Origin of the sequence: Muricomes intestini (assembly GCF_004346165.1) — a bacterium.
Lineage (GTDB): Bacteria > Bacillota > Clostridia > Lachnospirales > Lachnospiraceae > Muricomes > Muricomes intestini.
Genome location: NZ_SLZZ01000012.1, coordinates 56,666 through 101,064, shown reverse-complemented (window position 1 = coordinate 101,064; position 44,399 = coordinate 56,666). Strand labels below are relative to the sequence as shown.

Genomic DNA, 44,399 nt, shown 5'->3' with positions numbered 1-44,399 from the left:
AGTAGCTGATAAAGTGACTAAAACAACTGTTCAGCAAGCTTTTTAGGATAAAACAAACTGCATGGAATAGGTGCTTCTAATTTGCCGGACAACACTGGCAGTCAAGAGCGTCCTGAATGTCATACTGCGACTTTTCCCCTTGTTTAGACAATGATTCTTGAATGGTCTTCAATCTTCCGGTTAGAATCTTCTTTTCCATCTCATATTTTTGTATCTTCGGCCGTCTACGTTCGTTTTCTTTCTCCGTATAATTAAATATGGGGCTTGTTACTTCTTTAAGCGCCGGGGACTTTCGCTCTGAAGGCCTGGCAATCACCAGCAAATATAGATTAACGGTTTCCGTCCAGTCCTGCTTTACCTGTATTTCAAATTTCCCCTGAATGGACAATGAAAGTACCGATAATACAAAAGATGCTATCATACCCACAGGAACCTGTAAGGATTCAGCCGCCGCCTTTGTGTATGTCCTTATCTCACCCGGTAAACAATCCACTGGAAACGGTATAAGTTGCTTTTTCTGTTTTTGGACTAGGGTAGTAAAAATAGCAAAATTAGCAGAACCCATATTTTCAGCTGCCCCTTGCGCCTTAGCTAGATTACCTTTTTTAATAAGGCCAATAGCTGCCTGTCGCTCATCTGTTGTAAATAATCTTCCGTCAATCTCTCCGGCTCTTGTTGTTTCCGTGGCTCACTCACCTTCTTTCCCTTATATGCCTGTTGTCCGTACCACCCAGCAACGTTTTTCATCATCTTATCGTGTTCTCTCTGCCACTCTGTAGTGATACCTGTGTAATAGTTCCGTGCCTGGCTGCATCCGGCCTCTTCCAATTTAGAAAGTGCCTCTTCTGCAAAGTCCGGCGTTGTCATGCTGTAGCCGAATATCCTTAAAAAGAAATTCTTGTTTAACTTTATATCCGGCCGAATACTGTCCAGCAATTCTTTCCTTGATGCCAATTAATCAACCCCCGCCTTCACTCCAAAGAATCTTTCCTGTACGTATGCCACGGGAACCTTGCCCCTGACTGTTATGTATCCTTTTTTAGAAAGTTCTTCGTTCATCTGCCTAATATACTGGTATGCTTTGCTTTCTGACACTTCTAAAAGCCCCTGAAGGTCTTTAGCTGTGTATACTTGTTTCTTTGGTCTATTATTTTTCTCAATCTCTGCAGCCAGTTCCATAATCTCTTTGTGCCGCTCCATAAATTCCGGACTATTCACACCCAGGCGCTCGGCCTCTTTTTGTACCATTGTTTCAATATCTGTATTTGTCACTTCTTTTCTCCTTTCCCTATTGAACTATTCCAGTTTTGGAAATGTTCATTTAATTAATAAGTTCCTAATTCAATTGTCAAGGTTCAATCATTCCCACACCCGCCCGGCGTATTAGTTAATCTGTTTCAATAATTTCAGTTACATCCACGCCTAAAGCCTTTGATATAGAGTTAAGCGTTTTAATTGAACACGTTTTACCGTTTTTGATATACGATAAGGTTTGCTTTGATACGCCGGACTCTCTCGATAATTGAGAAAAGCTATAGATGTTCTTTTTTGCCATAGTCAAGAGAAGACGCTCATTATTAATTTTCAAGGTTCATTCCCCCCTCCTTTCAGTATTCGTTATTGAATATATTTATTATAATATTCGTTATTGAAAATGTCAACATTGTTATTGAATATTCCAGAAAAATATTCTATACTGAATATGTGGAGGTGAAAAAAATGGGATTAAACGATATTTTTAAAATAGGTGATAGGATAAAGGAATTGAGGAAAGATAAAGGAATGTCAGCAAAGGAAACGGCAAAAGAGCTTAACATCAAATACCCAACGTATTCAAATTATGAAAACAATAATCGCACACCAGACTATAAAACATTAGTTAAAATTGCGGAGTACTATGGAATCAACCCAAGGCAGCTGGCACTTCCGCCAGGGTGGAAAATTAGTGAAAAGGATGGAGTTAGCATAGAAAGGGTCAATGTGGAGCAAATAGACGATATCAATCGGCAGAAATTGCTATACAATTACGAAAAGCTAAATGAATCCGGAAAGAAAGAAGCATCTAAACGGGTCTGGGAAATGACTAGGCTAAAAGAATATCAGAAGGATAATAAGGCCGTTAGCAAAGAATCAGATAAAGAAGAAAAGGTAAGCACTCGCAAAGCTACCCAGGAAGACATGGATTTATTTTGAACCTCCGTACCCGAAAGCACGCTGGTAATAGTTTCGCTCATTTTTGAGCAAAAGAAACTTTATAACATTTCTGTGAAAAAGATTATAAATATGGGTTCTGCTAATTTTGCTATTTTTACTACCCTATACCGTAACCAGATTTTGAATAGTTTTACTCATTTTTGAGTAATACATCCGTAGGTTTGCCTACGCCTGCAAAACCACAGTCGGGAATTCGACAACAAATTGAACCTGCTCAAAAATGAGCGAATTGTAACACCCTAAATTGAACTTAGACCGCTGAAAATTCAGCAGTGAACCCGTACTTTTTTGAGCAAGTTGAACTTTCGGCCCCATATGGGGTCAGTAGTGATGAGGCCAACGCAGAATTGCGTTCAGTTAAACATACATTGACAATAATATACTTACCCAGGGAACTGTTGGGGTGCTTTACTGGCCGCCGGATAAAGGAAGGAGGCTGGTGCTTATGGTTACATATAGTGATTTATTTACTTTTGTCATCATGCTTTGTGCCGTTATAACCCTTGTTATAATGATTTATAAACACAAAAAATAGCGCCCCTGTCCTGGTAAGATAAGGCGCTATTTTTTAAACCTATTTTCCCGGCGGTCAGGTGCAAGCTGGCCAACGGTTCCCTTGTTAAGTATATTATAGTCAATACTGTTGGATATGTCAAACTCTTTCAATCATTCCCACACCCGCCCGGCCAGAATGAAAGGAAGAATAATATGCCAACATACAAAGACGAAAAAACAAACACATGGTACTGCAAATTCTATTATGAGGACTACACTGGAACAAACAAACAGAAGTTCAAGAGGGGCTTTGAAAGAAAGAAGGACGCTCAGGACTGGGAAAGAGATTTCTTGACCAGCCAGACCGCCCAACCATCAATGCCCTTTAAGATATTAAGTGAATTGTATCTTGATGATAAGAAGCAGCACACAAAAGAAATCACTTATAAAACCAAGAAGGCCCGCATTGATACGTGGATACTTCCATATTTCAGTAATCAACCCATTAATGAGATTACCGCCGCTGATATCAGGAAATGGCAAGGGGATATAAAGAAGTCAAAAAATGCAAATAATCAACCATTATCCCCGGGATATATGCAAAATATTGTTATGGAGCTTTCAAGCCTCTTCAATTTTGCGGTCCGGTTTTATGGGCTTTCTGTGAACCCCTGTAGGATTGCAGGAAACACCATAGGAAAGAAGCAAAAAAGTTTAAACTTTTGGACAAAGGAAGAATTTGATTGCTTTATTTCTACTTTTAGCCCCTCTGATATTTATTATACAGCTTTCCTTGTCTTATATTATTGCGGGCTTAGAATCGGCGAATTTGAAGCTCTGACGGCGGCTGATATTGACTTGAAAGCCCACACCTTACAGATTAACAAGACTTACCACTTAATTGACGGAAAGGGAGTTGTTACATCACCCAAGACAAAGAAGGCAAACAGGACTATTATAATTCCTCAGTTCCTTGTTGATCTCCTAGAAAAACATGAAAATAGAATATATGCTTTAACGCCCTCTGCCCGCCTATTTCAAGCCTCTCATTCTACCTATGCAGGCAGTTAGAGACTCACACCAAAATGGCTAGAATCAAGCGTATACGGCTTCATGACCTGCGGCATTCACACGCTTCACTATTGATTGAATTGGGATTCTCTGCGCTCCTGGTGTCGGAACGCTTAGGGCATGAAAATGTATCAACCACATTAAATATATATTCTCACCTGTTCCCGTCAAAACAAAGTGAAGTTGCAAAAAGGCTTGATGAACTCTGTAAAAATAATGAGTACAGTGATACTAATTTGATACTAAAAAAATGTAAAGAGAGTGAAAATAAAGATTAGCAAACAGTAAAACGCACTAAAAACGTATAGAATAGCCACATACAGAGCAGAAAAACGGGGTTTCCGATTCCCGTTATCTGCTTTTATTGTATCCTAAAATCTGCAAAGTCAAATACCTCGCGGGGAAAACTGATTCTTATCCTCTCAATGTTGCGATCAGTCTTTTTGGTTTTTCAAGCAATTCTAACCCATCCACAATAGAGGTTACACAGACATCTGCCTGTGAAATCAGTCTTCCGCTGGCCCCTTCTCTTCCTGCAATTGCAATGGATAAAACGCATTCTTTGCACATAAGGCAGTCATTGCGGCCATTTCCTACGGCTGCACATTTTTCCAATCCAAGACTTTTTGCAATTGCCAATTTTGACTGCATAGCCGTGCCATTTGGAAATGTCTTAATCTCAACCGGCAGATCTGCACACCTTTGAGCAGCAGTCCCATGTGTATCTGCCGTCAGGACGTATATTTTAAACGTTTTGGACAGGGAAAGCAGTTTTTCTTTTACTGCGCCGGAATTTCTCCGTCAACAGCGATGGTTCCGTTATAGTCCAGCAAAAGGTATTCCAAATTTAAAATCTTATACCCCGGGATATCAACTTTCATATGACCTCCTAAATATAACTCAGCTGTTCTCTGGCAAGCTCTGAGGAAGGATGCTCAAAAAACATATCTTTTTTTGTAACTTCCAGCACGCCTCCCCGATCCATAAATACCACCCAGTCTGCGATTCTCCTTGCCTGTGCAAGATTGTGTGTCACTATGACCAGTGTATACTGCTCTTTTAACTCAAGCATTGTTTTTTCAATAGCGATTGTATTTTTCAAATCCAAAGCGGAGCACGGCTCATCCAAGACCAGCATATCTGGTTTTGCACACAGGCTCCTTGCAATTGCAAGGCGCTGCTTCTGACCTCCGGACAAGTTTTTTGCGGGTGTTTTCATATGATTTTTCACTTCATCATAGAGCTTCGCTTTTTTCATACACGCTTCTATTTCCTGTCTGATTGCAGATTTATCTCTCAGTCCGTGATATTTTAAAACATAGGACAGATTCTTTTCAATGCTGCAGGGGAAAACTGTCGGCTGCTGAAAAACCATTCCTATTTTCTTTCTGAGCATTTCCTTTGGCATCCGTTTACAGTCTGCTCCTTTCAGAAGAACACTTCCATCAATATACCCGCCTTCCTCTTCCAGTATTCTGTTCATAGACTTTAGAAGTGTTGTCTTGCCACACCCTGACTGCCCTACAATGGCCGTGATTTTGTGCCCGGGTATTGCCAAGTTAATTCCGTGCAGAATTTCTTTTTTCCCAAATCCTGCTTTTAAATTTTGTATTTCAAGCATGGGCTTCAAACCTCATCTACTTTCTTTTCTCTCCTGCAGAGATGTAACGCCTTTGCACAGCAGTTGAACCAACAGTAGAAATGCCATAAGCACAAAGGCTGTACCAAATGCGTATTCCAGTGAAAATCCGTTATTCACAAGCATGTACAAATGATAGGGCAGCGACATAAACGGATCGGTGAGTTTCCTTGGAATATCAGCCTGCATTACCGCACCGGTATATAAAATAGGTGCAACCGCCCCCATCCCGTATGCCATCCCAAGAGCAACTGTCCCCAATAATTCTGATGCACAGTGTGGTAAAATAAGTTTTCTCAGTGTGTATTCTTTTGAAAGGCCGAGACCTAAAGACTCTTCCATGTATCCCCGCCTTTTTTCCTCAAAGATCTTCTTCGCCCGTATTGAAACAAAGGGAACAATCATCGCTGCCACAGATATTGATGCACAAAGCAGGCTTCTGCCGATTCCAAGCTTATAGATCAATAGGGTGTATCCCACAAGTCCAAACAAAATAGAAGGGATTCCTGAAAGGCCCAGTATTGCTGTGTTCACCAGGACAGAAAGCCATTTTCGGTCCGAGTAAAAAGCAAGGTACAGAGCAGCTCCGATCCCCAGTAATCCACCCATCAAGGCTGATAGCCCTCCGAGAAATATAGAGCCTATCAATGCCGGAAAAATGCCTCCGTCTGTTCCGACGGGCACTCCGGAAGGTGAATCCAGCAAAAACGAAAGACTGATAACGCCTCTTCCTTTCCAAAACACATAGACAAATAGAAATAAAGCTATTCCTATGGCTGACACTCCCAACAAAAAACAAGCGAGCCTTGTCAAATACTTTCCCACTCTATGTCTCATCTTTGTCAAGTCTCCTTCTCAACATATGTCCACAGCCCAGCACAACAAAAAGCAATATAAGAAGAACTGCATTTGCCGCATATAGCACCGACAAATGCATACTTCCATACTCAATACTTCCCATTTCCAATGCTGTCAGAGCCGGAATGGTCTGTCCCCTGCCAAAAAACTTTGGGAAAATAGGGGAATTCCCGATTACCATCATAACAGCCATTGTCTCACCTAATCCACGTCCAAAGGCCATCATAGCAGCTGCTATGATCCCTCTGCGGATGGATGGCAGTATAGTCTTAAGCAGAACTGCTTCCTTTGACAGCCCCAGTGCCAGAGCCGAAAGCTCATAAGTTTTTCGTGCGTTTTGAACAGACTCGCTGCAGGTGGCAATCACATAGGGCAGGAGCATGACGCCAAGAACAATACCTGCCGCCAGCACACACTGTCCTGCCGCCATTTTCCCTATTTTTGCAAAACCTTTCACCACAACAGTCAGCCCTATAAAGCCAAATATAACCGAAGGAATGCCGGCCACAAGTTCGATAAAGGATAAAAAGATTTTTGCAATGTTATCCGGCAGATAATAGTTTAGGAATAAGGCCCCGCCCACTCCAAAAATCAGGGCAAGTATCACGGCTATTGCCGATACATACAAAGTACCTGTTATTGCCGGAAGCAATCCGAACTGTGGAGTGCCGCTCACCGGCTGCCATTTTGTATCTGCCTGAAACATTTCTGCTCCTAACGTAGAAAAAGCCGGGATACTCTCTCTGATAATATGTATCAGCATGAGCACAAGCAGCGCAGATACACTGACTGCGGCAGTTATTATAACTCCCTTGAAAAATATATCAGCAAATTTTTTTCGCATAATATCTTAGCTTAGCCCATGGGGATAAATCCCATATCCTCAACTGTTTTCTGACCTTCCTCTCCCAGAACCACGTCCAGAAACGCCTGCTGTTCGTCTGTTGATTCCCCCGATGTAACCAGCAGCAGCGGCCGCTGAATAATGTAGGAGCCATCGATAATATTTTCCGCTGTCGCCTCCACACCATCTACTTTTAATGTAACAATCTTTCCCTCATTCTGATTGGCAACACCATAGGAAGCATATCCAATGGCATAAGGATTATCAATGACAGACTGTACCAGTTCCCCCATAGAAGATGCCTGGATTGCATCTGCCTTTACATCTGTATCTCCCATAATGTTTTTCTGGAACACTTCATGTGCACCACCATTAATATCACGGGTAATTACTACTACCTCTTCGCCTGGAAGGGAGTCATCCAGATCTTTCCAGGTCGCATACTCTCCTGAGAACAATGCCACAATCTGATCCTTTGTAAGGTTGTCCAACACCTTTGTCACCGGATTTTCCGGATTCACAGCCAGTGTCAAAGCATCAATCCCAACCTGATATTCTTTCTCATCTTTGATTGCTTCTTTCTCTTCGTCCTTTACTTCCCTGGCTACCATACCAAAGGTTGTAGTCATCTTTTATATGATAGCATTATGAAGCAGGCAATTCAAATTCATATAATCAATAAATATATTTGCTTTCCCTATAATATATCAAGTTTTTCTTCCAGCTTCTCCCGCACCTGTTTTACCTTTCCCGGACTACGTCCGCCGGAATTGATTCCTATGACAATATCATCTCTTGTTATAACGGACGGAAAATAAAAATCACATAAATCTTTATCATCTGCTGTATTAAACAGAATTCTTCTGCCTTTTTCTCTCTCCAGTACCCTGCACTCATCCGCGATGCTGTGGTTTAGCTGCCTGTCATCTGTAGCGGCAAGAACCATATCCGCCCCGGCAATATCCCCTTTTTCATACTCTCTTATCATACAATATATTCTTCCGTCTTCATTTAGTTCCAGCAGCTGCCTTGTAACTTCCGGCGCTATGACAGTAATGTTTCCTGCAAAATATGTAAGTGTATCTACCCGTCTCGCAGCAATCCTTCCGCCTCCGACCACCACAATCTTTTTCTCTGATATGTCAACAAACATTGGGAAATATGATTTTTCCATCCTGCCGCCTCCTTATATACTGTTATAGCATATACAGCAATGCATTACAGATACATGCCGCAATATTACTTCCGCCTTTTCTCCCTTTTGCCACAATGGAGGGAATCTCCTTTAGACTTAATATCAATTCCTTTGACTGAATTACATTCACAAAGCCTACAGGCACTCCGATTATCAGTTCCGGGTGAAGCTTATTTTCCTGTATCAGCTCATAAAGGCGGACCAGCGCAGTGGGTGCATTTCCTATAGCAAAAATCAATTTTTTGTCCAAAGCGGCAGCTTTTTCCATACTCACTGCAGCACGGGTGATGCCCCTCTCTTTTGCCGCCCGGGCCACATCTTCATCGGACATGAAGCAGTAGACCTCCCCACCATACTTAGCCAGCTGTTTCTTGTTAATTCCGGCTTTCCCCATCTGTGTATCTGTGATAATAGAGGCTCCCTTTTTCAGCGCATCCAGTGTGTGCTTCACTACATCTTCTGTAAATACCAGGCTTTTTGCATAATCAAAGTCTGCACTGGTATGGATACATCTTTTTACAATAGGCTCTGTCCCCGGAATAAGCGGTGTATCCCTCAATTCCTCTGTAATGATTTCAAAGCTTCTGGCTTCAATCTCCTGGGGCAATACTTTTTCAAGTTCTATATGTTCCCTATGATTCATCATCATTTCATCTGTCTCCCTTCAGAGGCATACCTACACCACACACTACCCTGTCCACCCGGCAGGAATATGCCGCAACTTCCGTGCAGATACGTCCGGTCAGCTCTCTGTATCTTCTTTCAAATGCATCGATGGGCACAAGGCCATATCCAATTTCATCTGTGACAATTATCAGCCCCGGATTCTTTTGGGCAATATTTTTAGCCAGTCCTTCGAATTCATTTCCTTCTTCAAGCATCCGTCTGATATATTTTTCGAAATGATAAATCCCCTCACAGGTATAAATAGCTTCCAAAGGGCATGCGCCTCCGTCTTCCCACTGCGGATTTCCGTATAGCTTTTCTGCAAATTTACGCTTTCCCTGATAAGCTCCGCCCGTTACCAAATACAAAGTTTTTTGCTCGGTAAACTCTTTTTCTTTTCTCATATAACTTGATTCCTTCATTTTTATAGTGACAGGAATTCCATATACCACCTCTGTCACAATATCGGCATCCTCTGCCATCTTCCTGTTGATTTCTGCCAAGGCCTTTTTATATAGCTCCATCTCTTTTGAGCTTCTCACAGAATCTGAGCAAACTTCATTTGTCACAACCACAAGACAGCTGCATACTTTTCGGAGTTTCTCTATCCCCTGCAGAATTTTTTCTGCTGCATATTTTCCTGCCCCTTCCGGCTCGTACATTTCATTTGCCGTCAAGTTCGATATACATTCCAGCAAAACACAAGATTTTCCATTATCACTCTGGAAAAGTTCCGACTCAGTCAGATGCTCAAGGTCTGTATAGCACTCCAGGGTGGAAAACCCCTTTTTCGCACGCATACTTCGGTGACGGCGGATTTTTTCCATTGTCTCATCTCCGTAGGGGATCATTGTCGCTATATATATTAAATTTCCGGTTGGGCCATCTGTCTTACATTCCTCATAGTATCTACATATAGTATCCTCCGAAAAGGAAGATTTTCCGCTTCCGGCCCCTCCTGTCACAACATGAAACATATATGTCTCCCTACTTTCTGTTGTCCCAATTTTTCTTTACTGTATCACTGTATATCTGCATGTCTGTATTCTAATGCCCCGGTAGCCGGATTTTGGGTTATGCCTGTAATCCGGGGACGAATCAGGTTGCAGCTTTTCATAGAAAAAAGCGGAATAATATAGAACTCCCCCCCCACTGCCAGCTGCTCTGCCTCATGCATCAGTTTTCCCCTCTTTACAGGGTCGGTCTCTTGATCCGACTGTGCCACAAGTGCATCATACTTCTCGTCCGCAATCCCACTGCAATTGTAAGTACTGTTGGACAGCAGCATAGACAGATAGGTGTAAGGATCCGCAAAATCCGCCGTCCAGTTCATTCTGCACAAATCAAAGCTGCCTGCCCGGCGCTCTGTATAATTTACTTGTAATTCCTGGGCATTCAATTTAATAGAAATGTTCAGATTCTTTTTCAGTTGTTCCTGAATGACCTGCGCCGTATCGGAATCCATTTCCAGAGAAGGATAATTATAGGTCAAAGTCGGAAAACCTTTCCCCCCGGGATAGCCTGCATCTGCCAGAAGCTGTTTCGCCTCTTCTAAATTCTCCTCAAATGGAGGGGCTGCCTCATCTACAAAATATTTTCCTGTACTTTTGTCCTTCATGTATTTGGCTACAAGGTTCACAGCAGGCTCTGTATCTTCCCCGATAGCTTTGCACAGCTCTTTTCTGTCAATAGCAAGATTCAGCGCCTTTCTCACCCGCACATCATCCAGAGGTTTTACATTCAAGTTGGGATAAATGTACCGTGTCGCTATTGTATCTGTGATCACCAGATCCTCTTTTCCCTCATACAATTTCATTACCGAGGACTGAAGAGCCGGCGCAACGTCCACCTCTTTAGTCTCATAAGCATTTGCCATGGATTGCTGATCATCAAAAAAACGATATGTAATCTGATCCAGCTTCACCGACTCGGCATTCCAGTATTTGGGATTCTTTTTCAGTACAAAATATTGTTCAGGTACATATTCTGCCAGATAAAAGGGACCGTTGGATACACTTGTAGACGGATCTTTGTCCCATCCACTGTCTGTCTTCTTTGCATACTTCACACAGGATGGAGTATAGACCGGAAGCCTTAACAAGTCCAGAAAATACACACAGGGTTTTTCAAGAGTAAACACAAGGGTCTTATCATCCGGTGTTTCCACTCCCAAACTGTCTATGCCTGCCTTGCCATTGTAAATAGCTTCGGCATTTTTAATAGGGAAAAGATAATTTGCATAGCCATTTCCACTTTTGGGATTCAATGCCCGTACCATGGTATTTAGAAAGTCAGAGGATGTCACAGGGGTTCCATCTGACCATACAGCATCCCTGCGCAGATGGAATGTCCACACTGTGGAATCCTTATTGACCTCGTAGTCTTTAGCGGCGCGGTACTCTATGCCGCCCTTTTCATTATAAGTCAGCAGTTCATCCAATGCAGAGACCGAATAAGAAAGATATGTCAAAGCTATCATTCCCGCAGGATCCAATCCTCCTGTCTCACTGTTCACAGCAACCACAATCTCCTTTTTTTCTCCTGTCTTCTGCTCCTGCCTGCCACATCCGCTCAAGATGGCAGATGTCAGCAGCACCATTATCAATAAAACGCTTAGTACTTTCTTCATAATGCTTTACTCCTGTCTGTATCTCTATATCTGTGAAGTCATTTTATAATCGTCGTTTCTTTTTCCTGTGTATTCTTCTGAATACAGGAAACATGCAATTTTCCGCTCTCCAAAAGTATATGTTTTAGGGCTCTGAGCATAGCAGCATTCCATTGCATACCCGCACCTGGGGGCAAAGGGACATCCCTCACCCAAAAGTTTCTTTCCCCCGGATTCTTTCACCTTCCACATTCTCCGTTTTCTTTTGGCCATTTTGGGATTTGGAGGCAGGATTGCGGATAATAGAGTTTTTGTGTATGGATGCCAGGGATCCTCATAAATACTCCGGGTGTTCCCGGACTCCACAAATACACCCTCATACATAACCCCCAGCCTCTGGCTAATTCTTTTTACCACATTCAAGTCATGGGAAATGAACAGGCAGGAAATCTGCTTTTCTATCTGAACCTGCTCCAACAGCTCCAGTATCTGCTCCTGTGTGGAAATATCCAGAGATGAGACCGGCTCGTCACATATCATTAGCTCCGGCTCTAGTATCAGCGCCCTCGCAATCGCAATGCGCTGCCGCTGGCCTCCTGAAAATGCCTGGGGATATTTTTCTGTATCTTTCGGGGAAAGGCCAACCAGATTTAATGTCTCTATCACCTTTTTCCTTCGTCCTTCAGAAGATAATTTTGTATTCAGCTGAAGCGGTTCCTCCAATATATCCTCAATAGTCATCTTAGGGTTTAGAGATGACTGTACATCCTGGAATACCATCTGAATCTGCCGATTCATCTTAAGAAGAGGCACTCCCTTGAACAGAATGTTTCCCTTAGTAGGCTGATACACCCCGGCAGCCATTCCTGCCAGTGTAGTTTTTCCGCACCCACTTTCTCCGACCAGTCCGTAGATTTCCCCTTTATTAATATAAAAGGAAACATTATTCACCGCCTCTGTCTGTTCCCGGTTTATTCTGCCAGGGTACTGTTTTGTGACATGTTCTGCCACAAACAGCGGATTCCGGCTCACCATACTGTGAGGTAATTTCTGCAAATGAGAAGCCTTTTCGATCAGTTCCTTTGTATACATATGCCGGGGCTCACGGAAAATATCATCTGTCACACCTTCTTCCACGATTTTCCCATTGTGCATCACAATCACACGGCTGCAGACGGATGCTATCACGCCCAGGTCGTGGCTTACAAATAGAACGGCTGTCCCAGTTTCTTTAGAAATCCTCTTTATGAGCTGAAGAATCTGTCCCTGCACCGTCACGTCCAGCGCAGTAGTCGGTTCATCTGCAATCAAAAGCCTGGGCTCACAGGCAAGTGCAATAGCAGTTGCGACCCTCTGCCGCATACCGCCTGACAATTCAAATGAATACTGTCTCATTCTCTCTGCAGGCCGGCGGATTCCCACCATATCCAGAAGCTCTTTTGCTCTCTGACGGGCACCGCCTCTGGTACAGGCTTTATCGTGTGCATGGATGACCTCTGTGATCTGCCTGCCAATCTTTACTGTAGGGTTTAAATAGCTCAATGGCTCCTGAAATATCATGGAAATCTGTCTGCCCCGTATGGATTCCATCTTTTTTTCATAGAGCTTCTCTTCCTTCACTGCGGATTTCCCGTCCGCTGAAAAAGGGGGTGTAATGTCCTCTTGGGAAAGAATCAGTTTTTGACATTTTACTTCAGCTCTCTTAGGCAGCAGTCCCATGATTGCCTGCATTGCAGTACTTTTCCCTGAGCCTGATTCCCCAACAATCCCCACAATTTCTCCTGGCTCCACGTTAAAACTGATGTCCCTTACCGTTTCCCCCCCGGCATAGCTGTCATGAAATTGTACACTTAAGTTCTGTACACTTAGCAAACTCATCCTCTATATCCTTTCCCCTGGGAAAACGAAATAAACATCCTCGCTTCCGATTGGTTTTCTCCCGCTTCAACACCTGCACCTATGAGATTCATGGACAGAAGCAAAATACAAAGAATCAAAATGGGATACAGTATCTGGGCCGGATACACCAGCATCTGGCTTCTGGCATCCTGGATCAGAGTTCCAAGACTTGCCGCCGGTGCAGATATTCCTGCCCCCACAAAGCTTAAAAAGGCTTCTGTAAAAATGGCCTTTGGCACCATAAAGGTAATGTTCACAATCACGGGACCTGCCCCATTCGGTAAGATGTAACGTCTCAATATTCTGCCCGCAGTTGCCCCTGTCATCCTTGCAGCGATACAATATTCCCTGGTTTTCAGCCTCATGACCTCTCCCCGGACAATGCGGGCTAAGTCTATCCATCCCGAGATACAGATCCCTAAGAGGATACTGCCTACATTCGCTCCCAGAGCAAGTGTAATCAAAATTACATAAAGTAAAGAAGGAATAGCATCTATTATATCTGCAAGACGCATCAGAATCAAATCTGTCTTCCCGCCTGCATACCCTGCTGCACTTCCGTACAAAATACCGAATAATCCGCATATTGCAGTACTCCCCAGCCCTACAAGAAGACTGATTCTGGTTCCATACCATACTCTCACAAAAATATCTCTGCCAAATTTGTCGGTTCCGAATATGTGACTGACGGAGGAACTTAAGTTCTGTCTGTCTACATCCTGCGCCTGATAAGAATAGGGGGAAAATACCGGTACCAGAACCGCCAGCAAAATCACCAGTATAAGAATAATCAATCCCGCCGTAAGTAAAGGGTTTTTCCGAAACATTGCTTTCATAGAAAAGTCCTCCTTACTCTGGGATCCAACCAGGCAGTAAGCAAATCCGTCAGGAGGTTAATTCCGATCACTACAATCCCCATGAATACTGTCAATCCCAGTATCAGTGTATAATCCCTGTTTCCGATTGAATTTACAAATTCCCTGCCCAGCCCCGGAATCGTAAATATACTCTCCACCGCAAAGCTCCCGGTCAGAAGAAATGCAGCGGCCGGGCCAAGATAATTCAGCACTGGAATCCACGCGTTTTTCAAGACATGTGTCAAAATTGTCCTTCGATATCCAAGTCCCTTTGCTCTGGCCATAACTACATAGTCCTTTTCCATTTCTCTGCAAAAAGTGTTCTGTACCAGCCTCGTGATTACTGCTGTGGGGTAAGCCGCCAGCGAAAGTACCGGGAGCACATAGTTTCTTGAGTCTGTCAGTCCGGCAATAGGAAAGAGCTTTAACTTTACCCCAAAAAGAAGTATCAAAAGCAAAGCGATGACAAAGTTCGGGATGCCTGTCCCCAGGATGGCTCCGAAAAAAATGCCGCCTCTCACCACTTTGTTTTTAGAAGAGGCCTGCCAGATGCCAAATACTGTTCCTAAGACTGATGCCGTTAAAATTGCAAGTAATCCTAAAATAGCTGTGCTGGGTACGGCTCTAATAATTACCTCCACTACCGTTACATCTGGCTTTTTTAATGAAACACCCAAGTCACCCCGGAGGAGATTTTTCAGGTAAACCTGATACTGTTTAAGCACTGGCCTGTCTAGTCCATATTCTTTTTCTATAGATTTCAAAATGTCTTCCGACACATTTCCGCTCTGGAAGGGACTCCCCGGCATCATCCGCGTCAGGAAAAAGCCAGCTGTTACGAGCATGAAGAGAGAAAGTACACTTATCAATATTCGCTTTCCAATGTATTTTGGCATCCTTCTTCCACCTATTCTTTTAATTCCTGTTCAATCAAATCCACCATACTGTCAATAGCAGCACGCTTTGCAATCCGAATCTGCATACTATGTTTTGCTGCCTCCCTCCCAGTCTGTTCACCAATACAGATTGCCAGGATATTGCTATAATTTTCAAGCTTCATTGTATTCACAAAGCCGCGGACTGTAGATGCACTGGTAAATGTCACCGCATGAATTTCCCCTGCATCCAGCATTGAAGAAATCTTTTCCCGTAAGGGTCTGTGGCTTTTGTAATATGTCCGATACAAGGGTACATCGTCAACCGAAATCCCGGCTTTTTTAAGAGGCGGAAGTAGTTCTTGCGATCCTTCTGCCGCCCGGAGTGCCGTCACAAAGCTTCCGCGAGCTGCCTGTACTGCCAGTTCTTTTCCCAGAGTACCGGCAGAATATACTTTCGGCACCAAATCCGCACAAATTCCATATGTACCCAGAGCTCTTTCTGTGGCAGAACCAATTGCCGCAAACCTAACCTTTGCTTTTCTTTGGCACAGCATTCTTATATCCAGCTTGGATTGGCTCATCTGCTCAAAGAATACCTGTACACCTATAGGACTTGTGAAAATTATCCACTCCTCCTCTGCACGGTTTCCAAAGTGAGCGAAGATCTCATCCAAAGCAGGATTCGGAGAAATGGTCTCTGTCACAATAGACGGAAGCTCAATCACCTGTGCCCCCAGTCTGCGGAGCCGCTCTGCAAGACGTAAGCCGGCCTGCTTTGGCCTGGTGATTAGAATCTGTTTTCCTCCGAGAGGCCTGTCCTCCGCCCAGTGAAACGTATCGGCCAGGGTACAGACCTCCCCCACCAAAAGAATGGCTGGAGTTCCAAGCTCTGCCTTCTTTATATCTTCGGCAAGCTTTTCTATGGTGGAAACTATCCGCCTCTGCTCTGCCAGGGTTCCCTTTTCCAGGACTGCAGCGGCCGTGCTTTTGTCCATGCCCGCATCTATAAGCCCTTTTAAAATTTCTTTCATAGAAGAAATCCCCATCAAAAAAACCAGTGTTCCTCTCAGTTGCACGAGAGAAGCATAGTCAATCTTTCTTGTACCATCTTTTCTAGGGTGTCCGGTAATAACATGAAAGGAAGAGGCATAGTCCCGGTGGGTGAGAGGAATTCCTGCATAGGCAGGCACCGCAGATGCCGATGTGACTCCGGGAACCACCTCAAAGGGAATCTGATGTTTAGCCAGCAGCTCCAGTTCTTCTCCGCCGCGCCCGAAAATAAAAGGATCCCCGCCCTTTAGTCTGAGTACTTCTTTCCCTTTTTTGGCCTCCTCAAGCAAAATCTCATTGATTTGCTCCTGAGAGGCCGAATGATTTCCGCAGCGTTTTCCCACATGGATCAGCTCCTTCTCATCGGGAATCTGACTGAGTATTTCCGCACTGATGAGAGCATCATATACAATCACGTCCGCCTCTTCCATCAACTGTTTTGTCTTCACAGTCAAAAGCCCTGCATCACCGGGACCGGCACCGGCCAGCCAGACTTTTCCATTTTTCCCCATTTTATCTGCTCCTCCGTTTCATTTCCTTCGCCAGGACCTCCCCCAGCTGCCGGGGCTTTTCGGCCTCACCGATTCTCTCCGCCGTATAATAAGAATCCTCTCCCTCGCAGTAATACAGACCAGTAAGTCTGATTTCCCTGCCGAGGGCCCTCGCGTGGGCGGCTATGGGGGAAGAACATCCACCGTCAAGTGCAGCGACAAATTCGCGCTCTGCCAGTGCCTCTGTCCTACTTTTACGATTTTGCACATATTCCAGATATGTGTGATCCTCTCCTTTTCTTCCCTGCACAGCCAGGATACCTTGTCCGGCTGCTGGAACCATTTCCTCTATTTCAAAAACACGCCCTATGATATCTTCCATTTTAAGCCTCCTCAGCCCTGCCGCTGCGAGAACTGTACCGTCATAGCCGCCCTCATCAAGCTTCCTTAAGCGGGTCTGCACATTTCCACGTATTCCGCGAAACGTACAGAAAGGGTAGATTTTTTTCATCTGCAGTGTCCGCCGCCTGCTAGATGTGCCGATTACACCTTCCTTAGGGATTTCATGAAATCCAGGACGGTAAATCAGCACATCCCTGGGATCCTCTCTCTCTGTATAAGCAACAATTGGCAATTCCTTCGAAATTTCCATCGGCATATCCTTCAGGCTGTGGACGGAAATATCAATCCGTCCCTCCAGCAGTGCCTGGTCCAGCTCCTTTACAAAAAGTCCCTTGCCGCCGATGTCCTCCAAACTTTTGTGCAGGATTTTGTCCCCGGTTGTCTTCATGGCCGTCAGCTCCACCTGAATCCTCGGATGGTATTTCTGAATCTGCTTTTTTACTATTTCCGCCTGAATCACAGCCAGCCGGCTCTCCCGGCTTCCTATTCGAATGACCGATTTCATTATACACGATTTCCTTTCTCCAGAATTTCATATACAGCAGCCATATCCAGATTTTCCCGGATAACATCTGCCAATTTATCATACTGCTCTTCCTTATATTTTGACAAGTCCACCGGGCTGACTGCATCCTGTGCGATTCCCTTTTGCTTCAGCAGTACCTGTACAAAAGCTCCCGCCACTTCAGGGCGGTCAAATACTCCGTGCACATAGCAGCCCATGACACTTTCCTTTGCCGCGCCGTCAAATTTAAGTGTCTCTTTCTGGGTATCCTCCTGCAATACAAGGATATGCTCTTCTTTCCCTGTAAACTCAGTTGTACCCATATGGATTTCATAACCTTCTATTTCTATCTGGCTGAAAAGGCTTAAGTCCCCTGTCAGGTTCTGAAACTTTCCTGTTACTCTTGTTCTCGTCTTTTGAGGCTGAAATACAGTGTGCATCGGCAGGAGCCCCATGCCTTTAATTTTCCCCTTATGCTCCACACCTTCCGGATCTGTGATTGTATCTCCCAGCATCTGATAGCCGCCGCAGATGCCAAAAACCAGTTTTCCCGCTTTGCTGTGGCGGACCACCTGGGCCTCCAGCCCGATTTGACGCATCCAGAGTAAGTCTTCCATTGTATTCTTGCTGCCTGGAATAATCACCCCGTCCGGATTGCCGAATTCCCCGGGACGTAAGACATAACGCAGTGTGATTCCTTCCATACATTCCAGTGCCATAAAATCTGTAAAATTACTGATGCGTGGTGTGCGGATTACCGCAACATCAAGAATTCCTTTTGTTTCCTTTCTGTCAAACCGCTCCGTCAGGCTGTCTTCGTCATCAATATCCAGATAAAAATAGGGCACCACGCCTGTCACCGGCACATGTATCTTATCCTCCAGCATCCGAAGCCCGGGACGTAAGATTTCTTTATCTCCCCGGAATTTATTAATAATCACACCTTTAACTCTGCTTTTTTCTTCTTCCTCCAGCAGTGCCATAGTCCCTACCAGCTGTGCGAATACACCGCCTCTGTCGATGTCACCCACGAGAAGGACAGGAGCATTTACAAGAGCGGCAAGCCCCATGTTGACAATATCATCTTTTTTCAGATTGATTTCTGCAGGACTTCCTGCACCTTCAATCACTATGATATCATAATTCCTTTCCAATCTGTGAAATGCCTCCAAAATTGCAGGTATATATTCCTTTTTGTGACGGTAATACTCGGCTGCAGACATCACACCTTTCACTTCTCCATTTAGGATAACTTGAGAACCGGTATCATTGGTTGGTTTTAGGAGAATCGGATTCATAGATACACTGGGGCTGATTCCCGCAGCCTCCGCCTGCATTACCTGGGCCCGCCCCATTTCAAGCCCTTCATCAGTTATAAAAGAGTTGAGTGCCATATTCTGGGACTTAAAAGGTGCCGTCCGAAAGCCATCCTGATGAAAGGCCCTGCACAGCCCTCCCACCAGAATGCTTTTTCCTGCATTGGACATGGTGCCCTGTATCATAATTACTTTTGCCACACTTCACACCTCCTCTTTTTAATGGGATATATTTCCTCCAGGGCCTGTATAAGCAGCTGGTTTTCTTCCCCGGTCTTCACCGCTATCCGATAAAACCCCTTCTTTAGTCCTTCATAATTACTGCAGTCCCTTATCAAAATCTTTTTTTCCTTCAGCAGGGCAAACAAATCATAACTGCTTTTCAAAAGCATATAATTAACTGAGGACGGAAAATATGTGACACCCATTCGCTCTAGTTTCTTCTCCAATTTTCTTCGTTCCTCAGTAATAAAAATTCTGGTTTTCTTCACCCTGTCCGCACCGCCCAGTGCAGCGATACCTGCTGCCTGAGCCGGAGCGGACACACTCCAGGGCTGTCTTACTCTCTCCATATTATGAAGCAGCATTCTGTCTGAGGTGATCCCATATCCCAGCCGCAGTCCCGGCATGGCATGCATTTTTGTGAAGGCACGAAGGAGAAACAAATGGGGATATTCACAGATTGCTGTCTGAGATAAAACGCCTTCGGTATCCTCCAAAAATTCGCAAAAGCACTCATCCAGCACCATACGTATCCCTAATTTCTCACATTTTCCCGCAATTTTCTGCAGCAGAGAAAGCGGGGGCAAACCCCCTGTAGGGTTGTCCGGAGAGCAGAGAAAAATCATATCTGTATCCCCTGTCAGCATCTCCAGATATCCTTCATCCAACTGAAAATTTTGCTTCTCTTCAAGATAGTGGTAGTTTATTTCACACCCCACTGCCTTAAGCGCCTGGGCATATTCCAGAAAAGACGGCGCAGTAAGTATCGCCTTTTTGGGCCTTTCCGCAAAAACCAGAGAAAAAATCAAATCTGCCGCTCCATTTCCAAATATCAGGGTATCCCCAGAAATTTCCAGCACCTCTGCCAGCTCCTGTCTCAGCTTTCTGCACTGACTGTCGGGGTACGCCCCCACTGTCTTCATTGCTTCACATGCCGCCTCCAGCACAGCCGGACTCGGCCCAAAAGGATTTATATTTACTGAAAAATCAAGCATTCCCTCATATGTATAAATGTCTCCGCCATGCATATAACTCATAATCACTCCTTGCCTGCCACTCCTTTATGTGATTAAAGACAGCAGCTTTATTGCCCCAAACAAGAGAAAACTCAATACCGCAGTCCCATACAGCAGCCTTCCTGCCCTGACGATATCCTCTGCCTCTACCGGTCTTATAGCATCTCCTATATATTTCTTTTTATAAAGTTTTCCAAAATAAACTGCATCTCCTGCCAGCTGTATTTCAAGTGCCCCTGCACACACAGCTTCTGTCTGGGCAGAATTAGGACTTGCATGGTTCATTCTGTCCCGCCGGTAAATACGCCCGGCATTTTTCCCGTTCATTCCCAGCAGGTAAGCCGAAATAATCATTAATACTGCGGAAACCCTGGAAGGAATGTAATTCAGGACATCATCCAGTTTTGCTGCCAGCCTTCCCAGATACAGATATTTCTCATCTTTATATCCTATCATGGAATCCATGGTATTCACGGCCTTATAGAAAAATCCCAGGGGTGCCCCGCCGATCATCATGAACAGAAGAGGGGCCGTCACACCGTCGGAAGCATTTTCAGCCACTGTCTCCACCGCAGCTTTCGTGACCCCCGCTTCATCCAATCTATCCGTATCTCTTCCTACAATCATGGAGACCGCCTTTCTCGCACCCGGCAAGTCGCCTTTTTTGAGCTCCGTATAAACTTTTCGACTCTCCTGTTTCAGTGATTTTGCCGCCAAAAGCTGATAACACCAAAAGCTTTCCAGTATAAACTCAAGAATCGGATGAATATATCCTGCTATATACAATAGAAACCATGGAATTCCAAAAGCAGGCAAAATAACCAAGACACAAAGAACTACTCCTGCCGCCAGAAGCTTTTTATCACTGTCCCCGCACAGCTTACGCGCTCTCTTTTCCAAGAAACTGATCCATGCACCTATGAGCCTGACCGGGTGCATAAGCCATACAGGATCTCCAAACAAAAAATCCAATATAAAACCTGTCCCACAGGCCGCCAGTGACATCATAATTTTTCTATCCTCCTGCACATTCTGTTTCCTTGTTTCCATTCCTGTTCATTTAGGAAAATCCGGTATCCTCCCCCATTCTCCGGCTGCCAGTCATAGAATTCCCGGCCCTCACTGTCAAGCTGGGACAGTACCGCCATTATGGTTCCCCCGTGTACAACCAGCGCCGCTTTTTGCACCCCTTCTTTTATCCATGCATCTACTGTTTTCAAAAAGCCTTCCATACACCGCTCTTCAAATTCCATCCGGCTCTCCCCTCCTGGAAAGGCCATAGCCCCCCCTGACTCCATCCACTCTAGATAAGCCGTGGTATCGCGCAATTCCTTATAATTTTTTCCTTCAAATGCTCCAAAATCACATTCGCGCAGTTTGTCACACAATACCGGTGTTTCCCCCGGAAATAAAAGTGCTGCCGTCTGAAGACATCTCTGCATAGGACTCGAAGACACTCTCTCCACATTTTTGCATGATTTTTTCCTTTTCTGAACCAACTGCTTTGTATGATCGGTTTCGGCCAAGGTTTCATCGGTTTTACCGATATACCTTTTGTCCAGATTTCCTTTTGTCTGAAAATGCCGTATCATCAAAATTTCCATGCAATACCTCCCGTCAGCATAATCGCAGTCAACATTCCAAGCTCACAGATCTGCAGAAAATATCCCGCCAAATCCCCGGTAATCCCGCCGAACTTATTTCTGCAGGTGTAATAATGATATGAAAAGATAAGTCCTGCAGCCGCAAGTGCTGCGGCTCCCATTGTCAAACTTATCCGGAGCATCCATGCCGCACAAAGCACAATATACACTGCCATTGTGATGACCACTGTCTTTTTCTGTGCCCCGTCCTGGAAAGTCTTTGCCAGTCCGTCCTTTCTGGCGGGAGAAAAGGCTGCCACTGAAAGTCCGCTTAGAGAACGGGAGAGTACATATCCCATGCTGATCACCGGAAGCATTCTGGGGGTAACCTGACTCCAAAGGGATGTATTCCACAAGAGATAGCAGCACATTCCCAGAATGGCAAACGCCCCTGCATGAGAATCTTTCAATATCTCCAGCTTTTTTTCTCTGTCACCATAAGAGCTGAGGGCATCTATTGTGTCCATAAATCCATCCATGTGAATCCCCCCCGTCACAAGTATGGGGATAAGAGTCATAGCTGCCGCGAAAATCATAGTGCCGGCTCCCATTTTCAAGAGCAGCTTTCCCAGCATAAATTCCAGTATACCAAGCACTGCACCCACAACCGGAAAAAAGCACATTGCATATTTCATATTCTTTTTATTCCATTCCACCCTGGGTACCGGTATTTTTGAATACATCGATATTGCAATTGCACAGGATTTAAGCAGATACATAAACTACCTCCGATCACTTTAATACTTCATACTTCTCGATGCCTGTCTCCTCAAAGGTACTCATCTGAAGGTACACCTGGAGGCCCATTTCCAGCAACGGCAGCACTGCCACTGCTCCGCTTCCCTCTCCCAAAAACATATCACAGGTCAAAAAAGGTGACAAGTGCAGTGCATCCAACAGCATCCCCCCTGCCGGCTCCTTTGAAATGTGGGAGGCCAGCATATAGTCACTTGCAGCAGGAACCAGCCTGGCGGCGCACAAAGCTGCAACTGCAGAGATAAAACCGTCTATGACTACCGGAAGACGGTTCATTGCTCCTCCCAAAAACACACCGGTAAGCCCTGCAATGTCCAAACCGCCCACTTTTGCCAGCACATCCAGCACATCATCCTTCTCCGGGCGGTGCAGAGCGATTGCATCTTTGATGACCTGTATCTTTCTTTCCAGGCCTTTCCCTGTCAGACCGGCTCCTTTCCCGGTTACCTCCTCCACCGGTCTATCCAGAAGTACGGCGGCCACAGCACTGCTTGTGGTCGTATTTCCTATTCCCATCTCCCCGGTAGCCAGAATGTCATACCCCTGTTCTTTCAACTCTTCTGCCCTGTGAACTCCTGTCATGACAGCCTGCCAGGCCTCTTCTCTCGTCATAGCCGGCTCCCTAGCCATATTTTTAGTGCCGTAGGCCACCTTTTCGACCAGTCTTGTCACCGAAGGGACATCTGTCACCATCCCGATGTCTACCGGAAAAATATCTGTCCCGGCTTCCCCGCACATAATTGCCACACTTGCGGCCTTTTTTGTAAAATTATCTGCTACAGCCGCAGTGACCTCCTGGCCCGTCTGTGTCACGCCTTCCTCGACCACCCCATTGTCCGCGCACATAATAATCAGCCCTCTTTTCTTAAGACCAAACTCTGTACAGCCCTTCATTCCAGCTATACGGATCACTGCATTCTCCAGCTTTCCAAGAGAAAACAAGGGTTTCGCAACAGACATCCAGCGCCGCCCGGCCGCTTTCATAATTTCTTTATCAGCAGGATGAATCTGCTCTTTTATCTTTTCCATGTTCAAAACCCCTGCACCTCCTTTTACGGCATTCTGTTATAAACCTCTCGGCAAATTTCACATTGGAATAAAAATGAATGTGGGGATAGCCTGCGAAGAGATTTTCTTTCATATGGATACACTCCCATGACCTCTTTCTATCTGGTTTCACGGCAATGCAGTCAACTCCGTTGTCCGTGCTGTCCCAGTAGTGAAATTCATGTCCTCTCAGTTTTTCTCCTTTTTTCAGAAAAGTGCCATCCCATCTGGCCTCCAGCTCTATATATCCAAATCTAACTAATCTATCCGCGTAGAAAGCTTTCTCCGGAAGAACCCCAGCCATCTTTCGGACAGCTCCGGAAGCATCTTCCATCTCCTCATGCAGGTACATAAAGCCTCCGCACTCTGCCAGGCATGGAATTCCGTCATTTATAGCTGCCTTTATGGATGTAAGCATAGATACATTTGCCTCAAGCTCTGCCGTATAAAGCTCCGGGTACCCCCCGCCCAGAATCAGGCCGTGGATATTTTCCGGCAAAACCGCATCGTGCAGAGGACTGAATGAAATCAGTTCACAGCCTGCCCGCGCCAGATATTCCAGGTTATCTTTATAATAAAAGCAAAAGGCCTCATCTCTTGCAATTCCGATTCTGACATTTTCTTCCTCTAATAAGGAATTCTTGTTGTTATTCTCATTCTTTTCAAGGCTTTGAAGGGGCCTATGTCTCCTGCTGTTCCCGGTTTCTATGCTTCTTTCACAGCCTGCAATAGAAAGCAGAGTGTCCAGCTCCACTGTCTCACTCAAAATTTTTCCAGCCTGTTCCATCTGTTCTTGTATACTGCTAATCTCCTGAGGGATCACCAGGCCCAGATGCCTGCTCTTCAGCCCAAAGGCAGGATTTTCGGGAACATAGCCAATCACAGGCACAGCAGAGCCCATCTTTTTTAGTCCTTTTTCAATCATATCCTTCATTCTGGGATAAAGCACGGAGGATACCCGGTTCAGGATAATTCCACATATATGACTATCCTCCCGAAATTCCATGATACCACGTATAACCGGCAAAATGGACAGAGCCATTCCCTTACAGCTGACAACCAGAATTACCGGTGTTTTTAATGTGCGGGCCACATCGTAAGAGCTGGCTTTTTCAGAATCAAGAGATATACCGTCATAGTATCCCATGACGCCCTCGATAACCGTAATGTCTGCCCTTTCTGCATGTCTGTGAAACAAGTCCTGCAGTATTTTCTCTTTACTAAAATACAAGTCCAGATTTTCCGACTCAATACCCAGAACCTCTCGATGAAACATGGGATCAATATAATCCGGCCCGCATTTGCAGGCCGCGACACGCAGGCCGCGCTGACCAAACGCAGCCATTAAACCACAGGATATCACTGTCTTTCCGCTTCCACTGGATACGGCAGCTATCATAAAACTTGGGTTTGGCATTGCTTCCTCCTACTTTATCCCGTCTGAAATAATATAAACCGGATTTTGTCCGGTCATCATGTGATATCTTCCCAACTCCCGGGATTTCGACGTCATAATCTGAACAATCTCCGGCTCTCTCAGTACTTTTTCCTCTATGGCTTCCATAACCTCTCTTACAGTTTCAAGGGATATGGCATTCAGCACAACTCTAACCTGAGGATTTTTCTTCCGGACCGCCTTCAGAATCTCTTTCAAATTACCGGAGCTTCCTCCAATAAATACATGGGTGGGCACTTCCAGCGGCAGAAAAGCTTCAGGTGCCGTCCCCTCAATAATTTCCACATTGTCACAGCAAAATTTCCGGCAGTTCTGCCTTATCAATTCAGTTCCCGCTGGATTCTTTTCGATTGCGTACACCTTGATACTTCCCGACTGTAGAGCCGCTTCTATGCTGACAGAACCCGTCCCCGCTCCCACATCATAGACAACCGCAGTATTCTTCAATACAAGCTTGGATAGGCTGACACTTCTTACTTCTGATTTCGTCATAGGTACCTGCCCACGAATAAATTCCTCATCTTCAATATGCCGGCAGACTCTTTTCTCCGGATGAGAATTTTGCACATAGGCCGCAGCCAAACCTTCAAAATCCTCCGGGCGAACTTGCGCTCCGGTTTTATGCAAGATTTCTTCCTTCTCATAGGAAAGATATTTCCCAATGTAAAATTCCACATCTTCCATGCCATAATAATGTATCTTATCACAGATTTCTCTGGCACAATCCAATCCTCCGAACAGCAGAAATGTCTTTTTATTTCTTGCAATCTCATAAATAAAATTTTGTTTTCTCCCGTGAATACTGACAAGCTCTGCATCTTCCCAGGATATTCCCAGCTTCGCTGCCAGGTATATCACGGAAGAAATGCCCGGCACAGTACATACACAGTAATCGAAAAGTTCTTCCTTGATTTTCTTTGCGCCGCTGTAAAAACCCGGATCACCGGAAAGTGCAACTGCCACATTCTGATATTCTGGATGGTCCTTTATCAGTCCGTAAATTTCTTCCGGTTTATAGGAAACGAATATAGGCTTTTTATAAGCCTGTAGTGCCTGTACCATTCTTTCAGCCCCAATGATGCAGTCACAACTCTCAAAAACTTCTCTTGCCTCCTGTGTCATGAGCCTTTCGTTTCCCATCCCGATCCCTGTCAGATATATCATCCGCTTTTCTTTACACATATTGATATCCTCTCGGTGTCACCATTTTACCGCCTATCTGCCTTGTTTCTTCATTACCGATAAATACAGTAGTGAACATGTCCGTTTCTGTATCTTTTAATTCTTCTAAGGTCAGTACCCTGTGGGTTTCTCCGTCCCTGCCAATATTGCGGACAATGCCGCAGACCGTATCCGGGCTTTTATATTCTAGTACATACTCACATGCCTTTTTTAAATAATCTCTGCGTTTTTTACTGGAGGGATTATACAGACATATGACAAAATCGGCCATGGCAGCCGCCTTCAGCCTTTTTTCAATCTGGGCCCAGGGTGTCAGCAGATCACTTAAACTTATAACTGCAAAATCATGCATAAGAGGTGCCCCCAGCACCGCCGCCCCTCCTGTGGCGGAGGTAATGCCCGGCACCACTTCAATCATCACACCCGGATATTCTTCTCCCAGCTCATACATTAGGCCTGCCATGCCGTATACCCCTGCATCGCCGCTGCAGACCATCGCTACAGCTTTTCCCGCAGCGGCCTCATCAAGAGCCATCCGGCAGCGTTTTACTTCCTGAGTCATGTTCGTTGTCAGATACAGCTTTTCCGGATATTGGGATTTAATTAAATCCACGTAAACTGTATACCCCACAATGACCTGGCATTTCTCCAGCACTTTTGCCGCCTCTAGTGTCATTTGCCTGTCAGCGCCTGGTCCCAGGCCTATGACATACACCTTACTCATTGTCCTTCACTCCTCTGCTGGCCCTGCGGTATTCAGTGGTAAAGTCAGGATTATACAGCTCAGATCTCTGATATTCACTATCCAGAACTCTTCCCACAATAATCAATGCAGTTTTTGTGATCTTCTCCTTTTCTGCCGTTGTTGCCAGGCTGTCAATTGTGCATCGGCACACCTTTTCCTCCGGCCATGTTGCCTTGTATACAATCGCCGCCGGGGTATCCCCCGGATACCCTCCTGCAGTCAGTTCCTCCGCTAATTCTGCAAGCATCCCTGTACTCAGAAAAATTACCATGGTTGCCCTGTGAGCAGCAAAACTTTGAATAGATTCTCTCTTGGGCACTGGTGTGCGGCCGGCCATTCTGGTGATTACAACAGACTGGGAGATTCCCGGAAGGGTATATTCCGTTTCCAGTGCCGATGCAGCCCCGCAAAATGAACTGACACCAGGGCAAATCTCATAGGGAATACCTTCCTGCTCCAGCGCATCCATCTGCTCCTGAATTGCACCATACAGACACGGGTCTCCAGTATGTAGACGAACCACTTCTTTCCTCTCCCGCTCTCCTGCAACCATCACATATATAATTTCCTCCAACGTCATCAGAGCACTGTTATATACAACACAATCTTCCTTCTTTACATCCAGCAGCTTAGGATTCACAAGTGAACCCGCGTAAATAATAATATCCGCTTCCCGCAAATAATTCTGTCCCCGCACAGTGATCAAATCCCAGGCGCCCGGCCCCGCTCCAACAAATACAATCATAATTCTTTCCTTTCTGCCCATACTGCTTAGTGAGGTCCTTTCGAACTTAGCGGCATGGTTGTTTCCCTGCCTATACTACTTGACAAGGTCTTTTCGAGTCTAGTCGTAAGGTACAACCTGCCGGCTTAGTAAGGTCCTTTCGAACTTAGCGGCATGGTTGTTTCCCTGCCTATACTACTTGACGAGGTCTTTTCGAGTCTAGTCGTAAGGTACAACCTGCCGGCTTAGTGAGGTCCTTTCGAACTTAGCGGCATGGTTGTTTCCCTAATTATAATTAAAGAATAGTAGCTTGCTTCATCTGGTATTTCTTCTGCATTGCAGTAAACTTTTTCTCCGGGAAGCCCACAATTTTCTACGGCCTTAACCTCCAGTGATTTTTCTGCCACTGCCTGTTTCACATATGGCATCTTCTTCCCTGCTTTCATCAGAATCTTCGTTCCCGGCAAAGCGAAGCTCTCCTCAACACCATAGGATGCCGGGATAATATGCAATTCCTCCCGGTTTTCCGCTAGTCCTATATCCAGTCTCGCCGCTGCGGCACAAAAGGAAGGGATTCCGGGAATCAGTCCGGTGCTGCACTCTTTTTCCTTCAACCGCTTATGCACGTAAAGACAGGTGGAATAAATACTGGGATCCCCCAGCGTGATGCAGGCAATGCTTTTGCCTTCCCGCAAAACCTCTTCTGTCATATCTGCACATAAATCATGAATTCTTTTTAATTGCTGTTTATCTTTTATCATCGGCATAGGGAGATAAAGCTTTGCTTTATGTACAATTTCCGGAATCACCTGCAGAGCAATCTGGTAAGCCACACATTTTTCCAGATAAGAAGGATCAGCGCTTACCGTCCCCTCTTCTTCATATATAACTTCTTTTAAACCGGAATCCGAAACGGCCAGTGCAAGTACGTCACATTCACGGATGGTATTCACTGCCTTTAATGTCATAAGCTCAGGGTCCCCCGGTCCCACCCCTATTCCGTAAAATACTCCCTGTTTCATAGTTTTTCCTTTCCAATCTGTTCCAATAACTTCTCTGTGTCCGATGTCTCGCACAATATACCTTCCTCTTTGGAAAACATAATAGCGCCGATTTTTAATTCACTTCCTGCCCGCTGCTTCAGATAAAAGTCTATCCGACTCACAATCGACTCCATGGCTATGTCCAAAATGCCCAGCTCTTTTAGAAATTCGATTGCCTCGGTTGTAGTGGTACAATTCATAATCCTTTCTACTTCCGCCCCGGAAGCCCCCTTCATTGCAGCATGGGAACTCAATACCTCCATCCTGCAGTCTGCCTGCCTGGAATGAGTATTCATAACTCCTGCTGCCAGCTTTATGAGCTTGCCTGCATGCCCTATAAACAAAATTCCCTTCATGCCAAGACTGACAGCAGCATCGATTGTCTCTCCGATGTAATTGCTGCACTTTACAGCCAGTGCACCATTATACCCTAACGTTTCCGTTAAAAAGTCGCTTCCGTAATTTCCTGGTACAATATAACACCAATCGTGCCCATTCTCCTTCAGAAATTTCATTTCAAGATATATAGTATCCGTCAGTGCCTTTTCACTCATGGGCTCCACTATACCACTTGTGCCAAGAACTGAAATTCCTCCTTCAATACCCAGCCTTGGATTAAAGGTCTTGACAGCCAGCTTTTGCCCCTCTGGAATGGAGATCAGTATTTCAAGTCCTTCTTTGCAGTCAAACTGTGCTCTCTGTTCCTCAACAGCTTCTAAAATCATATGCCGGGGCACCTTGTTGATAGCCGCTGCTCCAATTTCCTGCTCCAGTCCCTTTTTTGTAACTCGTCCAACACCCTCCCCGCCGCCCAGGGAAAGGCCAGTTCCCGCCGAATGTTTCACGGTGGCATATACATACACTCCATCTGTTATATCAGGGTCATCTCCGCTGTCCTTTTGGATGGCACAGCTCACCTGACCCTGACTTTTTTCAATGTACTCCACATCCAGATATAAAGTAATTCCTTTGGGAGTGAGCAGTGAAACCTGTGTCAGAGTTTGTCCTGACAGGAGCATATAGGCAGCCGCCTTAGCAGCGGCAGCCGCACAGCTTCCTGTTGTGTACCCCAGCCGCAGCTGTTTTTGATTCTTCCATACATGGCCTCCCTGCATTTTTATCTTCTCCTTAAAGTACTGCCTCAATATGCTCGACTAATATATTTCTGATTCCCTTCATCTCTCCAAGACCTTTTACAATTGTCTTCACCTCATACCCTGCATCTTCCAGCTGAGCCTGCCATGAATCCTCGTTCCCGCTCATATCATTTTTTGCATGATCCCCGGCCACCAGCATAAACGGCATCAGGGCAGCCTTTTGATTTCCCGAAATTTCCAGCTTTTGCATGACATTTTTCAAATTAGGGAAACCTTCCACTGTTCCCACAAGAACCTGACTGTATCCCAGAGAATGGAAGGTATATTCCAGAGTGGGGTAGGCGGCATTGGCATGATGATCAGTCCCGTGTCCCATAAGCACCAAAGCCTCATCTTCCTCAAGAGACACCTCTGACATCACTGCATGAATGGACTTTTTATAATCATCTACACTGGTCAGCAAAGGTTTTCCCACACTGATCTTATGAAACACACCTGCATATTCCATCAAGTCACTGAGCATTTTGTCGTTCTCTATTCCATTGATAATATGTGTGGGCTGTACAATCACCTGCTCTATTCCATCCTCTGCCATCTGCTCCACAGCTTCTTTCACGCTGTAAATGGAAATACCTTCCCTCTTTTTCAGAATGTTCATGACCATTTGGCTGGTAAAGGCTCTATAAAGTGGGTATTCAGGGAATGTATCACGTATCTGATTCTCAATAGGTGCGATACCTTTTTCCAGAGCATCCAAATGAGTTGTTCCAAAGCTTACCGCCAATATTCCTTTTTTCCCGCATCTTTTCTCCATTTTACAACGCTTTCCTTTCCTCCGGCACTCCGGAAACTGATATTTGAATATAATGTTCCAACTCCTCCATTCTCATCGGAGGCGTTAAATCCTTTTTCAGCACACCTTTGCTTTTAAGCTGTTCAAACAGTCTGAGTACGGCAGGCTCCTCCTGGTTTGTCAAATCCAGAGCTTTTTTATTGGTGCAGACAGCCACCGGATCTGCCTGCAGAAGTACCTTTCCTTCATGCATCAGCACAATCTCATCCGCCCAGGATAATGCATAATTTATATCGTGGGTCGCCATCAGAATTGTCATTCCCTCCCCCGCCAGCTTATCCACAATCTGATTCACCTTTTTTGTATGCTTTGCATCCAGTGCCGCGCCCGGCTCATCCAGTATCATCACATCCGGATGCATGACTAGGATATCTGCTATAGAAACTTGTTTTTTCTGGCCCCCGCTTAGAGCGTGGGCAGGCCTGTCACGAAAAGGTATGATTTCCAGATATTCTATAACACCTTCCACCTCGGTCCGGGCTTCGTCCGCTGCCATGCCCATATTCAGGGCACCAAATGAAATTTCCTGATAGACACTGGCAGAAAACAGCTGATTATCCGGGTCCTGAAAGACAATACCAACCTTGCTTCGCAAATCAAGCAGTCCCTTTTTAGAATAATCCACAGGCTTTCCATTGTATAAAATCGCGCCGCTGTCCGGTTTATATATGCCATTGCAGCACAGAAAGAATGTTGACTTTCCGCATCCGTTTGCACCCATAAACGCAACCTTTGAACCCTTTCGTATTTTCAGGCTGACACCGTTCAGAGCGTGTTCCCCGTCCTCCTCGTAAGAAAAATGTAAATTTTTTGCTTCTATAATAATGTCCTGCTTTGTATCAGTCATATCATCTTCCTCCACACGGTAATTCCCAGCAAAACCAACTCAAAGACCGCAATTGCCGCTATTTCTTTTCTTTTCGCAGAGTGATTTTCCTCCAGTACCCGTATCTTCCCGTCATAACACCGGGACTCCATTGCATCATAAAGGGCATTGGAACGCTTAAATGCACGAATCAATAATCCCGCTCCCATCTTGCCGAAGGAATCTACAGATGTTCTGAAATCTTTATTCCCCAATCTGGATTTCTGAGATACCATAATAGCCGATGCTGTTTCCATCAGCACAAAAATAAAACGATAAATCAAAAGCATAAGCTCCATCAATATTTCCGGGCAGTGAAGCTTCGCCAGCACGCCCAGAAAATCCGTCATAGTCGTATTCAGGGATAAGAAATAAAGACAGGATACACTCGCCATTGCTGTGCCAATCAGCTGTACTCCAAACATCATTGACTGAAAACTGCCCGTGATAAAAAAGCTGCCCACTGGAATTGCATAGGCATCCAGTGGGACTTTTGAAACATTGACAATGACAGCCAGAGTACTCAGTATAAGAAATGAAAAGGGAACTGCCAGGAGCTTGGCATACAAAGCTCCCGGTATTCGTCCCTTTTTCATAGTCAGCCACCCGTTTATCGCAAATGCAATGCCTGCAATAACCAATGACCGGCTGACGACACAGAATAGCAGAGTGATAATGGAAAATATAAACTTCTCAGCAGCATTCACATATCTAAGCCCGGAGCGATAACAAAGCTTATCAACTACAATCATACTGTTTTCCTTTCCTGAACTCTATTCTTTTACATCTTCTTTATTTTGCCATTTTTTTCGTTCCACCATGCGTCCCATAATAAAGGCTATAACGCCCACGCCAATACCTGTCTGAACACAGAACAGCAGGCTCTCCAACTCTCCCGGGAGTTCTCCGCCCAGAGCAGTCTCCAATACCGGGGTAAACCAGGGGGTGTATTCCCCATGTATCTCTTCTACCATAACACTTCCTGCATCGTCGGAACCGCCAAACTCGGCCCCTTTCCGGGCAAACACCGGTATAACCGCAATGAGAAGTGCCACAATAAGCAGCACAATAACTATTTTTTTATTTTTGCTCATCTCACTTGGCCTCCTTTAAAAATCCGATTGCCTTCAGTTCCGGCTTTGCATAAGATTCCATAGCCATGATAATAATGACTGTGAGAATTCCTTCAATCACAGCAAGAGGCAGCTGTGTCGGTGCAAATACACCGAGAAATTTTACCGCTGAAGCTCCCGCTCCGCCTGCTTCAGACGGATAGGCCATAGCGAGCTGGATACTTGTTACACAGTATGTAAATAAATCTCCCAGAAATGCCGCCAGAAATACAGAAACTTTCCGGTTTACCTTAAATTTACCGCAAAGCTTATAAATTGCAAAGGACAAAAGTGGTCCCGCAATTGCCATGGAAAATGTATTCGCTCCCAATGTAGTCAGTCCGCCGTGGGCCAGCAGAATCGCCTGGAACAGCAATACAATAATACCCAAAATACTGACCGCAGCGGGCCCAAACAGGATGGCCCCTAAGCCTGTTCCGGTCATATGAGAACAGCTTCCGGTCACAGACGGAATTTTCAGGGAGGATATTACAAAAATAAATGCCCCCGCCATGGCAATCAATGTGATACTTTTGCGGTTTGCCGCAATCTTTTTTTTCAGGGAAATAAAACCGGCAGCCAGAAATGGAACACAGATGACGCCCCACGCAATACAATATTTTGCCGGAAGATATCCCTCCATGATATGCATTGCATTAACAGCCGGTGTGACAGCAAACATAACCGCAAAAGCTATGGATGCCTTGAGTAACAACTTTTCTTTCTTTGACATGTCTCTCTCTCCTTTGTGATATTATCTTCTGAAATATTCCAGGTTACCACAAAATCCAAAGAGATTTGCGGCATAACACCCGGTCATATTCCCGTAACCATTCAGATTCATTTAAAAGCGGGTATTCTGACTCAAGCCTCACCGCAGTATTCCGCCTTCCCATAAGTAATCTCACAGTGACCTAATGGAATACTACTCTTCTTATACAGCAACGGGTATTGTGCAGGATTCGCACCTGCTTCCCCTGCCCTCCGCCATAATAAATATCAATGCCGGAAAAGCCTTCTTTTAAATTGTATGCCGAACCTGAACTACCGTTCAGCCATGCAGATTTCCTTGGTTAGCAACCGTAGTTTGGTTGCTTAGCAAAGACGGTACCCCTGGGGTAAAATCGAGCTGATGGCTGAATTGTTAACTATCTATGTAATTGCAGACATGAAATCCACATTACATACTTTAATACTCAATGCCCCTTCTTGCCTTTATATTTTGGTCAAAGGGGTGCTTAATCTTCTGAATCTCTGATACATAATCAGCAACTTCTATTAATGTTTCTGAGGGATTCCTTCCGGTTAAAACAACCTCCAGTCCCTCTGGTTTTTCCTTCAAAAATTTTAATGCTTCCGGGTGAGGGATTAATCCGTAATTGTAAGCTGCCATGAATTCATCCATAACCAGCAGATCATAACTTTCCGAGGCGGCTTTCTCTATAGCCGTGTTCCAGAGCTTTCCGTATACTACCTCCGCCAGCCGTTTTTCCTCTGCACTTAGTGTGTTATAAAAGCCAAAAGACTTTTGCAGATGAAAGACTTCTATCTCAGGGATTTGGTCTAGAATATGTAATTCACCGGAAACTTCATTTTTCAAAAACCTGATAAACAAAACCTTCATGCCATACCCTGCTGCCCGGACTGCCAGACCTGTAGCTGCGGTTGTCTTACCTTTCCCATCACCACAATAAATGTGGATTAACCCACGTTTCATCCCCTCACCTCACTTTATCTTATAAATTTTATCACAATATAAATGATTATGCAATTTTTAAGTACGAAAACTACAGCTGAACTGTTACGCTAATCTAAATGATATATTTCCTGCATAACAGACCAAAATTTATCTTTTTCTTTATCTTCTAGCGGCTGCATCAACGGCTTTACTAAATCCCACCATTTTTGAGTGGCCGGATCTGAGGCCATTTTTGCCATGTCTTCCTTATAGTTTTCTCCGATATATTCATAATAAGAAAACATAAAATCTCCACGCTGATAAATGGAATAATTCTGTATGTTACACTCCTTAATCATTTCATTCACCCCCGGTAAGGGGTTGGCATGGTATTCTTTGTATTTTTCTAAACCTTCTGGTTTTATTCTAATCATCTCACCACATCGTTTCATCCTTACTGCCCTCCTTTTTTCATTCATATATTTTTTGTGCTTCATCAAAAAGTGCATGAATATTACTTGGTGGTACATCCGGCATAATTGCCTCATGACTGGGAGAAATAATCAACCCGGTCGGGAAAATGGATCTTAATTCCTTTACCTTTCTAGCAGATTTTTAGAATAGGAAGCATTCTCCTTGATAAGACGACTGCTAAAAATAGTCATAAAAACTATGATAAATACAAATATAAAAAAACTAATTACCAGCGACACAAGAAGCAGAGTTTTGTTTTTTATTCCCATCTGCCTCCTTTTGTACCTCCACATGACCAATATTCTATTACATTTCACTTGCTTACCACCTTACTCTTTGCTGCGAAATTCTGAGGGGGACATTCCTGTACATTTCTTAAAACTTACACTAAAGTAATGAGGGCTTGAATAACCGGTCTCATATGCAATCTCGTAAGTTTTTTTATCGGTTGCTCTTAAAAGTTCCTTTGCATGGCTCATTCGAACATGGGTTAGATATTCTGTAAAATTAATACCGACTTCCTTTTTGAATAAAATGCTTAAATATCCCATGCTCACTCCTACTTTCTCAGCTGCTCCTGAGAGTGTCAGCATTTCATCGGCATATTGTGCCTCTATGTAATCTACGGTTTTTTGCACAATTATTTCACTGCTGTTTTTCTGAGAACGCTGGAACTGATTTGATACTTTTTTTGAGAAGGTCAGCAGTTTACTGCTTATTTGTTCTATAGACATGCTCTGCTCCAATCCATTATATAAAGAAAAACCTTCATTCCATATATCAGGGGACACCTCCTTAAGTCCGGATAATTCTTTTAGCAGACTGGTGAGAATTTCAATAAAAATCATACGAATATTGGAACTGGAAACATTATGCATACCGTGCAGTGCCGTACCTACTGCCTGTACTGCTGCTTCTATTTCCGATGGGGGCATTAATTTGATACTGTTTACAAGATTCTTCATTTCTTCAAAAGGATAAAAGAAAGTTTCTTCCACATAGTCCAGATCACGAATATCATATACCCTGTTTATTCCAAGTGTGTATTTACAATCCAGAGCTTTATTAGCCTCCCTCCACGAATGGTACAGCATAGGGAGACTATCTACTGACATTCCAAGTGCACAAGTGTTATTCATATGGAGCATGGAATAAATTGCCTTTTGGGTTACCTGTATTGTTTTATAGACAATATCATGTCCTGCTTCTTCATAATAATCTAAATTAAAAACAATCACCAGTTTATGTTCATTTTCAAATACACAGTGTCCGTCACCCATGCACCCTTGTACAACATTTTTGGCTGCAAAGGTATAAAGTTCAATATCACGCCCTTGTATTTCTGAGAAATCTAATTCTATGATTGCAACAAGATAAGACTTTCCTTTCAGTGGAAGGCCAAGGTTCTGGATGCGCTCATGTATATCGTATTCCACTGGATTTTCAGTACAGACCAACAGAGATAAAAATTTCTCCTGCAATACCGGCATGCTTTGATAAAGCTGTGTTTTCATCTCCGCTATATACTGCTTTTGCGTGGTTTCTATATTAATCCGATGGCATATCTCCTTTATCTTTTCATAAAGAGTATTTGAGCCTACAGGTTTTAGAATGTAATTTTTCACTCCAAGGTCAACTGACTGCTTAGCATATTCGAAATCCTCATGCCCAGTCAAGATGACAATCTGTATGTCTGGAAATTCCTGCCCAAGTATACCCGATAATTCCAACCCGTCCATAAAAGGCATCACAATGTCCGTTAATACCAGGTTTACTTTATTTTTTCTGCATATTTCTAATGCCCCTACCCCATCTTCAGCCTGCAGAACAGTTGTAAAACCAAGCGAACTCCAGTCAATCATCTGAGAAACCCCACGCCTAACCACTGGTTCATCATCTACAATTAATACTGTATACATTCCGTCTCCTTCTTTAGTCACACTTAATGTTTTATTGATTTAAAATGAAATAGATTTGGTAATTATTTTGGATTCTTTGTAGATATATTTACTTTTACAGCTTATTAGTGCACTTTATTTCTAAATGTGATAAACTTAAAAATATATCCAGCGCAGGAGGAGATAATATTGAAATCTTTATTATATTCCATCGTGTCGGAGGACACACTAAAATTAATGCTTGATACGTTCTTTGCATGTATGCAGCTTCCAATTCAGATTATTGACAGCCAGGGAGATTATCTGGACGGAAGTGGTCAGACATCTTCCTTTTGTCATTGTTTTCAGCGATATCTTCCAGCTTCTGATACCTGTGAAAAGATGCATGCTTCGGCCAGTAAAAAAGCGATTTCACTGGGTGAACCATATATTTTTGCATGCCACGCCAATCTAAATCATATAGTATTTCCTCTCATCACTAAAAAGACCTTCCTTGGCTCTATACTGGCAGGTCCCTTTTTAATGGATTCACCGGATTCCATACTAATATCTGATTTGGTAAAAAAGTATAATATCTCTACTGACCAGGCACTGGAACTTTATGATGAAACAGAAAATTTACCAATTATTTCACCGGCAAGAGTAAATCACATCAGCCATTTACTTTTCTATATGTTTGCTAATCTGATAGAAGGAAGTAAAGAAGAGTTAAACCATAATCATCATAAATTACTGCAACAATCGCTGATTAATGAATCTATCCAACGGTACAAGGCAGAGAATATCAACATTGAGTCCTACCCCTATGATCAAGAGAAGGAACTGCTGCATCAGGTAAAGTTAGGCAATGTAAGTGCCGCAAATGCTGTACTGAACAGCCTGCTTGGATATGTATTGTTTTCGAAGAACAGCAGTCTGGAAATTGCCAAGACAAGAGCCATCGAACTGTGTTCCTTACTGTCCCGCACTGCTATTGAGGGTGGTGCACCAACGGATAATATCCTAAGACTGAATAATGAATTCCTCAAAAATATCCAACAAATCAGTACCATTGATTCCCTTTGCTATCATTTGCAGGAAATTGTTGAAACTTTCTCGGAAAGCCTATTCAACTATATCCCTTCCCCAAATAATGAGTTGATTCATAGAGCGATGATTTACATATCCAAACATTTTAACGAAGTATTGACTCTTGAAGATGTTGCGAAGCATGTGCATCTTCACCCTTCTTACTTTTCAACCATGTTTAAGCAGTCCATCGGATCTTCCTTTAAAGAATATCTGAATATGGTCCGCATTGAAGAGAGCAAGAGGCTGCTCTCCAATACAGATTTTCCCATTATAGATATTGCCATTGCAAGTGGTTTTGAGGACCAAAGCTACTTTTCAAAGGTATTTAAAAAATATACAGGATTAACACCAAAGCAATTTCGATGATAATGCTCGGCCATTATTCAAAATACATGTTTTTCATGTACAATTCATTAAACTCTTTATCTGCAGCCAGCTGAATTTCCTCCGCTTTTGCTGCGAGCTGTTCTCCTTCCTTTAGTGCTGCCTCATCGGTTAAGACACATTTTGCACCGGCGAGTGCACTATTGCCGGCAGCCTCAATCTTACACGCATATTGCCCCGGTAATAAACCGATACCAACAGCCTTTTTAATATTCAGGTAATATCCAAAGCCACCTGCAATATAAATTTTCTCAATTTCCTCATAAGCAACCCCATAACGTAAAATTAACATCTCCAGGCCCGCACGAATGGCTGATTTTGCAAGTTGAATCTCCCGTACATCCTTTTGTGTAAACTTTACCATACTCCCAGTGACTGTTTTATCCAAGCTATAGCCTTCATCAAAATATGCTTCATCCATGAGCCCTGTCTCATCAACAAGACCTGATTTAAGAAGTTCATGGGTTAATTCGACTACACCGGAGCCACAGATACCGACAAGAGGAGCTCCCATGATTGTTTCGTACTTGATTTTACCTTCTGTTAAAGTCGCTTTATTGAGAGCCCCCGCTACACTGCCGATACCGGAGGAAATATTGCCTCCTTCAAAAGCCGGCCCCGCCGCCGTTGAGGTAACTAAAATCTTCTTTTTATTACCAATGGCCATTTCACCATTAGTTCCTAAGTCTATGAGGATATGAACTCCTTCACACTTTATGAAGTCAAGAGCCACGAGTCCAGCAACGATATCACCGCCTACATAGGCACATATTCCCGGTATGATAATCACCGGAAAGGATTCCCCTGCCGTTCCAGTAAGGGCTGCAAAGTCAATTTCAATTGTTTCTGTATTTACAGGCGTAAAAGGGTAAACACCAAGTTTTTCACAGGAATATCCCATCAGCAAGTGTACCATCGTCATATTGGCAGCAATAACCATTCTTTTTATGGGAGCCTTTTTACTTTTACTAAGTTCCTTAACGCCCTCCTCAAGCTGCCTGGAAATACTTTTTTTCAAAATTTCGGCTGCCCCATTATTTGCCGCCTCAATACGGCTGATTACATCGGCACCGTAGCTCCCTTGTTCATTTAACGCCGTGTAAGTTTTCATAACTGCGCCATTATCTATATCTACCAGCTGCATGACCAAAGTAGTAGTACCTATATCAGCAGCAATTCCCAGATTGCTGCCGGCGCTTACCTTATCCCCATGTTGTTTCGCAGCTGTGCCGGTGCTCAAAATATGAAAGGTTTCCCGGGAAAGTGTCTGAATCTTAATTCGGCAATCTTCCACCGGATAAGTTTTACAGGCCAAACACTCTCCTTTTTGGACACCGTCAAGGATTTCAATTTTACACTTTCCGCACTTTCCTTGCCCATTGCACAACGCATTTATGGCGATATCATGATTTCTCAGGATTTCCAGAAAATTCTGGTCAGCTTTACCAGTAACCTCCTGCTCCTTATTTTTTTCTATAACTTTTATTTTATATTTTTGCATTGGCTGTCAGCTATTTTACAACAACAGCTTTTTTTGCTACTTCTGCAGCAGATGCCGCATCAGGCGTATAAAAATCAGCACCTACTTGCTCAGCAAATCCTTCTGTCACCGGAGCGCCGCCAATCATTACTATGTATTTATCCCGCACTCCCTTTTCTTTCATCAGGTTAATAGTTTCTTCCATCTTTGGCATTGTTGTCGTTAAAAGGGCAGACATTCCTACCACATCAGCCCCAATTTCTTCTGCTTTATCAATGAAAGTCTGCGGAGCTACATCAGTACCGATATCATGCACTTCAAAGCCGGCACCTTTAAACATCATTATAACCAAATTCTTGCCGATATCATGCAAATCACCTTCCACTGTTCCAATAACCGCCTTCCCTATTGGCTTATTGCCAGCTTCCACAAGTTTTGGCTCCAGAATAGTGATCCCGGCATTCATAGCTCTGGCCGCTACCAGTACCTCCGGCACAAACACCTCATTATTTTTGAATTTTTCACCGACAATCATCATCCCCGACAGTAAGCCCTCATTAAGAACTTCAATTGGATCCATTTCTTCGTCAAGAGCTTGCTGCACGAGTGCTTTTACATTCTTCGCCCTTCCTTTTTGCAATAGTTCTGATATTTCCTGAATAATAGTCATGTTACTACCTCCTTGTAATTGTATTATACTTTATGAAATATTCCCATTGTGGTAATTTTTTTATTTTTTTTGTAAAAACAGTAAAGCAGCTGCAACTACATTTAAAAAAGTAATGCCCCAAAATAAGTAATAGTATTTTTTCCGTTAATATACTTAATGCCGATTTGCTTTGCCAGCTCACTAACCATGATACCCATACTTTCAATCGGTGGATGCACCCTTTGTGGAAAACGACAGGGGGATACCGGATAAGTACATGTTTCACAGCGATCACACCCCTCATTGCCCAACAGAAGATATGTGGTAAGCAGGGGATTAACAGCCTTATCAATCATCCTGACCATCTTTTTAAAACGATCAATGCCCTCAATCATTCCTTCGTAGTCAAAAGAATCTTCCAGCTCGTATTTGCCAGTAAAGACTAACATTGTCTGATATTCTAAACAACGCTCACGACATTCCTGAATGCTGCCAATCCCCGGCGGGCAAATCCAACGGGTGCCATACGTGCCGCAGGAATTGACTTCACACATCGCCCGGACTTCCTGCATAAAGGATACTCGTTTCGGGGCGATTACCCCATACTCAAAGACACCACACCCCTCAATAATTTTTTCCAGTTCTCGTAATATTTCCATACCTAATTACGCCTCTTTGATTTTCCGGAATACATTTTACCTGTTAAGACCCATATTCCACCTTTTCAATCACATCCGGATACCATTCCATGGCTCTTTTCATGGATTTCTTTACAGGAAGTCCGTATCCTGAAAGTACGACCAGTATATTCGCTTCCTTCTCCTGCTTTTCCGTGCATTTTTCTGCATGAAAAATATTCCCTACACAGCTGATCAGATACCATTCCTTCTGAATACGGACAAATCCTTTGATCCGGAATGTATTATCCATGATCATTTTCATAAAATTCTCTAGAATATCAAGCGCTGTATCCTCTTTTACATACAGAAGACATTTTCTCAATGTGATATCAGCACTTTGGAGAACTTCCCCATTTTCTTCCTGGGAGATATGTTCCAGTTTTTCCATCCATCCCTTCTGTATCCTGCCATGCACCGTCGCATATATAGGGATATCCGGCCGGTGCATCCGGACTTTGTCTCTTACTTCATCTGCCTGTTCCTGAGAAACCATATCCCTTTTATTTAGAAGAATCATATCACTTACATGGAGCTGTTTTTTTATCACAGCTGCTGTTTCATATACTTTCAAAAAATGAACTGCATCTACAAGACAAATACTCCCCATATAGTCTACATTCTGAAATTTATCCTTCTGTCCCAGGATTTTCTTTACATTGGTCGGGTCAGACAATCCGGAGGCTTCTACCACTATGATATCCGGCTTTGTATGCAATACTTCTCCGAGAACCTCTTCGAACTTATCCAATCTGCAGGAACAGAATATGGATCCGTTGTTGATTTCATTCAGAACTGCTCCTACCTCTCGGAGCAGCTCTCCATCTATTCCCTCTTTTCCAAATTCATTTACGATCACATGCACCTTTTTTTCTGAAAACATTTTTAGGAAATTTTTTAAAAAAGTAGTCTTTCCGGCTCCCAGAAATCCGGTTACTAAATATAACCTGCTCATATTTACATCACAGAACGTAGTGCTTCTTCCAGTTCTTCCTTGGAAGGTACCAGTGAACGGAATTTCAGTTCTCCATTGATATACATGGATGGCAGGTTTGGAACGCCCATTTTTTTACATCTTGCAATGTTTTCTTTTTTTGTATATTTGTATTCCACCATGTCGATTGCTTCACCGAATATTTTCTTCGCCTCATTCGCAGCGCCCATCATATACGTACATGCCGCACAGGTTGCAGAATCCAGTGTAAATACTTCTACAAGCGGTTTTTCCAGATGTTCGTAATCCGGCAGTTCCACCTCAATGGCATCGTCCTGAGCCACATAGTTTTTCAGCATTTCCCGTACCGAACCTGTTTCTCTGATTGCCTGTACAATTCCAATAGTATTTTCTACCGGCACCTCATACGGCATATCACATCCAGGCGCAAGAATAAGATTTTTCTTATTTTTTATTTTATCTAGCAGGTCTACCGCGAACTTCATGTTATCCTGCTGGCTTCCATGTAGCATGATCGTTGTCAGCGGTATATTTCCCCCGATTGCCACATTATACTTATCCGTAATTGCCTTTGCTGCCAGCAGATCCACATTCTCATCAATAGAAATAGAATCCGGATTTGTTTTGCACATCACTTCAATATTTCTTGTTGCATCTCCACATACAAAGAAAGAAGAATATGCTCCCTTTTCCCGGATATAAGCAAACAATTTGGAGAATGGTTCGCTCATAAATTGTTTAAAATGATCTGAAGAAATCTGAGAAATCAGAGGATCCACAACTGCGATCACATCCATTCCTGCTTCTATATAATAATCTGCCATTTTCATTGCCACCGCGCCGCAATATGTCAGAAATTCCTCTACTGCCTCTTCGTCATCATACATATCCATGAAAATATCATTGCCCCGGAGATGTGTTGCCAATGTAAATGGTCCGCAGATCAGGCCGTACAATGCGGTAGTTTTTCCCACTTTCTCTTTCATCCGCTTCATTACATTCAAAATCATCGGTATTCTTCCGGATTCTTTTGTTGGAATCGTGCAATAGCATGGAGTTATCAGCTCTTCCTCGCCTTCCAGCGGATGTTCGGATACAGACGGAGGTGCATTGTCTGCCCATACCAGGTCACATCCCAGGCATTCTGCTTCTACCTGCAGATCAAAAATAACTGGCTGTCCTGATGGTTTATAAAGTTTGTTTACTTCCATCAAAGACTGGAACAGTTTCTCTTCATCCTGAAGAACCTCTGTTGCCGTATAACCCAGCAGTCTTCCTGCATGCACTCCGGCAAAAGGTACCCATGCTACCTGCTCTGTTTCCTGATGTTTCAGTGTCTGAATTAAAATCTCCTTTGGTGTCATTTTTTCAATCCTCTTTTCTCTTTCTATAATTATTTTGTTTCATACCCTACCTGATGCAGCATATCTTTCACTGCTGCAATGGAAAATCCCCGGTTGCTGCCTGTCTCCACTGCGCAGTCCCTTGGATTGATCCCGATTTCCGCATATAACTGATTCACTCCTGCAAGCAGTGTCATCTGTTTTGGTTCATGTACATTCATCGAGGTTTTCGGCCTTGTTACTAACCGGGTAACAGCCGCAATTTTTGTCAATTCCAGATCTGTTATCTCTCCTCGTTCATACAGAGGAGTTTTTTCTACTCCAACCCGTTTCATACAGGCCATAATATTGACGCTGTACTCCCTTGCCCGCAGCATCTCATCTGCAATCTGTTCATATGTATGTTCCGGCCCGATTGGTTCCACACAGTAGATTAGCTCCAGCCCCGCCCCCCGAATTGCATCCAGTGTACGGATTCTGTCTGCCGGACACAACGCCGTATCGATGCCTTCATTCAGCCGTACAATATGATAAACTCCTGTTATCCCTGTTTCTTGCAGCCTTTTTGCCATTTCCTCTTCAAAGTCCCCAATATTGGCAACCAGCATTACATCTTCCGGAAGAATCGCTTTCACTTTCTCTGCGATTCTCAGAAATTTTTTCATGTCATAATCTGCCGTTGTCATCAGAAACAATGCATCAATATGCTGTTCGACAGCCCTACCGGCTTCTTCAAGCACCTCTGCTTCCGTTTTTTCTATTTCTTCCTGTACCATAAAATTTTCACAGCCCATGGAACAAAATTTACAATTTCCGGAACACGGAGCGCTGTTTATACCAATCTGGGCAAATACATATCCCCGATTTCCATATTCTCTCCGTGTAAGCTCTTCTGCTTTTGCAAGCAGCCTGTAAAATGCATCCGAATGACTCTCTGTATTCAAAAGCGCTACTGCATCCTCTTTTGTTAAAGGTACATCACCATCTACTTTCAAAAAAAGAGCATCCATTGTTTCCTGACTTATTCCTTGCATTTGCCTG

The 44,399-nt window shown here is 43.9% G+C and carries 48 protein-coding genes and 1 riboswitch; of the genes, 4 read left to right on the top strand and 44 right to left on the bottom strand.

What is annotated here, in order from left to right; all coding sequences use genetic code 11:
- Positions 1 to 76: 76 nt before the first annotated feature.
- From EDD59_RS10185 to EDD59_RS10170, 4 genes are all read right to left on the bottom strand, one after another.
- Positions 77 to 493 carry a DUF3987 domain-containing protein gene (locus tag EDD59_RS10185; protein WP_165920904.1) on the bottom strand — a complete coding sequence of 139 codons (417 nt, stop codon included), beginning with the start codon at positions 491 to 493 and terminating at the stop codon, positions 77 to 79.
- Between the two features lie 98 nt (positions 494 to 591).
- Positions 592 to 954: a hypothetical protein gene (locus tag EDD59_RS10180; protein WP_132381463.1), complete on the bottom strand. Its 363-nt coding sequence runs from the start codon at positions 952 to 954 to the stop codon at positions 592 to 594.
- Positions 955 to 1,272, bottom strand: a complete 318-nt coding sequence (locus EDD59_RS10175; protein WP_243117388.1) for a hypothetical protein — start codon at positions 1,270 to 1,272, stop codon at positions 955 to 957.
- Positions 1,273 to 1,387: 115 nt separating this feature from the next.
- Positions 1,388 to 1,588, bottom strand: coding sequence for a helix-turn-helix domain-containing protein (locus tag EDD59_RS10170; RefSeq protein ID WP_132381461.1), 201 nt, complete (start codon positions 1,586 to 1,588; stop codon positions 1,388 to 1,390).
- Positions 1,589 to 1,719: 131 nt separating this feature from the next.
- On the opposite strand from EDD59_RS10170, the gene EDD59_RS10165 reads away from it, so the two are divergent.
- The 3 genes from EDD59_RS10165 (at position 1,720) to EDD59_RS10155 (ending at position 4,058) form a co-directional block, all read left to right on the top strand.
- Positions 1,720 to 2,193 (top strand): helix-turn-helix domain-containing protein, encoded by a 474-nt coding sequence (locus EDD59_RS10165; protein WP_132381459.1) that lies wholly within the window; start codon positions 1,720 to 1,722, stop codon positions 2,191 to 2,193.
- Positions 2,194 to 2,922: 729 nt separating this feature from the next.
- Positions 2,923 to 3,780, top strand: a complete 858-nt coding sequence (locus EDD59_RS10160) for a site-specific integrase (RefSeq protein ID WP_132381457.1) — start codon at positions 2,923 to 2,925, stop codon at positions 3,778 to 3,780.
- A gap of 14 nt (positions 3,781 to 3,794) precedes the next feature.
- On the top strand, positions 3,795 to 4,058 hold the full coding sequence (locus EDD59_RS10155) for a tyrosine-type recombinase/integrase (protein ID WP_132381455.1): 264 nt from the start codon (positions 3,795 to 3,797) through the stop codon (positions 4,056 to 4,058).
- A 136-nt stretch (positions 4,059 to 4,194) separates the two neighbouring features.
- Here EDD59_RS10155 and EDD59_RS18140 read toward each other — a convergent pair whose 3' ends face one another.
- The 34 genes from EDD59_RS18140 to EDD59_RS09985 form a co-directional block, all read right to left on the bottom strand.
- On the bottom strand, positions 4,195 to 4,431 hold the full coding sequence (locus EDD59_RS18140; RefSeq protein WP_243117387.1) for a hypothetical protein: 237 nt from the start codon (positions 4,429 to 4,431) through the stop codon (positions 4,195 to 4,197).
- A gap of 238 nt (positions 4,432 to 4,669) precedes the next feature.
- A complete protein-coding gene (locus EDD59_RS10145) occupies positions 4,670 to 5,401 on the bottom strand; it encodes a phosphate ABC transporter ATP-binding protein (protein ID WP_132381453.1) in 732 nt (243 codons plus the stop codon).
- 12 nt (positions 5,402 to 5,413) lie between these two features.
- Entirely contained in the window at positions 5,414 to 6,256 is an 843-nt protein-coding gene (locus EDD59_RS10140) for a PstA family ABC transporter permease (protein WP_132381451.1), read from the bottom strand.
- Entirely contained in the window at positions 6,246 to 7,121 is an 876-nt protein-coding gene (gene pstC, locus EDD59_RS10135) for a phosphate ABC transporter permease subunit PstC (protein WP_132381449.1), read from the bottom strand. The genes EDD59_RS10140 and pstC overlap by 11 nt, the downstream gene beginning before the upstream one ends.
- Before the next feature lie 11 nt (positions 7,122 to 7,132).
- Positions 7,133 to 7,750 carry a phosphate ABC transporter substrate-binding protein gene (locus EDD59_RS10130; protein ID WP_243117386.1) on the bottom strand — a complete coding sequence of 206 codons (618 nt, stop codon included), beginning with the start codon at positions 7,748 to 7,750 and terminating at the stop codon, positions 7,133 to 7,135.
- Between the two features lie 68 nt (positions 7,751 to 7,818).
- Positions 7,819 to 8,295 (bottom strand): precorrin-2 dehydrogenase/sirohydrochlorin ferrochelatase family protein, encoded by a 477-nt coding sequence (locus EDD59_RS10125; RefSeq protein WP_132381447.1) that lies wholly within the window; start codon positions 8,293 to 8,295, stop codon positions 7,819 to 7,821.
- A 22-nt stretch (positions 8,296 to 8,317) separates the two neighbouring features.
- A complete protein-coding gene (locus EDD59_RS10120; RefSeq protein ID WP_243117385.1) occupies positions 8,318 to 8,965 on the bottom strand; it encodes a precorrin-8X methylmutase in 648 nt (215 codons plus the stop codon).
- Position 8,966: 1 nt separating this feature from the next.
- Positions 8,967 to 9,959 (bottom strand): bifunctional adenosylcobinamide kinase/adenosylcobinamide-phosphate guanylyltransferase, encoded by a 993-nt coding sequence (locus tag EDD59_RS18445; protein WP_132381445.1) that lies wholly within the window; start codon positions 9,957 to 9,959, stop codon positions 8,967 to 8,969.
- Positions 9,960 to 10,003: 44 nt separating this feature from the next.
- Positions 10,004 to 11,611 carry a peptide ABC transporter substrate-binding protein gene (locus EDD59_RS10110; RefSeq protein ID WP_132381443.1) on the bottom strand — a complete coding sequence of 536 codons (1,608 nt, stop codon included), beginning with the start codon at positions 11,609 to 11,611 and terminating at the stop codon, positions 10,004 to 10,006.
- Positions 11,612 to 11,635: 24 nt separating this feature from the next.
- Positions 11,636 to 13,468, bottom strand: coding sequence for an ABC transporter ATP-binding protein (locus EDD59_RS10105; protein WP_132381441.1), 1,833 nt, complete (start codon positions 13,466 to 13,468; stop codon positions 11,636 to 11,638).
- The gene (locus tag EDD59_RS10100) at positions 13,465 to 14,325 is read right to left on the bottom strand and encodes an ABC transporter permease (RefSeq protein WP_132381439.1); all 861 of its coding nucleotides are present in this window, start codon (positions 14,323 to 14,325) and stop codon (positions 13,465 to 13,467) included. Before EDD59_RS10100 ends, EDD59_RS10105 begins: the two co-directional genes overlap by 4 nt.
- Positions 14,322 to 15,242, bottom strand: a complete 921-nt coding sequence (locus EDD59_RS10095) for an ABC transporter permease (protein WP_132381437.1) — start codon at positions 15,240 to 15,242, stop codon at positions 14,322 to 14,324. Before EDD59_RS10095 ends, EDD59_RS10100 begins: the two co-directional genes overlap by 4 nt.
- An 11-nt stretch (positions 15,243 to 15,253) precedes the next feature.
- A complete protein-coding gene (gene cobA, locus EDD59_RS10090) occupies positions 15,254 to 16,786 on the bottom strand; it encodes a uroporphyrinogen-III C-methyltransferase (RefSeq protein WP_132381435.1) in 1,533 nt (510 codons plus the stop codon).
- Position 16,787: 1 nt separating this feature from the next.
- Entirely contained in the window at positions 16,788 to 17,672 is an 885-nt protein-coding gene (hemC, locus tag EDD59_RS10085) for a hydroxymethylbilane synthase (RefSeq protein WP_132381433.1), read from the bottom strand.
- Positions 17,672 to 19,189, bottom strand: a complete 1,518-nt coding sequence (locus EDD59_RS10080; RefSeq protein WP_132381431.1) for a cobyric acid synthase — start codon at positions 19,187 to 19,189, stop codon at positions 17,672 to 17,674. The genes hemC and EDD59_RS10080 overlap by 1 nt, the downstream gene beginning before the upstream one ends.
- A complete protein-coding gene (locus tag EDD59_RS10075) occupies positions 19,177 to 20,247 on the bottom strand; it encodes a pyridoxal phosphate-dependent aminotransferase (RefSeq protein WP_132381429.1) in 1,071 nt (356 codons plus the stop codon). The genes EDD59_RS10080 and EDD59_RS10075 overlap by 13 nt, the downstream gene beginning before the upstream one ends.
- Positions 20,248 to 20,271: 24 nt before the next feature.
- Positions 20,272 to 21,234, bottom strand: a complete 963-nt coding sequence (cbiB, locus tag EDD59_RS10070) for an adenosylcobinamide-phosphate synthase CbiB (protein WP_132381476.1) — start codon at positions 21,232 to 21,234, stop codon at positions 20,272 to 20,274.
- Positions 21,231 to 21,830 (bottom strand): histidine phosphatase family protein, encoded by a 600-nt coding sequence (locus tag EDD59_RS10065; protein WP_132381427.1) that lies wholly within the window; start codon positions 21,828 to 21,830, stop codon positions 21,231 to 21,233. Before EDD59_RS10065 ends, cbiB begins: the two co-directional genes overlap by 4 nt.
- Positions 21,818 to 22,588, bottom strand: a complete 771-nt coding sequence (locus tag EDD59_RS10060) for an adenosylcobinamide-GDP ribazoletransferase (protein ID WP_132381425.1) — start codon at positions 22,586 to 22,588, stop codon at positions 21,818 to 21,820. The genes EDD59_RS10065 and EDD59_RS10060 overlap by 13 nt, the downstream gene beginning before the upstream one ends.
- 13 nt (positions 22,589 to 22,601) lie before the next feature.
- On the bottom strand, positions 22,602 to 23,654 hold the full coding sequence (cobT, locus tag EDD59_RS18125) for a nicotinate-nucleotide--dimethylbenzimidazole phosphoribosyltransferase (RefSeq protein WP_243117384.1): 1,053 nt from the start codon (positions 23,652 to 23,654) through the stop codon (positions 22,602 to 22,604).
- Positions 23,620 to 25,089: a cobyrinic acid a,c-diamide synthase CobB gene (locus tag EDD59_RS18120; protein ID WP_243117383.1), complete on the bottom strand. Its 1,470-nt coding sequence runs from the start codon at positions 25,087 to 25,089 to the stop codon at positions 23,620 to 23,622. Before EDD59_RS18120 ends, cobT begins: the two co-directional genes overlap by 35 nt.
- Before the next feature lie 9 nt (positions 25,090 to 25,098).
- Positions 25,099 to 26,310: a precorrin-6Y C5,15-methyltransferase (decarboxylating) subunit CbiT gene (gene cbiT, locus EDD59_RS10050; RefSeq protein ID WP_132381423.1), complete on the bottom strand. Its 1,212-nt coding sequence runs from the start codon at positions 26,308 to 26,310 to the stop codon at positions 25,099 to 25,101.
- Positions 26,303 to 27,034, bottom strand: a complete 732-nt coding sequence (gene cobJ, locus EDD59_RS10045) for a precorrin-3B C(17)-methyltransferase (protein WP_132381421.1) — start codon at positions 27,032 to 27,034, stop codon at positions 26,303 to 26,305. The genes cbiT and cobJ overlap by 8 nt, the downstream gene beginning before the upstream one ends.
- Entirely contained in the window at positions 27,027 to 27,800 is a 774-nt protein-coding gene (gene cobM, locus EDD59_RS10040; protein WP_132381419.1) for a precorrin-4 C(11)-methyltransferase, read from the bottom strand. The genes cobJ and cobM overlap by 8 nt, the downstream gene beginning before the upstream one ends.
- 224 nt (positions 27,801 to 28,024) lie before the next feature.
- The gene (locus EDD59_RS10035) at positions 28,025 to 28,801 is read right to left on the bottom strand and encodes a precorrin-2 C(20)-methyltransferase (protein WP_132381474.1); all 777 of its coding nucleotides are present in this window, start codon (positions 28,799 to 28,801) and stop codon (positions 28,025 to 28,027) included.
- Positions 28,798 to 29,937, bottom strand: coding sequence for a cobalt-precorrin-5B (C(1))-methyltransferase CbiD (gene cbiD / locus EDD59_RS10030; RefSeq protein WP_132381417.1), 1,140 nt, complete (start codon positions 29,935 to 29,937; stop codon positions 28,798 to 28,800). The genes EDD59_RS10035 and cbiD overlap by 4 nt, the downstream gene beginning before the upstream one ends.
- Before the next feature lie 13 nt (positions 29,938 to 29,950).
- Entirely contained in the window at positions 29,951 to 30,733 is a 783-nt protein-coding gene (locus EDD59_RS10025) for a sirohydrochlorin cobaltochelatase (RefSeq protein WP_132381415.1), read from the bottom strand.
- A 1-nt stretch (position 30,734) separates the two neighbouring features.
- Complete coding sequence (locus EDD59_RS10020; protein ID WP_132381413.1) at positions 30,735 to 31,619, bottom strand: energy-coupling factor ABC transporter ATP-binding protein; 885 nt, start codon at positions 31,617 to 31,619, stop codon at positions 30,735 to 30,737.
- Positions 31,616 to 32,389, bottom strand: coding sequence for a cobalt ECF transporter T component CbiQ (gene cbiQ / locus EDD59_RS10015; RefSeq protein ID WP_132381411.1), 774 nt, complete (start codon positions 32,387 to 32,389; stop codon positions 31,616 to 31,618). The genes EDD59_RS10020 and cbiQ overlap by 4 nt, the downstream gene beginning before the upstream one ends.
- Positions 32,390 to 32,410: 21 nt before the next feature.
- Complete coding sequence (locus EDD59_RS10010) at positions 32,411 to 32,731, bottom strand: energy-coupling factor ABC transporter substrate-binding protein (protein WP_132381409.1); 321 nt, start codon at positions 32,729 to 32,731, stop codon at positions 32,411 to 32,413.
- A gap of 1 nt (position 32,732) precedes the next feature.
- Complete coding sequence (locus EDD59_RS10005; protein WP_132381407.1) at positions 32,733 to 33,482, bottom strand: energy-coupling factor ABC transporter permease; 750 nt, start codon at positions 33,480 to 33,482, stop codon at positions 32,733 to 32,735.
- 99 nt (positions 33,483 to 33,581) lie between these two features.
- Positions 33,582 to 33,782, bottom strand: a riboswitch (cobalamin riboswitch).
- 156 nt (positions 33,783 to 33,938) lie between these two features.
- Positions 33,939 to 34,466 (bottom strand): cob(I)yrinic acid a,c-diamide adenosyltransferase, encoded by a 528-nt coding sequence (locus tag EDD59_RS10000; RefSeq protein ID WP_132381405.1) that lies wholly within the window; start codon positions 34,464 to 34,466, stop codon positions 33,939 to 33,941.
- An 89-nt stretch (positions 34,467 to 34,555) separates the two neighbouring features.
- A complete protein-coding gene (locus EDD59_RS09995) occupies positions 34,556 to 34,906 on the bottom strand; it encodes an L-rhamnose mutarotase (protein ID WP_243117382.1) in 351 nt (116 codons plus the stop codon).
- A gap of 324 nt (positions 34,907 to 35,230) precedes the next feature.
- On the bottom strand, positions 35,231 to 36,820 hold the full coding sequence (locus EDD59_RS09985) for a response regulator (protein ID WP_132381403.1): 1,590 nt from the start codon (positions 36,818 to 36,820) through the stop codon (positions 35,231 to 35,233).
- 168 nt (positions 36,821 to 36,988) lie between these two features.
- Here EDD59_RS09985 and EDD59_RS09980 point away from each other — a divergent pair, with 168 nt between their 5' ends.
- Positions 36,989 to 38,236 (top strand): PocR ligand-binding domain-containing protein, encoded by a 1,248-nt coding sequence (locus tag EDD59_RS09980; RefSeq protein WP_132381401.1) that lies wholly within the window; start codon positions 36,989 to 36,991, stop codon positions 38,234 to 38,236.
- Between the two features lie 13 nt (positions 38,237 to 38,249).
- On the opposite strand, the gene EDD59_RS09975 is transcribed toward EDD59_RS09980, so the two are convergent.
- The 6 genes from EDD59_RS09975 to EDD59_RS09950 form a co-directional block, all read right to left on the bottom strand.
- Positions 38,250 to 39,755, bottom strand: coding sequence for an ASKHA domain-containing protein (locus tag EDD59_RS09975; protein ID WP_132381399.1), 1,506 nt, complete (start codon positions 39,753 to 39,755; stop codon positions 38,250 to 38,252).
- A 10-nt stretch (positions 39,756 to 39,765) separates the two neighbouring features.
- Positions 39,766 to 40,404: a cobalamin B12-binding domain-containing protein gene (locus EDD59_RS09970; protein WP_132381397.1), complete on the bottom strand. Its 639-nt coding sequence runs from the start codon at positions 40,402 to 40,404 to the stop codon at positions 39,766 to 39,768.
- Positions 40,405 to 40,505: 101 nt separating this feature from the next.
- On the bottom strand, positions 40,506 to 41,042 hold the full coding sequence (locus EDD59_RS09965) for a DUF2284 domain-containing protein (RefSeq protein ID WP_132381395.1): 537 nt from the start codon (positions 41,040 to 41,042) through the stop codon (positions 40,506 to 40,508).
- A 43-nt stretch (positions 41,043 to 41,085) separates the two neighbouring features.
- Complete coding sequence (locus tag EDD59_RS09960; RefSeq protein WP_132381393.1) at positions 41,086 to 42,015, bottom strand: CobW family GTP-binding protein; 930 nt, start codon at positions 42,013 to 42,015, stop codon at positions 41,086 to 41,088.
- 2 nt (positions 42,016 to 42,017) lie between these two features.
- Positions 42,018 to 43,379, bottom strand: coding sequence for a uroporphyrinogen decarboxylase family protein (locus EDD59_RS09955; protein WP_132381391.1), 1,362 nt, complete (start codon positions 43,377 to 43,379; stop codon positions 42,018 to 42,020).
- A gap of 29 nt (positions 43,380 to 43,408) precedes the next feature.
- Positions 43,409 to 44,392 carry a biotin synthase BioB gene (locus tag EDD59_RS09950; protein ID WP_243117381.1) on the bottom strand — a complete coding sequence of 328 codons (984 nt, stop codon included), beginning with the start codon at positions 44,390 to 44,392 and terminating at the stop codon, positions 43,409 to 43,411.
- Between the last annotated feature and the right edge of the window lie 7 nt (positions 44,393 to 44,399).

Coding starts and splice junctions, on each gene's coding strand:
- EDD59_RS10165 (WP_132381459.1), top strand. CDS start 1,720: ATGGGATTAAACGATATTTTTAAAATAGGTGATAGGATAAAGGAATTG.
- EDD59_RS10160 (WP_132381457.1), top strand. CDS start 2,923: ATGCCAACATACAAAGACGAAAAAACAAACACATGGTACTGCAAATTC.
- EDD59_RS10155 (WP_132381455.1), top strand. CDS start 3,795: ATGGCTAGAATCAAGCGTATACGGCTTCATGACCTGCGGCATTCACAC.
- EDD59_RS18140 (WP_243117387.1), bottom strand. CDS start 4,431: ATGCAGTCAAAATTGGCAATTGCAAAAAGTCTTGGATTGGAAAAATGT.
- EDD59_RS10145 (WP_132381453.1), bottom strand. CDS start 5,401: ATGCTTGAAATACAAAATTTAAAAGCAGGATTTGGGAAAAAAGAAATT.
- EDD59_RS10140 (WP_132381451.1), bottom strand. CDS start 6,256: ATGAGACATAGAGTGGGAAAGTATTTGACAAGGCTCGCTTGTTTTTTG.
- pstC (WP_132381449.1), bottom strand. CDS start 7,121: ATGCGAAAAAAATTTGCTGATATATTTTTCAAGGGAGTTATAATAACT.
- EDD59_RS10130 (WP_243117386.1), bottom strand. CDS start 7,750: ATGACTACAACCTTTGGTATGGTAGCCAGGGAAGTAAAGGACGAAGAG.
- EDD59_RS10125 (WP_132381447.1), bottom strand. CDS start 8,295: ATGGAAAAATCATATTTCCCAATGTTTGTTGACATATCAGAGAAAAAG.
- EDD59_RS10120 (WP_243117385.1), bottom strand. CDS start 8,965: ATGATGATGAATCATAGGGAACATATAGAACTTGAAAAAGTATTGCCC.
- EDD59_RS18445 (WP_132381445.1), bottom strand. CDS start 9,959: ATGTTTCATGTTGTGACAGGAGGGGCCGGAAGCGGAAAATCTTCCTTT.
- EDD59_RS10110 (WP_132381443.1), bottom strand. CDS start 11,611: ATGAAGAAAGTACTAAGCGTTTTATTGATAATGGTGCTGCTGACATCT.
- EDD59_RS10105 (WP_132381441.1), bottom strand. CDS start 13,468: ATGAGTTTGCTAAGTGTACAGAACTTAAGTGTACAATTTCATGACAGC.
- EDD59_RS10100 (WP_132381439.1), bottom strand. CDS start 14,325: ATGAAAGCAATGTTTCGGAAAAACCCTTTACTTACGGCGGGATTGATT.
- EDD59_RS10095 (WP_132381437.1), bottom strand. CDS start 15,242: ATGCCAAAATACATTGGAAAGCGAATATTGATAAGTGTACTTTCTCTC.
- cobA (WP_132381435.1), bottom strand. CDS start 16,786: ATGGGGAAAAATGGAAAAGTCTGGCTGGCCGGTGCCGGTCCCGGTGAT.
- hemC (WP_132381433.1), bottom strand. CDS start 17,672: ATGAAATCGGTCATTCGAATAGGAAGCCGGGAGAGCCGGCTGGCTGTG.
- EDD59_RS10075 (WP_132381429.1), bottom strand. CDS start 20,247: ATGAGTTATATGCATGGCGGAGACATTTATACATATGAGGGAATGCTT.
- cbiB (WP_132381476.1), bottom strand. CDS start 21,234: ATGATGTCACTGGCGGCCTGTGGGACAGGTTTTATATTGGATTTTTTG.
- EDD59_RS10065 (WP_132381427.1), bottom strand. CDS start 21,830: ATGGAAATTTTGATGATACGGCATTTTCAGACAAAAGGAAATCTGGAC.
- EDD59_RS10060 (WP_132381425.1), bottom strand. CDS start 22,588: ATGTATCTGCTTAAATCCTGTGCAATTGCAATATCGATGTATTCAAAA.
- cobT (WP_243117384.1), bottom strand. CDS start 23,654: ATGGAAAAGATAAAAGAGCAGATTCATCCTGCTGATAAAGAAATTATG.
- EDD59_RS18120 (WP_243117383.1), bottom strand. CDS start 25,089: ATGCCAAACCCAAGTTTTATGATAGCTGCCGTATCCAGTGGAAGCGGA.
- cbiT (WP_132381423.1), bottom strand. CDS start 26,310: ATGTGTAAAGAAAAGCGGATGATATATCTGACAGGGATCGGGATGGGA.
- cobJ (WP_132381421.1), bottom strand. CDS start 27,034: ATGAGTAAGGTGTATGTCATAGGCCTGGGACCAGGCGCTGACAGGCAA.
- cobM (WP_132381419.1), bottom strand. CDS start 27,800: ATGATTGTATTTGTTGGAGCGGGGCCGGGCGCCTGGGATTTGATCACT.
- EDD59_RS10035 (WP_132381474.1), bottom strand. CDS start 28,801: ATGAAACAGGGAGTATTTTACGGAATAGGGGTGGGACCGGGGGACCCT.
- cbiD (WP_132381417.1), bottom strand. CDS start 29,937: ATGCAGGGAGGCCATGTATGGAAGAATCAAAAACAGCTGCGGCTGGGG.
- EDD59_RS10025 (WP_132381415.1), bottom strand. CDS start 30,733: ATGGAGAAAAGATGCGGGAAAAAAGGAATATTGGCGGTAAGCTTTGGA.
- EDD59_RS10020 (WP_132381413.1), bottom strand. CDS start 31,619: ATGACTGATACAAAGCAGGACATTATTATAGAAGCAAAAAATTTACAT.
- cbiQ (WP_132381411.1), bottom strand. CDS start 32,389: ATGATTGTAGTTGATAAGCTTTGTTATCGCTCCGGGCTTAGATATGTG.
- EDD59_RS10010 (WP_132381409.1), bottom strand. CDS start 32,731: ATGAGCAAAAATAAAAAAATAGTTATTGTGCTGCTTATTGTGGCACTT.
- EDD59_RS10005 (WP_132381407.1), bottom strand. CDS start 33,482: ATGTCAAAGAAAGAAAAGTTGTTACTCAAGGCATCCATAGCTTTTGCG.
- EDD59_RS10000 (WP_132381405.1), bottom strand. CDS start 34,466: ATGAAACGTGGGTTAATCCACATTTATTGTGGTGATGGGAAAGGTAAG.
- EDD59_RS09995 (WP_243117382.1), bottom strand. CDS start 34,906: ATGAATGAAAAAAGGAGGGCAGTAAGGATGAAACGATGTGGTGAGATG.
- EDD59_RS09985 (WP_132381403.1), bottom strand. CDS start 36,820: ATGTATACAGTATTAATTGTAGATGATGAACCAGTGGTTAGGCGTGGG.
- EDD59_RS09975 (WP_132381399.1), bottom strand. CDS start 39,755: ATGCAAAAATATAAAATAAAAGTTATAGAAAAAAATAAGGAGCAGGAG.
- EDD59_RS09970 (WP_132381397.1), bottom strand. CDS start 40,404: ATGACTATTATTCAGGAAATATCAGAACTATTGCAAAAAGGAAGGGCG.
- EDD59_RS09965 (WP_132381395.1), bottom strand. CDS start 41,042: ATGGAAATATTACGAGAACTGGAAAAAATTATTGAGGGGTGTGGTGTC.
- EDD59_RS09960 (WP_132381393.1), bottom strand. CDS start 42,015: ATGAGCAGGTTATATTTAGTAACCGGATTTCTGGGAGCCGGAAAGACT.
- EDD59_RS09955 (WP_132381391.1), bottom strand. CDS start 43,379: ATGACACCAAAGGAGATTTTAATTCAGACACTGAAACATCAGGAAACA.
- EDD59_RS09950 (WP_243117381.1), bottom strand. CDS start 44,392: ATGCAAGGAATAAGTCAGGAAACAATGGATGCTCTTTTTTTGAAAGTA.